The 57,671-nt window shown below is 51.1% G+C and carries 47 protein-coding genes (2 of these 47 cut by a window edge); 30 read left to right on the top strand and 17 right to left on the bottom strand.

The genetic code is table 11. From position 1 onward, the window contains the following. Window positions 1-224, top strand: partial view of a glycoside hydrolase family 44 protein gene (locus tag ACPAOP_RS12700; protein ID WP_423708271.1) — the final stretch only. It extends 1,555 nt beyond the left edge of the window; 224 of the gene's 1,779 nt are visible here — the last part of the coding sequence; its start codon lies off the left edge, out of view; its stop codon occupies window positions 222-224. Between the two features lie 102 nt (window positions 225-326). Continuing rightward, entirely contained in the window at window positions 327-464 is a 138-nt protein-coding gene (locus tag ACPAOP_RS12705; RefSeq protein ID WP_423679344.1) for a hypothetical protein, read from the top strand. Window positions 465-486: 22 nt separating this feature from the next. Here ACPAOP_RS12705 and ACPAOP_RS12710 read toward each other — a convergent pair whose 3' ends face one another. Together ACPAOP_RS12710 and ACPAOP_RS12715 are read right to left on the bottom strand one after the other, a co-directional pair. Next, on the bottom strand, window positions 487-1,677 hold the full coding sequence (locus ACPAOP_RS12710; RefSeq protein ID WP_423708272.1) for an acetylornithine transaminase: 1,191 nt from the start codon (window positions 1,675-1,677) through the stop codon (window positions 487-489). A 386-nt stretch (window positions 1,678-2,063) separates the two neighbouring features. After that, complete coding sequence (locus ACPAOP_RS12715) at window positions 2,064-3,089, bottom strand: CDP-6-deoxy-delta-3,4-glucoseen reductase (RefSeq protein ID WP_423679342.1); 1,026 nt, start codon at window positions 3,087-3,089, stop codon at window positions 2,064-2,066. 12 nt (window positions 3,090-3,101) lie between these two features. Here ACPAOP_RS12715 and ACPAOP_RS12720 point away from each other — a divergent pair, with 12 nt between their 5' ends. Continuing rightward, complete coding sequence (locus tag ACPAOP_RS12720) at window positions 3,102-3,989, top strand: SDR family oxidoreductase (RefSeq protein WP_423708273.1); 888 nt, start codon at window positions 3,102-3,104, stop codon at window positions 3,987-3,989. An 11-nt stretch (window positions 3,990-4,000) separates the two neighbouring features. On the opposite strand, the gene ACPAOP_RS12725 is transcribed toward ACPAOP_RS12720, so the two are convergent. The 3 genes from ACPAOP_RS12725 to ACPAOP_RS12735 form a co-directional block, all read right to left on the bottom strand. Next, window positions 4,001-5,782 carry a GspE/PulE family protein gene (locus ACPAOP_RS12725; protein WP_423708274.1) on the bottom strand — a complete coding sequence of 594 codons (1,782 nt, stop codon included), beginning with the start codon at window positions 5,780-5,782 and terminating at the stop codon, window positions 4,001-4,003. A 47-nt stretch (window positions 5,783-5,829) separates the two neighbouring features. Next, complete coding sequence (locus ACPAOP_RS12730; RefSeq protein ID WP_423708275.1) at window positions 5,830-6,648, bottom strand: methyltransferase domain-containing protein; 819 nt, start codon at window positions 6,646-6,648, stop codon at window positions 5,830-5,832. A 101-nt stretch (window positions 6,649-6,749) separates the two neighbouring features. After that, entirely contained in the window at window positions 6,750-7,223 is a 474-nt protein-coding gene (locus ACPAOP_RS12735; RefSeq protein ID WP_423710018.1) for a DNA-deoxyinosine glycosylase, read from the bottom strand. 262 nt (window positions 7,224-7,485) lie between these two features. Here ACPAOP_RS12735 and ACPAOP_RS12740 point away from each other — a divergent pair, with 262 nt between their 5' ends. Together ACPAOP_RS12740 and ACPAOP_RS12745 are read left to right on the top strand one after the other, a co-directional pair. Then, window positions 7,486-7,935, top strand: a complete 450-nt coding sequence (locus ACPAOP_RS12740; protein WP_423679338.1) for a glycine zipper 2TM domain-containing protein — start codon at window positions 7,486-7,488, stop codon at window positions 7,933-7,935. A 224-nt stretch (window positions 7,936-8,159) separates the two neighbouring features. Beyond that, entirely contained in the window at window positions 8,160-8,666 is a 507-nt protein-coding gene (locus ACPAOP_RS12745) for a DUF3016 domain-containing protein (protein ID WP_423708276.1), read from the top strand. 150 nt (window positions 8,667-8,816) lie between these two features. Here the strand turns inward: ACPAOP_RS12745 and htpG are convergent, their stop codons facing one another. After that, the gene (gene htpG, locus ACPAOP_RS12750) at window positions 8,817-10,724 is read right to left on the bottom strand and encodes a molecular chaperone HtpG (protein WP_423708277.1); all 1,908 of its coding nucleotides are present in this window, start codon (window positions 10,722-10,724) and stop codon (window positions 8,817-8,819) included. Between the two features lie 222 nt (window positions 10,725-10,946). Here htpG and ACPAOP_RS12755 point away from each other — a divergent pair, with 222 nt between their 5' ends. Then, window positions 10,947-11,708: a substrate-binding periplasmic protein gene (locus ACPAOP_RS12755; RefSeq protein ID WP_423708278.1), complete on the top strand. Its 762-nt coding sequence runs from the start codon at window positions 10,947-10,949 to the stop codon at window positions 11,706-11,708. An 83-nt stretch (window positions 11,709-11,791) separates the two neighbouring features. Here ACPAOP_RS12755 and ACPAOP_RS12760 read toward each other — a convergent pair whose 3' ends face one another. Further along, window positions 11,792-12,055, bottom strand: coding sequence for a hypothetical protein (locus tag ACPAOP_RS12760; RefSeq protein ID WP_423708279.1), 264 nt, complete (start codon window positions 12,053-12,055; stop codon window positions 11,792-11,794). 16 nt (window positions 12,056-12,071) lie between these two features. Between ACPAOP_RS12760 and ACPAOP_RS12765 the strand changes: the two genes are divergently transcribed. Both ACPAOP_RS12765 and ACPAOP_RS12770 read left to right on the top strand, forming a co-directional pair. Further along, window positions 12,072-14,288, top strand: coding sequence for a TonB-dependent receptor plug domain-containing protein (locus tag ACPAOP_RS12765; protein ID WP_423708280.1), 2,217 nt, complete (start codon window positions 12,072-12,074; stop codon window positions 14,286-14,288). A 257-nt stretch (window positions 14,289-14,545) separates the two neighbouring features. After that, window positions 14,546-15,748, top strand: coding sequence for an alpha/beta hydrolase family protein (locus ACPAOP_RS12770; RefSeq protein WP_423708281.1), 1,203 nt, complete (start codon window positions 14,546-14,548; stop codon window positions 15,746-15,748). A 128-nt stretch (window positions 15,749-15,876) separates the two neighbouring features. On the opposite strand, the gene cysS is transcribed toward ACPAOP_RS12770, so the two are convergent. Next, on the bottom strand, window positions 15,877-17,250 hold the full coding sequence (gene cysS, locus ACPAOP_RS12775) for a cysteine--tRNA ligase (protein ID WP_423708282.1): 1,374 nt from the start codon (window positions 17,248-17,250) through the stop codon (window positions 15,877-15,879). Between the two features lie 349 nt (window positions 17,251-17,599). After that, the gene (locus ACPAOP_RS12780; RefSeq protein WP_423679331.1) at window positions 17,600-19,021 is read right to left on the bottom strand and encodes a PLP-dependent aminotransferase family protein; all 1,422 of its coding nucleotides are present in this window, start codon (window positions 19,019-19,021) and stop codon (window positions 17,600-17,602) included. Between the two features lie 178 nt (window positions 19,022-19,199). Between ACPAOP_RS12780 and ACPAOP_RS12785 the strand changes: the two genes are divergently transcribed. The 11 genes from ACPAOP_RS12785 to ACPAOP_RS12835 all read left to right on the top strand — a co-directional run bounded on the left by ACPAOP_RS12785 (window position 19,200) and on the right by ACPAOP_RS12835 (window position 31,008). Then, window positions 19,200-19,511, top strand: a complete 312-nt coding sequence (locus tag ACPAOP_RS12785; RefSeq protein ID WP_423708283.1) for a DUF2917 domain-containing protein — start codon at window positions 19,200-19,202, stop codon at window positions 19,509-19,511. 166 nt (window positions 19,512-19,677) lie between these two features. Then, on the top strand, window positions 19,678-20,274 hold the full coding sequence (locus ACPAOP_RS12790) for a LysE family translocator (RefSeq protein ID WP_423708284.1): 597 nt from the start codon (window positions 19,678-19,680) through the stop codon (window positions 20,272-20,274). A gap of 207 nt (window positions 20,275-20,481) precedes the next feature. After that, window positions 20,482-20,949, top strand: a complete 468-nt coding sequence (locus tag ACPAOP_RS12795) for a RidA family protein (RefSeq protein ID WP_423679328.1) — start codon at window positions 20,482-20,484, stop codon at window positions 20,947-20,949. Between the two features lie 161 nt (window positions 20,950-21,110). Continuing rightward, window positions 21,111-22,304 carry a PLP-dependent aminotransferase family protein gene (locus tag ACPAOP_RS12800; protein ID WP_423708285.1) on the top strand — a complete coding sequence of 398 codons (1,194 nt, stop codon included), beginning with the start codon at window positions 21,111-21,113 and terminating at the stop codon, window positions 22,302-22,304. 281 nt (window positions 22,305-22,585) lie between these two features. Beyond that, complete coding sequence (locus ACPAOP_RS12805; RefSeq protein ID WP_423708286.1) at window positions 22,586-24,916, top strand: methyl-accepting chemotaxis protein; 2,331 nt, start codon at window positions 22,586-22,588, stop codon at window positions 24,914-24,916. A 232-nt stretch (window positions 24,917-25,148) separates the two neighbouring features. After that, on the top strand, window positions 25,149-25,772 hold the full coding sequence (locus tag ACPAOP_RS12810; RefSeq protein ID WP_423679325.1) for a glycine zipper 2TM domain-containing protein: 624 nt from the start codon (window positions 25,149-25,151) through the stop codon (window positions 25,770-25,772). 171 nt (window positions 25,773-25,943) lie between these two features. After that, window positions 25,944-26,765, top strand: coding sequence for a substrate-binding periplasmic protein (locus ACPAOP_RS12815; RefSeq protein WP_423679324.1), 822 nt, complete (start codon window positions 25,944-25,946; stop codon window positions 26,763-26,765). 24 nt (window positions 26,766-26,789) lie between these two features. Continuing rightward, a complete protein-coding gene (locus ACPAOP_RS12820) occupies window positions 26,790-28,769 on the top strand; it encodes an ATP-binding protein (RefSeq protein ID WP_423708287.1) in 1,980 nt (659 codons plus the stop codon). A 61-nt stretch (window positions 28,770-28,830) separates the two neighbouring features. Continuing rightward, entirely contained in the window at window positions 28,831-29,550 is a 720-nt protein-coding gene (locus ACPAOP_RS12825) for a pseudouridine synthase (protein WP_423708288.1), read from the top strand. 119 nt (window positions 29,551-29,669) lie between these two features. Further along, complete coding sequence (locus ACPAOP_RS12830; protein WP_423679321.1) at window positions 29,670-30,299, top strand: AAA family ATPase; 630 nt, start codon at window positions 29,670-29,672, stop codon at window positions 30,297-30,299. A 109-nt stretch (window positions 30,300-30,408) separates the two neighbouring features. Then, complete coding sequence (locus ACPAOP_RS12835; RefSeq protein ID WP_423679320.1) at window positions 30,409-31,008, top strand: lysophospholipid acyltransferase family protein; 600 nt, start codon at window positions 30,409-30,411, stop codon at window positions 31,006-31,008. A gap of 54 nt (window positions 31,009-31,062) precedes the next feature. On the opposite strand, the gene ACPAOP_RS12840 is transcribed toward ACPAOP_RS12835, so the two are convergent. Next, the gene (locus tag ACPAOP_RS12840) at window positions 31,063-32,154 is read right to left on the bottom strand and encodes an acyltransferase family protein (protein WP_423679319.1); all 1,092 of its coding nucleotides are present in this window, start codon (window positions 32,152-32,154) and stop codon (window positions 31,063-31,065) included. A gap of 198 nt (window positions 32,155-32,352) precedes the next feature. Between ACPAOP_RS12840 and ACPAOP_RS12845 the strand changes: the two genes are divergently transcribed. After that, window positions 32,353-32,994: a flagellar basal body-associated FliL family protein gene (locus tag ACPAOP_RS12845; RefSeq protein ID WP_423708289.1), complete on the top strand. Its 642-nt coding sequence runs from the start codon at window positions 32,353-32,355 to the stop codon at window positions 32,992-32,994. A 173-nt stretch (window positions 32,995-33,167) separates the two neighbouring features. Here ACPAOP_RS12845 and ACPAOP_RS12850 read toward each other — a convergent pair whose 3' ends face one another. From ACPAOP_RS12850 to ACPAOP_RS12875, 6 genes are all read right to left on the bottom strand, one after another. After that, a complete protein-coding gene (locus tag ACPAOP_RS12850) occupies window positions 33,168-33,653 on the bottom strand; it encodes a CinA family protein (protein WP_186885906.1) in 486 nt (161 codons plus the stop codon). A gap of 154 nt (window positions 33,654-33,807) precedes the next feature. Then, window positions 33,808-34,341, bottom strand: coding sequence for a phosphatidylglycerophosphatase A (locus ACPAOP_RS12855; RefSeq protein WP_423708290.1), 534 nt, complete (start codon window positions 34,339-34,341; stop codon window positions 33,808-33,810). After that, a complete protein-coding gene (thiL, locus tag ACPAOP_RS12860; RefSeq protein WP_423708291.1) occupies window positions 34,338-35,306 on the bottom strand; it encodes a thiamine-phosphate kinase in 969 nt (322 codons plus the stop codon). The genes ACPAOP_RS12855 and thiL overlap by 4 nt, the downstream gene beginning before the upstream one ends. Before the next feature lie 349 nt (window positions 35,307-35,655). Next, window positions 35,656-36,858 carry an FAD-dependent oxidoreductase gene (locus tag ACPAOP_RS12865; RefSeq protein WP_423708292.1) on the bottom strand — a complete coding sequence of 401 codons (1,203 nt, stop codon included), beginning with the start codon at window positions 36,856-36,858 and terminating at the stop codon, window positions 35,656-35,658. Window position 36,859: 1 nt separating this feature from the next. Continuing rightward, complete coding sequence (locus tag ACPAOP_RS12870) at window positions 36,860-37,024, bottom strand: rubredoxin (protein ID WP_423708293.1); 165 nt, start codon at window positions 37,022-37,024, stop codon at window positions 36,860-36,862. 92 nt (window positions 37,025-37,116) lie between these two features. Continuing rightward, a complete protein-coding gene (locus ACPAOP_RS12875; protein WP_423708294.1) occupies window positions 37,117-37,599 on the bottom strand; it encodes a rubrerythrin family protein in 483 nt (160 codons plus the stop codon). Window positions 37,600-37,873: 274 nt separating this feature from the next. Between ACPAOP_RS12875 and ACPAOP_RS12880 the strand changes: the two genes are divergently transcribed. From ACPAOP_RS12880 to ACPAOP_RS12905, 6 genes are all read left to right on the top strand, one after another. Continuing rightward, a complete protein-coding gene (locus ACPAOP_RS12880) occupies window positions 37,874-40,186 on the top strand; it encodes an NADP-dependent malic enzyme (protein WP_423708295.1) in 2,313 nt (770 codons plus the stop codon). Between the two features lie 427 nt (window positions 40,187-40,613). Beyond that, window positions 40,614-42,050 carry an efflux transporter outer membrane subunit gene (locus ACPAOP_RS12885; protein WP_423708296.1) on the top strand — a complete coding sequence of 479 codons (1,437 nt, stop codon included), beginning with the start codon at window positions 40,614-40,616 and terminating at the stop codon, window positions 42,048-42,050. Between the two features lie 4 nt (window positions 42,051-42,054). Further along, complete coding sequence (locus tag ACPAOP_RS12890) at window positions 42,055-43,125, top strand: HlyD family secretion protein (protein ID WP_423708297.1); 1,071 nt, start codon at window positions 42,055-42,057, stop codon at window positions 43,123-43,125. After that, complete coding sequence (rbbA, locus tag ACPAOP_RS12895) at window positions 43,122-45,899, top strand: ribosome-associated ATPase/putative transporter RbbA (protein WP_423708298.1); 2,778 nt, start codon at window positions 43,122-43,124, stop codon at window positions 45,897-45,899. Before ACPAOP_RS12890 ends, rbbA begins: the two co-directional genes overlap by 4 nt. Before the next feature lies 1 nt (window position 45,900). Further along, on the top strand, window positions 45,901-47,028 hold the full coding sequence (locus ACPAOP_RS12900; RefSeq protein WP_423708299.1) for an ABC transporter permease: 1,128 nt from the start codon (window positions 45,901-45,903) through the stop codon (window positions 47,026-47,028). A 275-nt stretch (window positions 47,029-47,303) separates the two neighbouring features. Beyond that, the gene (locus ACPAOP_RS12905; RefSeq protein WP_423679592.1) at window positions 47,304-47,648 is read left to right on the top strand and encodes a hypothetical protein; all 345 of its coding nucleotides are present in this window, start codon (window positions 47,304-47,306) and stop codon (window positions 47,646-47,648) included. 101 nt (window positions 47,649-47,749) lie between these two features. On the opposite strand, the gene ACPAOP_RS12910 is transcribed toward ACPAOP_RS12905, so the two are convergent. After that, window positions 47,750-49,450, bottom strand: coding sequence for a methyl-accepting chemotaxis protein (locus ACPAOP_RS12910; protein ID WP_423708300.1), 1,701 nt, complete (start codon window positions 49,448-49,450; stop codon window positions 47,750-47,752). A gap of 360 nt (window positions 49,451-49,810) precedes the next feature. On the opposite strand from ACPAOP_RS12910, the gene ACPAOP_RS12915 reads away from it, so the two are divergent. The 4 genes from ACPAOP_RS12915 to ACPAOP_RS12930 all read left to right on the top strand — a co-directional run. Beyond that, window positions 49,811-50,515: a transposase gene (locus ACPAOP_RS12915; RefSeq protein WP_423679594.1), complete on the top strand. Its 705-nt coding sequence runs from the start codon at window positions 49,811-49,813 to the stop codon at window positions 50,513-50,515. 181 nt (window positions 50,516-50,696) lie between these two features. Then, window positions 50,697-55,385 carry a glutamate synthase-related protein gene (locus ACPAOP_RS12920; protein WP_423708301.1) on the top strand — a complete coding sequence of 1,563 codons (4,689 nt, stop codon included), beginning with the start codon at window positions 50,697-50,699 and terminating at the stop codon, window positions 55,383-55,385. 90 nt (window positions 55,386-55,475) lie between these two features. Continuing rightward, a complete protein-coding gene (locus ACPAOP_RS12925; protein ID WP_423679596.1) occupies window positions 55,476-56,939 on the top strand; it encodes a glutamate synthase subunit beta in 1,464 nt (487 codons plus the stop codon). Window positions 56,940-57,225: 286 nt separating this feature from the next. Further along, window positions 57,226-57,671: the 5' portion of an ABC transporter ATP-binding protein gene (locus tag ACPAOP_RS12930; RefSeq protein WP_423679597.1), read on the top strand. It continues 358 nt past the right edge of the window; the window shows 446 of its 804 coding nt (coding positions 1-446); the start codon lies at window positions 57,226-57,228; its stop codon lies beyond the right edge, outside the window.

Here is a 57,671-nt window from a genome sequence, read left to right on the forward strand (position 1 = left end):
CGCCGGATACGGTGCATCTGATTGCGATCAACCGCCTCAGTACACCGCTGAATGCGAGCTTACAAATTGCGCATCCGGTGGCGCTGAATTCTGTGCAGGTATGGGGCGTGGACGCGAGCAGCCAGGCCGTGACTATGCGTGCAGGTCTGAGTGCGATCAAGCAAAATCAGTTCAGTTATACCTTGCCGGCATTGTCGGTGATGCACTTTGTGGTGAAGCCGTAAGCCAGCAATTGATCGGCGTGACTGACGCCGTTTGAAAGAGCGCAGAAAAACCACCGTAAAAGTGCCGGAAAATGCCTGAATAATACTCCCAGGGAGTATGTTTTGAGCCCCTTTGTTTATGCCGGGATGAAGGCGAAATACATAAAAACAGGGGGGAGTATGCTGAAAAACAGCATTCAACAGGCAAACAATAAGGAAACAGACGTAAAAAAAGCAGCCGTGGCTGCTTTTTTTTTATAAACAGAACCTTGACGTGCAGTGCTTATTTTTTGATTTGCTTCAGCACATCACGCAGCATGGACAGCATCTGATCGAGTTCTTCTTTCGTCACGTTCAGCGCAGGCATGAAACGCAGCAGATCAGGGCGCGGTGAATTCAGCAGCAGACCGACGGGTTCCATATTGCGCGCTGTTTCAACGATTTGCGCGCCGATGTTGTCGCCGAGTTTCAGCGCGCGCAGCAAGCCTTCGCCGCGCTCGCCTTGCAGGCCGAATTCATCCGACAGTTTCACCAGTTCTGCACTCAGATAAGCACCCTTTTCTTTGACTTCATCGAGGAAGCCCGGCTTGGTCAGTTCCTTCAGTACCGCGATGCCAACGGCTGTCATCAATGGTGCACCGTTGTAGGTACCGCCCTGGTCACCCGGCACGAAGCAGGCGACTGCCTCGCGGCACAGCAAGGCGCCGAGCGGTACGCCACCACCGATACCTTTCGCCAGCGTCATGATGTCAGGCTCGATACCGGACAACTGATAGCCAAACAATTCACCAGTGCGTCCCATGCCGGTCTGTACTTCATCAACGATCAGCAGGATGCCGTGTTTTTGCGTCAGTGCGCGCAGTTGCTGCATGAATTCACGCGTGGCTGGCAACACGCCGCCTTCGCCCTGTACTGGTTCCAGCATCACAGCGACGGTTTTGTCGCTGATCAGTTTTTCAACCGAAGCGATATCGTTCAGATCCGCTTTCGGGAAACCGGTGACTTGCGGTGCAAATATTTTGTCCCAGCCCGGTTTGCCGGAGGCCGACATAGTTGCCAGCGTGCGACCGTGGAAGCTGTGATCAAAGGTGATGATTTCAAACGCGCCGTTTTTGTTCAGCTGACCCCATTTGCGTGCCAGTTTGATCGCGCCTTCATTCGCTTCTGCACCGCTGTTGGTAAAGAAAACGCGGTCAAAACAGGATTGCTCTGTCAGGCGCGAAGCCAGTTCTATCATCGGCGCGTTGTAAAACGCAGGCGATGGGTTCAGCAGTTTTTTCGACTGCGCCACCAGTGCGTCGTGGATCACGGCAGGGCTGTGGCCGAGGCAATTAACCGCCCAGCCTTGCAGGTAATCAAGATAGCGTTTGCCATTGTTATCCGTCAGCCACATGCCGCTGCCTTCCGTAAAAACGATTTCCGGGCGCGGTGTGATGTACATCAGAGCGTTAACGTTGTACTGGCTGAATTCCATTTCAAGACTCCTAAAGTCGACAAAGCAGGGGTAAAAAAGAGTAGTAGAGACTAATATCGGGTGCTGAATAACAAAAAAGCCACAGGTGTCGCCTGTGGCTTGATACTTGTGGTGCTGCTCATCTTCCGCGCACGCTCACTCGTACATAGTCCCAGGCTCGAAGAACGAGCTGCGACGTCGTGCGATATTTGGTGAAGACATGTCGGTGAAAATTTTCATAAAGCGGATAGTAGGACTTTTTGCGCACTGCGTCAAAATAAATTTACGCAGTGCGCTGAAAAAAAACTTGATGTTCAGTTCATGCGCGCGCAGATGATGAGCAATTGATTAACAGAGCACAAGCACATCGTTTTTCGCATGCATGAACACGCGTTGTCCGTTCCTGATCAATTTGCCAGATCCGCTTCGGATGTGAATGAATCGGCGTAGAACTCGTCAGCCGGTAACTGGCACTGCGCGACAAAATCCCGTTTGGCAGAATCCACCATCACCGGCGCGCCGCACGCATACACTTGATAGCCGGATAAATCCGCATGATCGGCCATCACCGCCTGATGAACGAAGCCAGTGCGACCCTGCCACTGATCTTCGGCCTGTGCATCGGAAATCACCGGGACATAACGGAAGCCGGGTAATTTCGCAGCCCAGTCCTGACATAACTTGTTCATGTACAGGTCTGCCGGACGACGGCCGCCCCAGTACAACGCGACAGGACGCGTGGATTTGGTGTGGATCAGTTGTTCGACCAGTGCTTTGATCGGCGCAAAGCCGGTGCCGGAGGCGAGCAGAATAATCGGTTTGTCGCTGTCTTCACGCAGATAAAACGTGCCTTGTGGGCCTTCAAAACGCAGGATGTCGCGTTCTTTCAATGTTGAGAAAACCTGATCGGTAAATAAACCACCCGGCATGTGGCGGATATGCAGGGTAATGTGTTCCGCATCGTGCGGCGCGTTCGCCATACTATAGCTGCGGCGTTTGCCATCACGCAGTAAAAATTCTATGTACTGACCAGCGCGGTAATTCAGCTTTTCATTCGCAGGCAGTTGCAGTGCAACCAGCATCACGTCATCGGATAATTTTTCCAGTTTCGCAATGCGGGTCGGCATCTTCTTGACCGGATATTCATCGTTGGCGACCAGTTCACGCGCTTCGATAGTCAGATCGCTTTGTGGCTTGGCGCAGCAGAACAGCGACATGCCTTGTGCTGCTTCGTCCTCAGTCAGTGCGCGTTGCTGATGATTGCCATGCACGACAGTGCCGTCAGTGACTTTGCCTTTACAGGAACCACAGGCTCCATTTTTACAACCGTAAGGCAGAATGATGCCCGCGCGCAAAGCGGCGGATAATACGGTTTCATCTGCGTCGCAGCTAAATTGACGACCGCTGGGGGTCACGGTTACTTGAAAAGTCATACAATCCTGAGCATGAAAAAACAGTTAAAAAAAATAGCTAAGCCGCGCTTACTGATCATTGGTTGCGGCGATGTCGGTATGCGTCTGCTGCCATTATTGCGTGCGCATTTCCGTATTTTTGCCGTTACCAGTCAGCCTGCGCGTTGCGCAGAGCTGCGTGCAGCGGGGGCGGTACCGGTAGTCGCTGATCTGGATCAGCCGCATACGCTGAGGCGTCTGTCCGGTCTGGCACCGCGTATTCTGCATCTGGCGCCACCGCGATCTGACGGCGTGACTGATGTCCGCAGCCAGAATTTGAGCGCCATTTTACCCGACAAGAGCCGTCTTGTTTATGTCAGCACGACCGGTGTGTATGGCGATTGCGCTGGCGCAAAGTTTGATGAAACACGCGCGATCAATCCGCAAAATGCGCGTGCCGTGCGACGCGTGGCGGCAGAACAGTGCCTGCGACGCTGGGCAAGACGCAGCCAGTCCACCTTATCTATTTTGAGAGTGCCGGGGATTTATGCGACGGATCGCTTGCCGGTGGAACGCTTACAGAAAGGCACGCCAGCATTGATTGCCAGCGATGATGTTTACACGAATCATATTCATGCTGACGATCTGGCGCGGCTGATCCGGCTGGCCTTATTCCGGGGTTTGCCGCAGCGCGTGTATCACGCGGTGGACGACAGCGATATCCGGATGGGGGATTATTTTGATCTGGTGGCTGACGCGTTTCAGTTGCCGCGCCCGCCACGTCTGCCTCGTGCTGAATTACAGAAACAAGTGTCAGCTATGCTGCTGTCATTCATGTCGGAATCCCGTCGCCTCGAGAATCAGCGTATTAAACATGAGCTGGGCGCACGCTTGCTGTATCCGCAGGTGCGCGATGGCATTTTTGCCGCAGTCAACAGTTGACGAGAATAGTTTTATATCAGCGATGAGGTGACTTTCAGAATTTCATCGGCGGTCGTCAGACCTTCGACAATTTTGTAAGCACCGGCAATGCGCAAGGGCTTCATCTCATCCTTGATACTCTGCGCACGTAAGGCATGAATATCGGCGTTTTCCGTGATCAGCTTACTGAATGGCAAAGTCACGGTCAGCAACTCATACAGGCCAGTACGCCCCAGAAAACCGGTCTGGCGGCATTCCGGGCAGCCGACAGGGCGATAGACGGTCTGTGGTTTCGGGATGCCCCAGTCTTCAACCAGCGTTTCCCAAATGGCATCCTGAATTTCGCCATCAGCGACTTTGCAATGCACGCACAAGGTACGGACCAGACGTTGCGCCAGAATGCCGATTATCGTTGCCTCCAGCAGATAATACGGAACGCCGAGTTCCAGCAGCCGCATGATCGCGGATGGCGCATCATTGGTGTGCAGGGTCGACAGCACCAGATGGCCGGTCAGTGCAGCCTGCACCGCCATTTCTGCGGTTTCCAAGTCGCGTATCTCACCGACCATAATGATGTCAGGATCTTGCCGCATCAGTGCGCGTATGCCATCGGCGAAGTTCAGATCGATTGATGATTGCACCTGCATCTGATTGAACGAGGCTTCCACCATTTCTATCGGGTCTTCGACAGTACAGACATTCACATCGGATGTGGCCAGTGCTTTGAGTGTGGTGTACAGCGTTGTGGTTTTTCCTGAACCGGTTGGCCCGGTGACGAGAATAATACCGTGTGGTTTCTTGGTCAGATTGTCCCAGCGTTTCGCATCGTTCAGCGGAAAACCTAATTCCGGTAAGGTCTTGACCACGACGTCCGGATCAAAAATACGCATTACCATTTTTTCACCGAACACGGTAGGCAGCGTTGATAAACGCAGTTCGACTTCCTGACCATCTGCTGTGCGGGTTTTGATACGACCATCCTGCGGACGTCGTTTTTCAATCACGTCGATACGACCAAGCAATTTGATCCGCGCAATCATCGCGATCATGACGGTTGCCGGCACCTGATACACCTGATGCAGCACACCATCAATACGGAAGCGGATCACCGCCATATCACGCTTGGGTTCGAGATGAATATCCGAGGCGCGCTGATCAAATGCAAATTGCCACAACCAGTCAACGATATTGATAATGTGCTGATCATTCGCATCGACTTGTTTATTCGACTTACCAAGTTCAACCAGCTGCTCGAAATTTTGTCGCAGGCCGAGGTCATTACTGCTGGATTTGCGCGCATCTTTAATCGATTTCGCCAGTGAAAAAAACTGCACAATGTATTGTGAAATTTCCAGCGGATTGGAGAGTACCAGACGTATTTCCTTACGCGAAATCCGCGCGATTTCATCCTGCCATTCCGTGTTGTACGGGTCAGTCGTCGCCACTACCACCGTATTCGCATTTGATTCGACAGGCAGAATATTAAAGCGCGTCGCATACGTTGATGACATCACGTCAGAGACGGTGGTGAAATCAATTTTTAAAGGATCGATACGGTAAAACGGCAGGTGCACTTTTGCCGCCGCCCATTCGGTCAGCCAGTCCAGTGTCAGCTGCGTATGCGGTGCTTTTGCCGAAAGCAGTTTGCATTGCGCGGTGGCTGTCAGCGGATGCATGGTTGACGGCCCGTTTTTCAAAATACCTTGCGCCTCATTGTATTTTGCTTTGGCGTCCTCTTTGAGGATCAGGCCATCAGCCATCAGCCAGGTGAAAATTTGTTGCAGATCTAAGCGGCGTGGGGCTTTTGGATTCATTTTCTTTGGCTGATTTGATTGGTTGTGAGCAAGTGTCTGGCGCAAAACTATGTCGGATCACTGGCTGCTTTTAAGCCGTTGACCCAGGATTTTGTCGGCAATTTGGTCGCCGCTTTGATCTCGTTTGCGCGTTCATATAATGCAGCAAAGTCAAACTGTTGTTTGTGTTTGAAGGCAACCGCAACGACGTTACCATCATGCACTTCTGGCAGACATAAGACTTCGGCAAAGGCAAAGCGCAGGGCTTTCAGATTGCGTGCATAACTCGGGTGGTCACCGAATAAATTCACGGTCAGGATGCCGTTGTCTTTGAGGCAGGCTGCGCACGACTGGTAAAACTCAGCAGTATCCAGCACCGGGCCTTTGGCGGTCGCATCGTACAGATCTACCTGCAGCGCATCGATGGTATTGAAATTATTCTCATCATTCACAAAATCGAGTGCATCCATTTCGATGACATTCAGTCTGTCGTCATTCGCAGGCAATTTGAACATGCTCTCGCAAATGGCGATGACAGAAGGATTCAGCTCAACGGCGGTAACACGCGCGGTCTCGAACTGACGATAGCAGAATTTTGTCAGCGCACCGGTTCCCAGACCCAGCTGAACGATATGTTGCGGTTCTGGATTAAACAGCATCCAGATCATCATCTGTTGCGCGTATTCGAGTTCGATGGCATCCGGTTTGCGCAAGCGCATCGCGCCTTGTACCCATTCAGTACCGAAATGCAAAAAGCGCACACCGTCGAGCTCTGACAAAGTCACAGGTGCAAATTTAGGTTTACGTGGAGATTTTTTTACGGCCGCAGCCTTGGGGCCGGACCGATGATTGGCTTCGGCTTCTATGGATTTACGTTTGATTAGCATAGCGCTATTTTACCTTTTGCTTTTGTATCTAAAACAGAATTCATGTAAAAGTTTGTCGCGCTATGTGACAGTAGCGACAAATAAAATGTGGCGGTGGTGATTCAGTTGATGATCTGCTGCCAATCGCGTACTTTTTCTGCGAAAGAGCGCATCGCATTGGCCGGCGAAGAAGAGGGCAGCACCAGCGTTTGATAGCCTTGCGTCTGAAACCAGTTTTGTATTTTTGCTGCTGTTTTACCATTAAAGCAAACCCGCCTGAGCTGCGGATAGTCGTGCCGCAATGTGGCAAAGTCATTTAACTGGCCGTCGCGTATCGCGGCATCCAGGCTGCCCTGACGCACGCAATGACGGAAGATGTCCCACAGTCCTATCCCATGCGCCAACAGCATTTCCAGTTTTTGCGGGTACTCACAAACGACCAGATCCTGTTGCAACACAACTGACAACAGTCGCCAGAACTGATTGTGGCGAAACGCATAATATTGCTGCGCATCCAGTGAGGCTTGTCCCGGAAAACTCCCTAGAATCAGGGTATGCGTGGTCTCATCGATGACAGGGGGGAATCCCGATAAAATTAGTTGACTCATTTGCTGATTTTTTTTCATTCTTACAATAAGAAGCGGTGAAATTCGCGCTTTTTCTGCTTATTTTGATTTATCTTCGCTCTGTTTGAAAACTGATCAGCAAACATTATGACGCATGGCTATACTATTGTGTATGTCACTCAGTGCCATGGAGCCAATGCCGCGAGAGAAACTTTCTGTTCGCCGTGCTGTCTCAGGTATGCAGAGTGTGATCATAGGTTGTAATGATGTTTTGATGAATATGGAGATCGCAATGAAAAAAGTATTGATACTGACTGCTGTGGCGCTGCTGAGTGCTTGCGCCCAACCAAATAACTCTGGCAGTGTTTATCGTGCCAGTCAGACGCAGAATGAGCAAAGTGTACGCATGGGCTATGTGGAATCGGTACGCGACGTGACCATCGATAAAGGGCAGACCGGTGTTGGTACTGCTGCGGGTGCGGCGCTGGGTGGTATTGCTGCCGGCTCCAATATCGGCGGCGGTAACGGTTCAATAGCAGCTGGCATAGTCGGTGCGGTGGCTGGTGGCCTGATCGGCCAGAAAATCGAGCAAAGCAACAGTCAGAAACGCGGCCTCGAAATTACAGTCAAACTTGACAGTGGTGAGCTTAGAGCGATTACGCAAGACGCCGATGAATTGTTCCGCGTCGGCGAAAGAGTGCGCTTGTTGTCGAACGGACGCACGACGCGTGTGACACATTAATACGGTTGTTTAGTTGACCCGTCGTTAATACAGCGAGCAAAACGGCCAGATTCGCTGGCTGTTTTGCCTTAGCGGCGCACAAAGAACACCTTCATCCTTTCACTTCCGCTATCGTAGTGGGTCGGGAAACGCATGTGTTTTGTACATAACGACGCGCGCCATCAGCGAACACAGAATGAAGTAAAGATGATGACCTGCTGCTTGATTTGAATCAGGAGAAAAAAATGAAAAAATTTTATCTGGCTCTGCTTACAGCGGGCGCACTGACATCCCCTGTGTATGCGGGAGAAGTCAGTATCACCTGGCAAACACCGGAAAAATATACGGATATACGCCCATCCAGCGAAACCCGCGAGGCATTTCAGGAGCGCGTGACGAAAGAGCTGGGTCAGGTGTTTACCGATCTGGCAAAAAAGTTACCGGACGATGTGAAGTGGGAGATTACTGTTACTGATATTGATCTGGCAGGCGATGTTCATCCTATGATGCGTGGCACGGCGAACGACATTCGCGTTATCAGAGAAATTTACTGGCCGCGCATGTCGCTCACTTATCGCATGACCGATGGTAAGGGAGTTACGATAGCCGAAGGCACGGAAGATATCAAAGACATGAATTTCATGATGGGGATGCATATTCCTTCTGGCCATACGAGCTTTGAATATGAAGAAAAAATGTTGCAGGACTGGTTCCGAAAACAGCAGCGGGACAAGAAGTTTCCGACGAAGTGACATTTCTGATTTGAGTGACGGTACGGACATTGTCCGCGCATTGTCAGCTCAATAGCTGGTCAAACAACAAACACTGTTGATAGTAAAAATCCCGTTCATTGGAATGAACGGGATTTTTTTTGAAGCGACGGTTTAACGTTGCCGTATTTTTTACTTACTCAGCAGCATTTCATTGAGACGTTTCACAAAGCTGCTTGGGTCACTTAATGTACCGCCTTCGGCCAGCAAGGCCTGGTCGAACAGGATGTGTGACCAGTCGCTGAATTTGGCTTCTTCGTATTTCAGCTTTTGTACCAGCGGGTGATCCGGGTTGACTTCCAGAATCGGTTTGGATTCCGGTGCAGCCTGACCAGCCGCTTTCAGCATACGGGCCAGATTACCGGAGAGGTCATGCTCATCGGCCACCAGACAAGCTGGAGAGTCGGTCAGACGGAAAGTGACGCGCACATCCTTGGCTTTATCGGCCAGTGCCGCTTTCATTTTTTCGACCAGATCTTTGAACTCGGTTTCGGTTTCTTCGTGTTGTTTTTTCTCGGCTTCGTCTTCGAGCTTGCCGAGATCGAGGCCGCCTTTGGCAACGGACGCCAGTTCTTTGCCTTCAAACTCAGTCAGGAACGACAGCATCCATTCATCGACGCGATCCGTCAGCAATAAAACTTCCACACCTTTTTTGCGGAAAATTTCCAGATGCGGACTGTTTTTCGCAGTCGCATAGCTTTCTGCGGTCACATAGTAAATCTTGTCCTGACCTTCTTTGGCACGCGACAGGTAATCAGCCAGTGAAACGTTTTGCGCATCGTTATCGTTGTGTGTGGACGCGAAGCGCAGCAGTTTGGCGATGCGGTCTTTGTTGGTCGCATCTTCACCGATACCTTCTTTCAGTACCTGACCAAACTCTTTCCAGAATGTGGCGTACTTGTCTTTCTTCTCTTGTGCATCATCGCCGTCAGCATTGGCGAGGTCTTCCAGCATACCGAGCACGCGCTTGGTCGAGCCATCACGGATCGCTTTGATATCGCGACTTTCCTGCAGAATTTCACGCGATACATTGAGTGGCAAATCGTTGGAGTCGATCACCCCTTTGACGAAGCGCAGATAGACTGGCATCAGTTGCTCGGCATCGTCCATGATGAAGACGCGTTTCACATACAGCTTGATGCCGCCGCGCTTGTTGCGATCCCACAGATCGAACGGCGCACGCGCCGGAATATACAGCAATTGCGTGTAGTCGCTACGACCTTCGACGCGGTTATGTGTATGCGTCAGCGGTGAACCGAAATCATGCGAAATATGTTTGTAGAATTCGTCGTATTGTTCTGGCGTGATATCAGATTTGCTGCGCGCCCACAATGCGCTGGCTTGATTCACGGTTTCCAGTTCGTCGCGCAATACCTGTTCTTTTTTCTCTTCATCCCATTCTTCTTTCTGCATTTTGATCGGCAGAGAAATATGGTCTGAGTAAGTGCGGATAACGGATTTCAGTTTCCATGCCGACAGGAACTCATCTTCGCCTTCGCGTAAGTGCAGAATGATGTCGGTACCACGGTTGGCTTTGGCGATGTGTTCGACACTGAAATCACCTTCACCGGCAGATTCCCAGCGCACGCCTTCGCTGGCTGGCAAGCCTGCACGGCGCGATTCAACGGTGATGCGGTCGGCGATGATGAAGCCGGAATAAAAGCCAACGCCGAACTGGCCGATCATGGCAGCATCTTTTTGCTGATCGCCGGAGAGTTTGCCGAAAAATTCTTTGGTGCCGGATTTGGCAATCGTGCCCAGATGCGCAATCGCATCTTCTTTGCTCATACCGATACCGTTATCGGAAATCGTGATTGTGCGGGCGGCTTTGTCGAAACTGACTTTGATACTCAGTTCAGCATCATCTTCATATAAGGCGGCGTTGTTAATGGCTTCGAAACGCAATTTATCGGATGCATCAGACGCATTCGAAATCAGTTCGCGCAAGAAAATTTCCTTGTTGGAATACAAGGAGTGAATCATCAATTGCAATAACTGTTTGACTTCGGCCTGAAAGCCAAGAGTTTGTTTTTCTGACATATTTTTCCTCAAAGATTTCAATATTGTGATGATCTGGTCACGCTGATTCCCGTGCAGACGTGGGCGGATAATTCGCTTCCCTCGAAATGAGGCTGATTCCGGCGATTTCAAGATCTGCCTCTGTGTGCAGTGCAAACAATCAAAAAATTGCATTTTTATAAATCTTCGCTACACTCACAGGCATGTCGCTCGTTTTTGAGTTCTTCCTGTAAGGAATAAAAAATGCGCCAATTGCTTTTCCGGGCCATGATTTTTGCCTTATTTTCATTGATGGCATCGTCTGCGAGCGCTGTTCGTCTGTATCTGACCGAGGTTGCACCGTTTGCATTCATGGTCGAAGGCACGAGCCGTTATGACGGTATCAATATTCGTATTGCGAATGAACTGCGCAAGCGCACCGGTATCCAGCTGGATGTTGTCGTGGTGCCCAGTCCGCGACATGTTGTGTTGTTTCCTGCTGATACTGAGGCGTACAGCATTTCTCACCGGGAAAATTTCACGGATGATGACGGCCTGATCCTGGCAGAGGTAACGCAGTTTCCGGTCGTGGTGGTTGCTAAAAGCGGCACTGCGATGACGAGTTTTGACGACGTGATTGCGCAATCGCAGGACAAGGGAATAGGCATGTTACGCCGTATGACCTACGGCACGTTTGGTCAGGATGAACGGGTCAAGAAAGTCGATATCAGCACGCTGGAAAATGGTTTGCGCATGCTGGACGTCGGACGTATTTCAGGCGTCGTCGGCAGTTTGCCGGGAATTCTGGCGGCGGCCGAAAAAATTGGCGGCAAGCATTTGATTACTTCACGGCTGGTGATTACGCACGGCACTCATGTACTGCGCGTCCGGCCCGATTTCGCCCTGAGCCGCAATTCCAGAATGTTGACCGCGGCATTGGCGACGATGCGCAACGACGGTACGATCGCCCGCATCATGAGCGATTTTCTGAATGATCCGAAAGCCGGTATTCCGCGTAACAAGTGACAGTAAAACCTGCATCAGCATCTCTTCGCAGCCGTTACAGAGCATGAAATATACTCCCGGGAGTATATTTTGATCGCCTTTGTTTATAAGGAGATGAAGCGTAAATCGAAGGATACTCCCCCGAAAACGCTTTTTTGGGCGGATACAGGCTTGCCGTGTGCTTTTTCCAGTTCTTTCTCAGGGTTGTTTTTAGCTGTCCTGATGCTTCTTTTTGCCAGCGTTGATAAGTGACGATGTAACCCGGCAGACGTGTCAGCGAAATTTTTCTGAATTACATTTTTCTTTCCCTGAAGGCAACGTAAAATGCGGCACTGAGCCAATACCAATCCGGTGTTGCAAACGTCCATGTTGAATTTTTCATTTATGCCTTTTCGCTTTTATCCGGAATCTCTCGCCGACCACTTTTCGCCCCGGCTTCTGCCTTTGCTGCTGACCTTGTCAGTGATGTTGCCGGATCTTGCGAGCGCAGCGGACGAAGAAAAACGGGATCAACAAAAAACTGAAAAACCTGCTGACAAAGTACAAAGTGTTGAAGTGTCCGGCCCCGGTGCTGCCAGCCAGCGGCGTAATGACACGGCGGCAAAAATTGTTGTCGGGCGTGACGAACTGCTGCAATTCGGTGATACCGCCATCGCTGATGTGATGAAACGTTTGCCCGGCGTGTCCGTGGTCGGCAGCGACATCCGTATGCGCGGTCTGGGGGCGGGGTATACGCAAATCATGGTGAATGGCGAGCCGGTACCGGGTGGATTTTCTATCGACAGTTTGTCGCCGGATCTGATCGAGCGCATAGAAATTATGCGTACGACGACGGCAGAATTCAGCGCGCAGGCGATTGCCGGCAGCATCAATATCGTGCTGCGCAAAGGTATTTCCCGCGCAACCAGACAGCTCAAACTGACTGCCAGCTATGTCGATGGTGCGACAGCGCCGGGCGCCACGCTCGAATTCGCAGATAAGAACGCAGGCTTGTCGTATTCGCTGAATGCAAACCTGAATCAGAGCCGTAACCGCTCAGAACCTGTGACCACGGAAACGATACGCGATGCCGCCGGGAATCTCACGGACTTGCGCCAGTTTCATGAGCACATAGAATTCAAGACCAATAAAATCAGTCTGGCGCCACGTCTGAACTGGACGATGGCAGATGGCGATCAACTAACCTCACAAAGCCTGCTGGAATTCAGTCAGAGCACGATGTCTGGGCGCAATGCCGAAACGACTTTGTCCGGTTCTTCGTCAACGTATCCACGCAACGATTACCGCTCCAGCGCCGACATTACCGGCATCCGCAGCGATCTGAGCTGGAATCATCGTTTCAGTCCGGATGCACGGCTCGATAGTAAGCTGAGCCTGAACTACAACAAGCGTGTCAGTGATTATTATTTCGATGGCTATTCAACGACCGTGAATTCACCGTTCATCCGTAATGTGGTGTCAGATGCGATTGATCAGAGTCTGACCGCCAGCGGAAAATATCTGTGGCGTTTTAATGACGAACACAGCCTCGCCTTCGGCTGGGATGGCGGGCTGATACGCCGCAGCGAACAGCGCCTGCAATACGATCACAACGCGCCGGGAAGTGCGCCCGGCAGCATCGGTTTTCTGGATGAAAACTACCGCGCCGATGTGCGCCGTCTGGCCTTATTCGCGCAGGATGAATGGGATATTTCGCGCCAGTGGCAAGCATATCTGGGGCTGCGCTGGGAAGGCTTGCGCACCGCTATACAAGGCCGCACGATGGTGGATACCAACACCAGTTCCAGCGTCTGGAGCCCGGTCATACAGACCTTGTGGAAATTACCGGGCACAGAAAAAGATCAGCTGCGGTTCGCCTTGTCGCGCACCTATAAAGCCCCGGTGACGCGCAATCTGGTGCCGCGCCGTTACACTGTGAATAATGCCAATGGCCCGACCAATTCCGACTTCCAGGGCAATCCCAATTTGCTGCCGGAACTGGCGTGGGGCATGGATGTCGCTTACGAACATTACTTCGACAAAAGCAGCATGCTGAGTATCTCCGGCTTTGCCCGTCGCATACAGAATGTCACCACGTTTCAGCTATTCCGCCAGAACGGCGAGTGGGTGACGTCGCCGGATAATCAGGGTAAAGCGCAAGTGGCTGGCGTAGAAATGGATGCAAAATTTCCGCTGGCGCTGTGGTTCGCTCAGGCACCCGCTATCGATATTCGTCTGAATGCGGCACGTAACTGGTCGCGTCTTGACAGCGTGCCGGGACCGGATAATCGCCTGAGCAGTCAGGTGCCGCTGACCGCGAATCTGGGCATGGATTATCGTCGCACCGATACACACAGCATGGGCCTGAATTTCAATTTTCAGGGCGGCGGCCGGGTGCAGAATTCTGCCTTACTCAGCAGCTATACCAGCGTCACACGCATGCTCGATCTTTACAGCCTGTGGAAACTGGCATCCGGCACGCAACTGCGCGTATCGCTCACTAATGCGCTGCACCAGACTGCGGTAGCGGATGACACTTATATGAATCAGGGCAGTCAGACGAGATCTGTTGCAACACCCCGGCAAACCGGCGTCAGGTTGTTGCTGGAAAAAGTATTGTGATGCATGGCGCTATATGTAAATTACCGCGACAAATTCATTAATAAAAAAACTCAGGTCATTGATGTTACGGCGCATATTAAAAGCGAAAGCATCAACAGATCTTCCCAGTTGTAATTGTAGTAATGTATCAATTGTTATAATTGTTTTGACAGTTGTTGTCACCGTCACGGTCACCGGCAGTTCGCTGGACGCTGTTCCTGATCTGGTTCGTCAATCGGATCAATGTCTGTGTATGCATCCTGATTGGAGTGAATATGATGTCGCAATTTTTACCGCTGTTTTTACATCGCCCTTTACTGACGGTCGTAATGGCGACGTCCGCTGTTCTTGCTGGTTGCGGTGGCGGTTCTTCAAGCCCGACCGTGACACCTGTCATCACCCCAGAAGTGCCGAACCCGGTTGGCGCGGGGCATTTTGAGGCTGCGACGTTTATACAGACGATTAATGCAGCAGATGTTGCTGCAGCGCTGAATAAAGATGTCGCTGCCGCAATCAGACCGTTGTATGCCGTCGATACCTACAAAATTACCTATACCACTTCCGACGCGGCAGGGCGCAGCGTGACTGCGTCTGGTCTTGCGGCTATTCCGCGCAAGACCGGCGGCCTGACCAGTCCGGTATTAAGCTATCAGCACGCAACCATTAAAACGGACGCGGAAGCACCAAGTAACCATGCTACGGCGGACGAGCCTGCGGTATTGTTCGCTTCGCTGGGTTACCTGGTCAGTGCTGCCGATTATGTCGGATATGGCACCACCAAAGGATTGCCGCATCCGTATTTGCTGGCAACGCCAACGGCTGTTTCCGTCGTCGATTTCATGACGGCGACTTCGCGCTGGCGTCAGATGAAATCAATCGCTGACAACGGTCAGGTGTTTTTAACGGGCTATTCAGAAGGGGCTTACGCCTCCATGGCAACATTGCGTTTCATGACGCAAAACAGGGCAGCAAATGCCAGTTTGCCAGTCAGTACCTATATCGGCGCTGGTCCCTACGACGTGGTACTGACGCTGAATACGATGCTCGATAGTGTGCGTAAAGAAAATCCGCTTCTTGGCGCGCTGATCAGTCCGGGGTTTCTGAAACTGCTCGGCGCTAATGACAGAGCGAATGTGCGTAAGCTGCTGCTCTCCTCGGTTCTGGGTAGTCAGAGTGACATCAGCTTTGATCCGACATTTCTGGATAATTTCCTCAACGATGACGATGCCAGCATTCGAATACAAAGTAATGTGAATGACTGGACGCCTCAATCACCGATTCAGTTTTTTCACGGGCGGGACGATACGACTGTGCCTTATGCCAATACGGATTCCGCATTTCAGGCGATGACAAAACGGGGCGCAACATCTCTGTTGGAACGTACGGATTGCCCGGCGAAACCGTCGGAGCATATTGCTTGCGTCCCCTCGTTTTTGATCAATGGCACTACGAGACTGGGTGGAATGGCGCGTGGTTTATAACCGGCGTGTAGTAGCTGATGCCTGCAAAGACCACCGCTGTTGAATCAGCGTCGGCACAATAAAAAAGCCGCAGATGAACTGCGGCTTTTTTTACATCAATGGATGCAAAACGCGTGTCCGGCAGATGCTTAAAGGCGCTTGATATTCATACTGCCCGCTTTGTCTTCGACTTCAAAACCGAGCGCATGTAATTCAGCGCGCAGACGGTCGGCTTCGGCCCAGTTTTTCGCTGCGCGGGCGGCCAGGCGTTGCTCGGCGAGGTTTTGTACTTCGGCAGGAATTTCCAATGCACGCGGTTCCCAGCTGGCGAGCCCGAGTCCAAAGACGCGATCAAATTCAGCCACCGTCGCTTTTTTATCGGCATCGCTGAGATCTGATTTCAGCATTTCCCAGACCAGTGCCAGTGCGCGTGGCACGTTCAGATCTTCATTCACAAACGCGGTGAATTTTTCTTTGAATCCGGCATGCACGCTGCCGCCTGCGGGCCATGCATAAAACGTGTCACGCAGGCGTTGCAGGGCGGTTTGCGCAGACTGCAAAGCTTCGAAGCTGAATTGCATCTGGCTGCGGTAATGTGCAGTCAGACACAGATAGCGATACGCGAGCGGGTCAATATGCTGATCGAGCAGGGTTTGCAGACGCAGGAAATCGCCGCTCGATTTCGACATCTTGCCGGAATCGATTTGCAGGAAATAACCATGCATCCAGAAGTTCGCCAGACGCGTGCCGTGGCAAGCCTGATTCTGCGCGATCTCATTGCTGTGATGAATCGCGATGTGGTCTTCGCCACCGCAATGAATATCGAACCACGGTGTCAGATATTTGGCCGACATTGCAGAGCATTCGATGTGCCAGCCAGGAAAACCGCGTCCCCACGGACTATCCCATTCCATCTGGCGCTGTTCGCCTTCAGGGCTGAATTTCCACAAAGCGAAATCGGTCGCATGACGTTTTTCACCCAGCTCCACGCGGCTGCCGGCCTTGATCGCATCGCGTTTGATGCGCGCCAGATAGCCGTAATCATCCTGCTTGCTGGTGTCGAAATAAATACCGTCGCTGGTGCGGTAGGTATAGCCGTTTTTTTCTATGCAGGAGATGAAATCAATCTGCTCGGCGATATGATCGGTCGCTTTGCACCAGATGGCTGGTTCCAGCACGTTCAGGCTTTTCAAGTCATTTTTGAACGCGATGGTAAAACGGTCAGCGATCTGCCATGCCGATTCACCGGCTTTGCGGCTGCCTTTTTCCATTTTGTCTTCACCATCGTCACCATCCGACACCAGATGGCCGACGTCAGTGATGTTGATGACGTGGCGCACGTTGTAGCCGTTCCATTCCAGCGTGCGGCGCAGAATGTCTTCAAACAGATAGGTGCGCAGGTTGCCGATGTGAGCGTAGTCATACACGGTCGGGCCGCAGCAATACAGCCCCACCCAGTCATTGCGCAAAGGGGTGAAAGGGCGCAGGCGGCGTTCCCAGTTATCGTAAAGAAGTATGTCCATCGTTGTGTGCAAATGAATAGAGAGAAGAATAAAACGGTGTCATGAAATCTGGTCGCTCAATGTTTGTATTGCCAACACCGGCGGAAAATCGGGCAGATTCAACAACAGCAGCAACAGCCAGTCGCAGACGTGCTGAAGGCAGAACAAATCTCTGTCAGTTTTTCAGCAAGGCGTTGCGTAAAAGGCATAATTTCGGTGCGGAATGGTTAAAAAGCAGGGTGAGAATGTAGCATAGATATGCTCTGACAGCCTAATCGCGCAAGCACTATCGTGTTATGCGCCTGCGCTGATGCTGATAACGCCGGCAGGCATAGCCCTGCCGCAAAGAGCAGGGCGATGCCATGCGTTTTTACTTTAATTCTTTTTTCAAAAAATCCCAGATGCCGGGGTCGCTCATGGCGGCGATATTGAAACGCATTTTGGTCGATGGCATCTGGTGCGGTGAAAACAGGCTGCCCGGCGTCAGCAGATAGCCTTGTTCAAAAGCTTTTTCTGTCAGTTTGTTGGTATCAACGCCGGTTTCTGCCCACAGAAACATGCCAGCCGGTGTACGGTAATCGACTTTGATACCGATGTTGTCGAGTCGTTTGGTGATGTCGTCGCGCACGCCGTCGAGTTTGACGCGGATGCGGTCAACGTGTTTGCGGTAATGGCCTTCTGACAAAATTTTATACACCACGCGTTCGCCGATTTCTGTGGTTGTCAGGGTCGATAACATTTTGCGATCGGACAGCCGCAGCGCAAGTTCCGGCGAGGTGGCGATAAAGCCGACGCGTAAATTTGCTGCCAGCGTTTTGGAAAAACCGCTCAGATAAATCACGCGGTTAAGCTGATCGAGCGCGGCAATTCTGGTCGCAGACTGCACCGCCGCACCGGGATGCATGTCGCAGTAAATATCATCTTCGACGATCATGAAATCATGTTGTTCAGCCGTCTTCAATACCTGAAATGCTTTTGCCGCCGACAGTGAGGTCGAGGTCGGGTTATGCATTACCGAATTGATGATGTAGAGCTTGGGCTTGTGGATGGCGGCCAGTTCCGCGAGTTTCGCCACGTCCGGCCCGTCTTGCAAGCGTGGTATGCCAATCACTTTGGCGCCGAGTATCGCGAACGAACCGAACATCAGAAACCAGGCCGGATCATCGACAAAGATGGTGTCGCCGGGACGGGTGAATTCGCGTGCCACCAGATCCAGCGCCTGCGTCACGCCAGTCGTCATGACGATCTGCTCCGGTGCAGCGGCAATTTCCAGCTCGGCGAGTTTCAGTTGCAACTGCTGGCGCAGCGGCAGGAAGCCTTGTGGAATTCCGTAATGCAGCAGCAAATTCTGATTCAGCCGGCTGATCGCGCGCAAACCATTCGCGACCAGCTCACCATCGAGCCAGTCGTGCGGCAGAACGCCGGAACCGGGCATTTTTTGCGGCGGTAACTGGCGGAACATATTGCGTACCAGCCACACCACATCGAGTTGTTCTGATGCCGCTGCCGTTTGCGGATTGGCCGGGGTATTCGTCAGCATTGAGGCGCGTTCGCGCACAAAAAATCCGGCACCGCGACGTGATTCCAGATAGCCCTTTGCGACCAAACGATCATAGGCTTCGACCACCGTAAAACGCGAGACATTCTGCTCATCGGCGAACTGGCGTATCGACGGCATGCGCGCGCCGGTCCGCAATAGTTTGTCATCGATGCGGTTGGCGACGGCGGTGACGATTTGTTCGACCAGCGAACTGTCCGCATCACGGGAAATATAAAACATCGGCGTTGGCATGAAGTGTCTCCTGCGGGCAATCAAAAACTGTGTATTGGATAAATGACCGGAACAGTACGTTAATTATCTTTTTTATTGTACTGGTACTGTATTGGTTTTTGCGTTTAGGATAACACAAACACTGATTAAAAAGCGGGCAGAAATCTTTCCCGTCGTTATTGGCTCACAAGGAGACATCATGCCATCTACCGATTTTCCAGCAATACAACAATTAGCGCCGGGAACGCTGATTTCTGTTGTCCCGGAACACATGCTGACTCTGCATATCCATTGTGGTCTGGTGTGGGTGACGGTGGAAGGCGACGAGACTGATTACTGGTTGCGTGCCGGTGATCTGTTGCCATTGCCGCCATTGCGTCATGCGGTGATTGAAGCAGATGGAAAGGACGTGTCCGCACTGAGCATACTGACTGCTGATGTGGATCGCACCACTGCGTTGCCGATGACGGCGCTGAATCCTTCGGAAGAATCAGCGACGGTTGCGGGCTAGCGCGTTCCGCTTCTCTTCTGCGATCACGCAGAATCAGAAAAAAGGGGGAGTATCTGCCAAAAGCAGCTTAATCCCTCCAGAAAATAAGGGGCTCTACAGATACTCCCCTCCAGTATATTTAAGTGATTGTTGATAATAAACGCTGTCTTGCTTAAGGAGGGCTGTGATGCCTTTGACTGAATTTATTGCCTTTTCGGTTTTCGCCTGGATAGGCTCATTTACGCCCGGCCCGAATGTCGCGATTGCGGCGACCACGGGTGTCAATCACGGCTTGCGCGCGGCGTTGCCGCAAGTGATGGGTGTGCCTCTCGGTTTTGTGCTGATGATGTGGGCAGTCGGCATGGGTGGTGCAGCCGTGTTGCAGGGCGTGCCTGTGCTGGTGGTATTGATGAAAGTGGCGGGGAATGGTTATTTGTTGTGGCTGGCCTGGCGTTTGTGTTTTTCCGCGAGCCTGTCTGACAGCAAAAGCATGCAACCGCTGAGTGTGCAGGAAGCAGCCTTGTTTCAGATCGTGAATCCGAAAGCCTGGATGATGCTGGTGGCCGCAACTTCGACGTATGCGATTGGTCAGCACGATTTTTTGTCGAGAATGAGCTGGATGAGCATCGGTTTCGCCTTGTCCAGTGCTCTGAGTTTGCTGACGTGGGCATGGATGGGTGATCGTTTGCGTCACTGGTTGTCGCAAGGCCAGCGTCTGCGTCGCTTTAATCTGTTGATGGGAATTTCGCTGGCGCTGACGGCAGTCTGGATGTTCAGCTTGTAATCGCAACACAGGCAGCTCAACGGCTGGCATTGAGATTGCCTGTCAGCCGCAAGCATCTTCCCCTCTGCGTTTGAAGCGGCGTTACAATAGCAGGCTTGGTTACCGTAGCAGTGAGCGTGGCAGTGAGCAGATCGCTATCGAAAAACCGTTTATATTATTTTATGTAAGCCAGTTACTGACGACTGACTTACTTTTTCAGGAATTACTATGTCGAAATCGTCCATTTACGAAAAACTCAAAGCACTGAATATAGAATTGCCCGCTGTTGCAACCCCAGCCGCCGCGTATGTGATGTATGTGCAGACTGGGAAAACGATTTTTATTTCCGGCCATATCGCCAAAAAAGACGGCAAAGTCTGGGCGGGTCAGCTCGGTAAAAATATCACCACAGAAGAAGGCAAACAGGCAGCGCGTGCCGTGGCGATTGATCTGATTGCGACACTTAATGCTGCTTGCGGCGGTGACCTGACCCGCGTGACACGCATCGTCAAACTGATGAGCCTGGTGAATTCCACACCTGACTTTACCGAACAGCATCTGGTCACGAATGGTGCTTCCGAATTGCTGGTGGAAGTATTCGGTGATCAGGGTAAACATGCGCGCTCCGCATTCGGCGTGGCCCAGATTCCTATGGGTGCCTGCGTTGAGATTGAACTGATCGTCGAAGTGGCTTAAGCGCGCGCCTCTGCGCTGCATTGCTTAACCGCTTTTTGCATCTGCGTATCCCTGGTTTAAAAGTGTCAAGGTGTTTCTGCTGCCGTCATCAGTACTGCAGCAGCCCCTGGCCGATGACAATATTTTTTGCCTGACAAGGCATGACTTCTAGTGAGATCAGCATGAAACTTAAAAATCCTACCCCTATCAATTGGAAGTTTTCCGAACGCGCTGAGCAACTGCAAAGCTCAGTGATACGCGAGATTTTGAAAGTGACATCGCGTCCTGAAGTCATTTCCTTCGCCGGTGGTCTGCCATCGCCGGAGACTTTCCCGGTTGAACGCATGCGGGCGGCCTTTGATAAAGTCCTGGCGACACAAGGCAAATCTGCGCTGCAATACGGTACCAGCGATGGTTATGCACCATTGCGTGAATTTCTCGCAAATACCTTGTCCACGCCCGACTGCAAGATTGCACCTGACCAGATACTGATGGTGTCCGGCTCGCAGCAGGCACTGGATCTGATCGGTAAAGTGCTGATTGATGAAGGCAGCAAAATCCTGGTTGAAACACCAAGCTATCTCGGCGCGTTGCAGGCATTTTCTGTGTATCAGCCAGAGTTCGTTTCTGTTGATACTGACGCGCATGGGCTGATCCCTGCGTCGGTCGCAGCCAAAGGTGAAGGCGCACGCCTGATGTATGCTTTGCCGAACTTCCAGAATCCGACCGGTCGTACCATGTCGGTGGAACGTCGCATCGAACTGGTCGAAACCTGTGCCCGCATGGGTATTCCTCTGATCGAAGATAATCCTTACGGCGATTTGTGTTACTCCGGTGAACCTTTACCTAAGATGCTGAACATGAACCCGGATGGTGTGATCTACATGGGCTCGTTCTCCAAAGTGCTGACGCCAGGTATTCGTCTCGGTTACGTAGTGGGCCCGACAACGCTGATCCGTAAGCTGGAACAGGCAAAGCAGGCGGCTGATCTGCATACCTCACAACTGACACAAATGGCGGTCTATGAAGTGATCAAGGATGGTTTCCTCGGTGAGCATATCCCGACCATCCGTACCTTCTACGCACGTCAGTGTCAGGTGATGCTGGATGCATTAACGAAATTTTTCCCGGCAGGCATTGAATGGACGAAGCCAGAGGGGGGCATGTTTATCTGGGTCACTTTGCCATCACATATCGATAGCAACGAGTTGTTGAACGAGGCGATCAAGCAGAACGTGGCGTTTGTGCCGGGCGGGCCTTTCTATGCGAATGAGCCGGCCAAAAATACCATGCGTTTATCGTTCGTGACGGTTTCACCTGAGCGTATCAATGAAGGCGTGGAAAAATTAGGCAAGCTGATTAAAGCGAAGTTATAAAAGCAGCGTCATGAAAAAAAAGGCACCTGTTGAGGTGCCTTTTTTGTTGTCAGATGCCGTAATCCGGATTGTGTGTTAGCCATTTTTACCAGCCTTTTTCGCGTCGGAAAAAAGACGATGCAAACGAATCTGGCGGCCCCTGTCCGTTGTTCGTTTAAGAAAAATCAAAGTTTGTGGAAGGATTGTTTAATATCGTTAAATAAATACTATTGTGATAATTGTTCATTGCCTAAATGAATTAATATAGAACCTGCATATTTCTTTTTAGGTTATCTTCATACATGAAAAAACTGATTCATCGTCTGTTACACCTAGGCTTATGGCATCCCGGCTCCGTGTTAATGGGGCAATTAAAATTCCCTCTGAAAATGTTACTCATCAGCGCCGCTTTTATGCTGCCGGTGATTTGTCTTTCCGTGTCTTATCTGAAAGTTGTGAATCAGGATCTGACATTTGCAAAGAAAGAGCGTGCCGGAGTGCGTTACTCGACTGCGTTGTATGCTGCGATGGAATCTGCAATTAACTGGCGCTACCACACACGTTTGCAGATACTGGGTGAGCCTGGTGCGCGGATTGATGAGATGCGTGCAAATTTTGAAGAGGCCTTCAGAAAAGTTGAAAACATCGATCGAGAAGCGGGTGACAAGCTCGATACCACGACGACGTTGAATTTGTCGAAAACGGCGTTGCAAGCCGCTTCATCCGTCAATAACAATCCTGACGAAGCCTATCAGAGCGTGACGGCGCTGTTTCAGAGTCTGATTGTGTTACAGAACAAGGTGAATAATGGCTCCAGCCTGGCGCTGGATCCTGAACTGGCTTCGTATCATCTGATGAGTGCCTTGCTGTTGCGTACACCCGGCATACTTCTGAATGTGTCCGATCTGGGACGACTGGGGCGCGCGGCATACAAAGCCGGAGAAGTAACGCCGGACCTGGCGGTAAAAATTGCTGCCAATCTTGCATTGATCGAGAACGAGAGGAAACTGGTTGCGCAGGATCTGGCGACGGTCAAGCTCGCTTCCCAGCGTCATTTTTCTATGTTGTCAGACTCTGCCGCAGAGATCACCGATAAATTGGTCAGTACCGCGAAAAAGAACTTTGCACCGGGCGCGACAGTTGTTGTTGCAGATCAGGCGGAGTATGTCAGCACCGTCAACGGCACGTTGAAAAGTCAGTTTGAACAGGTGGGGAAAAATTTATCCGTGCTGGATGCCATGCTGGCTGAGCGTGAGTCTGCAATAAAGAGCACGCTGGTAACGACGGTGATTGTTTCCGTTCTCAGTCTGTGTATTGCGGCTTATCTGTTTATCGGTTTTTATAACTCGATGAGAGCCGGTATCGCGAAAGTAAAAAATCAACTGATCAATATCGCCATGGGCGACCTGCGGACAGAAATCGGCAGTGCGGGCAGAGATGAAATTGCTTCCATACTTAAAGAGCTGAATAATATGCAGAAATCTCTGCGCGACACTGTACAGCAGGTACAGATTGCCAGTGACAGTGTGGTTGCATCCAGTATCGAGATTGCGCAGGGTACGCTGGATTTATCTGCGCGTACGGAATCAGCGGCTTCCGCACTGGAAGAATCTTCTGCAGCACTGGAACAGACAACTTCAACCGTACAGATGACGGCAGATTCCGTTCGCCAGGCTTCTTTGATTGCGATAGAGAATGCAGCGACGGCGACACGTGGTGGAGACGTGATGCATAGCGTGGTCAAGACCATGGAAGGAATACAGGAGTCGTCGAGAAAGATCAGCGACATCATCAGTGTGATCGATGGCATCGCCTTTCAGACTAATATCCTCGCATTGAACGCCGCGGTGGAAGCAGCCCGTGCAGGTGAGCAGGGCCGCGGCTTTGCTGTCGTGGCATCGGAAGTCCGCGCGTTGGCGGGGCGCAGTGCGCAAGCGGCGAAAGAAATTAAGGTGTTGATTTCAGATACCACGACTGAAATTTCTGCGGGAACGACGGTTGTTCAGACTGCCGGTGAGGCCATGAATGAAATCGTCGCGAATGCAGACAGAATTAAAGTGTTGCTCGACGATGTAGCGAATGGCGCACGTGAACAAAGTATGGGTGTGGCACAGATAGGTGAGGCAGTCAGTGAACTTGACCGCAATACCCAGGCCAATGCGAATCTGGTTGAACAGACGGCGACTGCCGCAAATTCTCAGCGCAGCGTTGCAGTCAGACTCGCAGCACAGGTCGATGAATTCCGTTTGCCGGGAAACAAACAGCCTGTGATCGTCGAAGGTATAGACATTGACGGCATCATTGATGCTCACCGTTTGTGGAAGGTGAAATTACGTGATGCGATTGAAACGGCTGCACACGTTGATGTGAAAACATTGTGCCGCGATGATTGCTGTGCTCTTGGGAAATGGATTTACTCGGATGGTCAGCGTCTGCGCGACAGACAGTCATTTACAACACTGGTTGAAAATCATGCCCGTTTTCACCGTGTAGCCGGCCAGGTCGGCGAACTGATTAATAGTGGAAGATATGACCAGGCAGAAGATGCTCTGAGTCATGGGACCGCATTTTCAACTGCCACTACTGAGGTCGTTCTGGCCTTGTCGGCAATTAAACGACTGGGGTTCAACTGATTGCTGGGTGGTGACGGGTACTTTCCCGTTCGGATCTGTTCAAACCCGCCTCAGGGTGGGTTTGTTTGTTTTGTGCTCATGCTTTTTGCCCGTACATGAAAAAATGTGAGTAAATGTAAGAAGTGTCAGCAAAATCACGGCAACGCCGTTACATTAGGAAATCACTGCCTAGTGATTTCCTTTGCATCAGATGTTAAAAGCAGACAGATGCTTTTACTTTTAGGAGATGATCATGAAAAAAAGTTTCATTGCGACTGCGATATTGCTGACATTTGTCAGCGGTGCTTATGCGCAGAATTCTTCCGGCGCGAAACAACAATATGCGGAAGCTTCCCGTCAGGCTGCAGCGCGCTATGCGGATGATAAGAAATTATGTGCAGAAGAAACCAGTTCGACAGCCCGCATGCAATGTCTGCGTGATGCGAAGGCGGTTTATAACAGCGCGCTGGAGAGCGCAAAAAAGGCCAGTTCGTATAACAACACTTACAGCAATGGACAAGGCAGCAGTAAAAATCAGCAGATATGTGCCGATTGCGGCCGTGTTACCGCCGTTAATGTGAGTGAAAAAGAAGGCGAAGGAGGTGCTCTGGGCGTGATCGCGGGCGGTGTTGCCGGTGCTTTGCTGGGTAATCAGGTTGGTGGTGGAACTGGTCGCGATCTGGCAACTATTGCCGGCGCTGCAGGTGGTGCGATGGCAGGGCACAAAATTGAACAAAAAGTAAAAAGCAGCAAAATCTGGAATGTGACAGTGCAATATGACAACGGTAGCAAGCAGAATTATCAGTTCGAGAATGATCCCGGGTATCAGACTGGCGATCTGGTTCGCGCTTCTGGCAACAGCATAGTCCGCCGTTAATTGTTAATTTATCTGTGGGGTGAAGCCGCGTTTTTGCTTGTGTAAGTCGCGGTGATGGCTTTTCCCCGCAGAGATTGAATATTGCAACACTGAAACTGATTTCTTGCTTCGCGTCTGTACTGACGATAGACTGCAAACTTGATCAATCAAAGACGTGGAGATTCTTGCACCATGAGATGCCTCTTTAGTACCGCAGCCTTGTTGCGCATTACAGGTACACTCATGATTCTTGGCTCCGCGTTCGGCTGCTCCGGTGCTCTCGCTGAAGACGCATGTAAGAAGCTCATCGCCACTGGCAACCCTGAATATCCTCCCTTTTTATGGCGTGATCCCGACGATGAAACCCATCTGATCGGAGCGAATGCCGATCTCATGCAATTGCTGTCGAAAGAGCTCGGTATTCCGGTCGAAGTGAAATACATCGGCCCCTGGGGACGGGTACAGGAGGAAGCCAAACTGGGACGCGTTGATTTGCTGGCAGGTGCATTTTTAACCTTGCCACGCTTCGATTACATGGATTACTTTTATCCGCCGTTTCGTGAAACCCGTACTGTTATCTGGGTCAGAAAAGACAGTCAGCTGACTTATAAAAGATGGCGGGATCTGGTCGGCAAGCGAGGTATCACCGTGATCAACAACAGCTTTGGTGAAGACTTCGATCGCTACGCTAGCGAGTCGCTTAAGGTTGCCACTGTGGCCAGTCTGGAGCAGGCGCTTACCCTGCTGACATTATCGCGCGCAGATTATCTGATCTACGAAGAAGACCCGGGGCATGCTTATATAGCGAAAATGAATATCCAGAATCTCAAGCCCTTGTTACCGCCGATCACCAACGAAAATTTATACCTGACGATTTCTCATAAATCGCCATGCAACACGCCGGAACTGCGTGGGCGGATAGCAAAAGCCTTGTACAAGCTCGACAAACAAAATCTGATGAACAAACTGGTGTCATCGAATATTCAATTGTGGCGCAAGCAACAAGCTAAATAGAGATTGTTCAGATTGAGACCTCTTTTGCGTAATCTGTCGCTGCGACAAATATCTATTATCGGCGTGGCTGTCGGCATTTTGCTGCCAGCCATGTTATTCGGTTATTTTGCGGTCAAGACCCGTTACGAGCGGGAAATGCAGTTGCGGGTTTACAGTCCCATGTCTCAGTATGCGGACATGTTATCGAAGGCAATGGAAGTTCCCTTATGGAACGTCGATAAAGAAGTTGCCGCGCAGTTTGTGCAGGCAGTGATGCGTAACCGTGAAGTGAACGGCGTTACCATTACTGACGAGGCTGGCACTGTCTTTGTTCATCTCGAAAAAGAGCAACACTCCAAAAATAATATTGTCAGTCTGCAGCGTGATATCAGACTGGATCAGAAGGTGATAGGTAAAGTATCGCTTGAGCTGACCTCCGTTTACGTATACCGCGATGTTTTTGACGATATTCTGAAGCTGCTGTTTGCGTTGCTGGCGCAGGTGATATTTTCTTTTATCCTGATCTGGGTCGTCTTTGATCGCAGGATAGTGCGGCCAATACAAGAGTTGCAAAGAGCGACTCTGCTGTTATCTGCCGGTGAGCTCAATAAGGCGCTGGAATGGAAGCGTCAGGATGAGATCGGTAATCTTGCGCACGGGCTTGATCAGATGCGTCTGAATCTGGGAAGCCTGATTGCCGAGCGGGATGCGCAGAATCAGGTATTGCAGCAAGAATTAATGGAGCGTTCCCGGGTTGAGCAGGAATTACGGGATACCGAAAATAAATTCATCGCGATTTTCCAGTCGTCCCCGGTCGCGATGACGGTGTTACGGAAAAGCGAGCATTATTCTATCGTGGATGTGAATGATGCCTGGCTGCGCCAGTTCAAATGGGAATGCGGGACAACACTCGACAATCCTGAAATGCAAGCACAGCTCTGGCGTAATCCGGAAGACTTTGAGCGCATCGTGCGTATTCTTGAGCGTGAGGGAGAGATACATTCCTACGAAGCGTGGTGCCGTTGTGGCACAGGCGAACAAAACCTGCTGTGCCAGGTATCCGGTCGTATCATCCGCATTGGTAACGAGCCTTTGTTAGTGCTGGTGCAGGAGGACATCACTGAAAAGCGTCAGAATGAGCTGAATATCCGGAATATGAATCAGACGCTGGAAAAGCGTGTATTCGAACGTACCCATGAGCTCGAAGAGGCAAATGCCGAGCTGACGATTGTTCTCGAAAATTTGCAACGTGCACAGCAGGAATTGCTCAGAACAGAAAAAATGGCCGCTCTGGGTTCACTGGTTGCCGGAGTCGCGCATGAACTGAACACGCCTATCGGTACTTGTGTCACAGTCGCCAGCACACTGCAGCAGCAAACCGATGATTTCCTGAAACAGTACGAACATGGTATCCGCAAGTCGGTACTGGATGACTACTTAAAAAATGCCAGACTTGGCAGTGATCTCCTGTTACGTAATCTGAGCAAAGCATCTGAATTGGTGACGAGTTTCAAACAGGTGGCGGTTGACCGCACCAGTGCCAACCGGCGGATTTTTGCGCTGGATGGCATGATGGATGAGCTGATCACAACGCTGGGGCCGATGATACGTAAAACCAAATATACGGTTGTGGCTGAGCTTCCACCCAAATTCATGATGGATAGTTATCCCGGCGCATTAGGTCAGGTCATGACGAATCTCATCAATAATGCATTTATCCACGCCTTTGAGCCTGACAAACGTGGCCGTGTGTCGATTTCTGCGAAATTGATTGATGCTGATCATATCGAGATCCTTGTCGCGGACGATGGTAAAGGGATTCCTCCTGCGAATCTCGGACGTATATTTGATCCTTTTTTTACCACGCGTCTGGGGCAGGGCGGCAGTGGTCTTGGTCTGAATATCGTCTATAACCTTACCAAAGAAGTATTGGGCGGTAATATCACGGTCGAAAGTCAGCTGGGTAAGGGAACCTGTTTCAAAATTACTCTGCCGCGCGTCGCCCGTGTCGCTAACGGCCAGTGATCGCGCATCGCTTTTTCCTGGCCTCTAGCTTTGACCGTCTTAATTCTGCTACAGTCGCACCATGAGTAAATTATCTTTAGACCGCATCCTGCAATCGCAGGGCTTTGGCACACGCAAATACTGTCGTGAATTGATTGAAGACGGCGAGATCAGCATTAACGGTGAAGTTGTTGACCACTATAAACAAACGCTGGAGACTGATGGCCTGGTGTTCCGGATTTTTGACGAAGACTGGCAATACCGCGAACACGTTTATATTGCACTCAATAAACCCGCTAATTTTGAATGTTCACGTAAGCCTAGCCATCACCCTGGTGTGCTGACGCTGTTGCCGGAACAATTCAGCTGGCGCGATGTGCAGCCTGTCGGCCGTCTGGATCACGATACGACCGGGATGTTATTGATGTCCGATGACGGGCCGTTTATTCACGCACAGTCATCGCCGAAACGTCATATTCCGAAAGTGTATCTGGCCACAACTGCTGAGCCGGTCACTGATGAACTGGTGAACACTTTATTAAATGGCGTTCAGCTGCATGACGAGCCAGCCCCGCTGGCAGCACAGATATGCCATCAGTTGGACACATATAAAATTGAAATCGTGCTCGAACAAGGGAAGTACCATCAGGTAAAGCGTATGCTGGCGGCGGCAGGTAATCACTGCGCGGCGTTGCAACGCACGGCGATCGGTCAGTTAACGCTGAACTCTCTGGGGCTGGCAGAAGGCGAGTGGTGTTACCTGAGTCCTGAGCAAATGGCATTACTGATTCCAAACAGCTGATCCCCATCGCTTACCGGTCGGGGCAAAGTCCTGCCAGCAAGCTGATTAACGCGAGCAAATATTGTCATCCGCATTTGAACTGTAATGGTCTGTTGTCTCATTCTGAACGAGGTGTCCGTATGCGCGTTATTGCTGTTGCCAATCCTAAAGGTGGTGCGGGAAAGAGTACATTTGCTACGAATCTGGCCGGCTATTTTGCTGCACAGGGAAAGCGGGTTATGCTGGGTGATACGGATGTCCAGCAGTCCTCCCGCACCTGGTTAGGTTTGCGTCCTGCGAATTTGCCCGCGATTACTGCGTGGGAAATGGATGACAATGCCGTCGCCAGACCTCCCAAAGGCACCAGTCATGTTGTGCTTGATACCCCCGCCGGTTTGAAAGGCAGTAAGCTCGACGTCATTCTGAAACTTGCCGATACCGTCATTGTGCCTGTGCAGCCTTCTATTTTCGACATTCTGGCGACGGAAGAGTTTTTAAACAAACTGGCGAAGCGCGAGCATGCTTGCCGGGTTGGTATTCTGGGTATGCGGGTGAATGTCCGCAGCCGATCTGCCGATCAGTTGCGTCATTACGCCGGGCAGTTGGGGTTGCCGGTTCTTGGCTATCTGCGAGATACTCAAAATTACATACAATTGGCAGCGCATGGAGCCACCTTATGGGATGTTGCACCATCCAGGGTCGAAAAGGATCTGGAGCAATGGCAGCCTGTTTTGCAGTGGATAGACCATTCATCAGTGCGACATTTGTGATTGATCAGTCTGCAGGAAGAAATAGTTTCTGCTTTCCACAGATATCAATATAATGCCGGGTCGCCCGACGTTCGGGAGAATTTATCATTTGATATCAAAGACTTGCGGCATGCACTTAACTATTTTTGAAACACCTGTGATTAACACATTGATGCGCTGGATTTCCCTTGTGGTATTGCGTCTGACCGGATGGCGCATCGAAGGACAGACTCCCGTTGAAAAGAAATATGTGCTGATTGCCGCACCGCATACCAGTAACTGGGATTTCCCTGTGACCTTGATGGTGTGTTTTGCTTTACGGTTGCGTGTCTACTGGATGGGGAAATCCAGCCTGTTTCCGCCGCTGATTCGTGTTGTCATGCGCTGGCTGGGCGGTATTCCGGTGAACCGCAGCGTGGCCGGCAATCTTGTGCAGGGAACGGTTGATGCATTTCAAGCCAATGAACGGCTGACGGTGATCGTTCCTCCCGAAGGCACCCGTGGCAAAGTCACCCACTGGAAAACCGGTTTTTATTACATCGCGCTGGGGGCTGGTGTTCCGATTGCGTTGGGATATCTGGACTTTGGCAGAAAGGCCGGAGGAATTGGCCGCATGTTCATGCCGACAGGCGACATCGCTGCGGATATGGAAGAAATCAAAGCGTTTTACAGTGGGATTCAGGGGAAAAATCCGCAGCAGTTCAGTGCAGATCACATCCAGACCAGATAAGAGCTTTTACGTCAGTGCTCGTCCGCGCTGTCATTGCGCGGACATGCGGATTCATCACTGTTTATTTTTTGTCTGAGCGATATTGTTAACCTGCTGTGTGGTGCTTATTGCGGTCATGTCAGAAGCGCTGCACTGACGCACAAGCAGCCAGCGCAGTGGGCGTAAGATATATTGTCTGGTAAGTATCTCACAGTAGCGATGAGAGGCCAGATAGACGATCGCAGCGCTGGAAGCAAGTGAGATAAACAAGCGTGCCGCGTCACCCATCTGAAATATGCGATTCAGTATGCCGAGCTGATGCAGGACGATCAACGCCATTCCATGCCATAAAAATACATACATGGATCGTTGGCCCACACGTGCCAGTCCCCAGTCTCTGAGACTCAGCAAATACAGGACGGCTAATCCTAAGATCGTCGATGCACCATATTGCAGTGCTTGATACGCAGAGCCGTTGAGATTGGCCATGTCCAGTCTGTGCAAAGAAAAACTGCCATAGAGCCAGCGATAATCAAATTCGGCTGGCAGCAGGTAGCACGCAATACTGCCTGCAACGATGATCACCGCCGCAATGCCGATCAGACGCCAGTCGCGTCCTCTGGAGGTGAAAAAATCCGCCCCGAGTTTCCAGCCTAAAATGAAAAACGGAAAAAAGAACAGTGTGCGGGCTCCGCTCAGCATATATCCCAGATGTTCGGAGTAACTGGTGAGCATCGCCAGTGCCAGCGACAGAACGATGGGAAATTGTAAGCGTGCAAAGACGGGCAATAGTAATCGCCAGCACAACAGACTCATCAGATACCAGAGCATCCAGTATGGGGCGATCAGCCCGGCGTAAACGCTGAAGGAACCACGTATCAGGTATTCCGTGATCTCGTAAATCAGCTCAAAACCCAGCAATGGTGCCAGAATATTCCGTATCAGTTGTACTGATTGCTGTTCATCCAGATTCGCTTTCGAGAAGATCCCGGATACGAACGCAAACATAGGCATGTGAAATGCATAGATAAAGATCCAGATCGGACGCAGAAACGCATCCTGAGCAATGTGTAATTCGACGAAATGACCAAACACAACCAAAAAGATCAATACGCCTTTGATATTGTCGAAAGAGATATTTCTGCCAAGGGTAAGAGAGGGAGACATTGCTACGCAGGAACGCATTGAAAAACCCGTCATCTTAAACGAAAGTCAGTCTGGTATAGACGCTGAGTTTGTAACGAAAGTAGAATCTGGTTCGGCGAAGGCAAAAGAGAGTCGCGTGTAATAGCAAATGTTTCCACGTGGAAATTGTGCCTGCATTACAATAGCGGCTCACAAAATTTCATTTACGGGTTTATGATCATGGCGACCAGTCAATCCAAAGCCAGCTTATTAAGTGCTCAACTGGACTTCGAAGACGTTGACGGTAAAGCATTGAAAGTAGTGGATGCTGAATTGGCGGATTTGAAATTTGATTTGCCGTCTGACGCCACCCCGATAGCGGCTGCTGATACGCGGGAAAATGATGTGAAACGCCCGTCACCGAAAACACAGCCGCGTGCCGCGATACCTTCCAGGCCTGCTTTAACGCATGCTAAAGCGTACAGGAAAGATAATTTTGCAATGTATGCAGCAATCGTCGGTTTGCTCAGCTTCTTGATTATTTTTGCCGGTATTTTTTACGTCAAAGTGATCGATAAAGATGAGACCACGCCCAGTTATCTGGCGCTGCCCAAAACCGTCGTCAACGTTGACGGACAAGTGATCCGGCTGCAGGTCACAATACAAGTGCAGAATAAAAACCGGGACTGGCTGGCAACGAATAAAAAAGCCTTATCCGATATTTTTCCGATAGTGGTCGCCAAAATAGATCCAGAAGATCTGCATTCCGAGGAAGGTTTTGAACGTGTCCGTGAAATGTTGCGCACCGAGATGAATCAGAGCCTGGCGACGGATAAAATCGATTCAGTGCTGATCAATGAATTGCTGATGCAAAATCACTAATATTCGTTTCCTGTTCTTTGTTCCTGAAATAAAAAAAGTGACGCTGTTGACGTCACTTTTTTTATATGTACCGGAAGATGCTGCTGATGCAGACAGCGATGCCTGCAAATATCATACCGATTTCACGGTCTGCAGCGATCAGGGCGCGGATTCTGGCGCTGGTGAAAGACAACTTATAACTCCTGTAAGTAACGCAGCAGCTTCGCCAGTGCGTGTGCGACTGTTTGTTCGCGTACCGCGTGGCGGTCGCCGGTAAATATCAGTCGTTCGGTATGTGTGACGCCGCCGACGACCCAGCCAAAGCAGACTGTGCCGATAGGTTTGCCGGGAACGGCCCCGGTCGGGCCGGCAATGCCGGTTGTTGATAAGGACACATTGCCTTCTGAATTGGCGATGGCACCTTCGGCCATTGCGGCGGCGATTTCTTCGCTGACCGCCCCGTGCCGGGCGATCAGCGCCGCCGGGATATTTAACAGCTCAGATTTGGATGAATTGGAATAGGTAACGAAGCCGCAGTCAAACCAGTCCGATGAGCCAGCGATTTCGGTGATCGCCTGCGCCACGCCGCCGCCGGTACAGGATTCGGCGACCGTCAGTAACAGCCGTTTTTCTTTCAGTTCGGTGCCGATTTGTGCTGCAAGTTCAAGTGCGTTTTGCATGGTGGGTCTCCCGTCTGGTTTTTGTTGGCGACTGTAAAGTCAGACTTACTTTACCACCATGTATGGCAGAAAGTGAAGACGCCGGTGTGATCGATGACATGCGTCACACATCAATGCCGTTCAGATCCGGCAAGGTGTCCGGCAAAGGCCGGTGTCACCATGCGCGCCAGAGTGCAAACACCAGCAGCGTAAAAAAGGCGGCGACAATATCGTCCCACATGACGCCGAATCCGCCCTTCAAGTGGCGATCGAAATAGCGGATAGGCGGCGGTTTCACCATGTCAAAAAAGCGGAAAATCAGAAATGCCCAGGTTTGTGTGCGCGCATCTGCCGGCAGCACAAACAACAGCACTGCCCAGATCGCGATGATTTCATCCCACACCATGCTGCCATGATCGGCCACACCAAGATTTTTTCCTGTGACTTTGCAAGCCCAGATGCCGATCAGAAAGCCTATGACGATGATCCACGCCCAGCCCACAGTCGTAAAGATGTCCGGCCAGCGCTGACTCAGTACATTAAAGCTGAGCCAGCCGAACAGCGTGCCCATCGTGCCCGGCACGGCGGGCGATAAGCCGCTGCCGAAACCTTGCGCCAGAATATGCGCCGGGTGACTCAGCATGAAACGCCAGTCGGGGCGGATGATGATCGTTGGTTGTTGCAGGTCTGACGTATCTGACGTGTTCATGGTGAGCTGAAATGATCAAAGGAATGGATTGTCATGCGAATGGGTTGCTGCTGATCATCCATCAGACGCAAACCCGTGGCTGCTTCAATCTGACCGATGCGGGTGACTGGCGTATTGCTTGCGTGTCCAGCGGCGATGATGTCGGCCCGACGCGCTGCCGGTGCGGTGAAGCACAACTCGTAATCGTCACCGCCCGTCAGCGTGAATTGACGGCGCAATGTCTGATTCTGTTGCTGCAAAATTGGGCCGGCGGGTAACTGATCGATAAACAAGGTGGCACCGAGACCTGAGCGTTCGAGTATATGGCCGAGATCGCCTGCGAGTCCGTCAGAAATATCGAGTGCCGCATGCGCAATGCCGCGCAAGGCCATGCCGAGTGCGATGCGGGGCGTAGGCTGATGCATGCGCTGCGCTGCGCGTTGGTGATCTGATTCACTGAGCGTCACTTCTTTCCAGTACGCAGCCAATGCCAGACGCGCATCCCCCAGCGTGCCTGAGACCCAGATATCGTCGCCGCTCTTTGCCGCATCGCGTCGCAGCGCGCTGTCTTTCGGCAGTTCGCCAAAAATAGTGATGCAGATATTCAGCGGGCCTTTGGTGGTATCGCCACCGATCAGACGACACTGATGCGCATCTGCCAGCGTCAGCAAGCCACGTGCAAATTGTTCCAGCCAGGCCGGATTGGCTTCGGGCAGGGAAAAAGCCAGCGTAAATCCGATTGGTTTGGCGCCCATTGCCGCCAGATCCGAGAGATTCACCGCCAGGCATTTGTGCCCCAGCAGAAACGGATCGGCGTCGGGAAAGAAATGCCGGCCGGAAACCAGCATGTCGCTGGAAATGGCGATCTGCATACCGGGCGTGGGATTGAGCAAGGCGCAGTCATCGCCGACACCGAGTGCGAGCACGGCGTCCGGTGCGGAATGGTGCGCAAAATAGCGCTTGATTAAGTCAAATTCTGAGAGCATGCGCGCATTGTACCCAAGGATGACGGCGGCGCGACACTCCTGAGCGGGGTGGCGACAACATCAATTGATGCATTCAATACGCATCCGGACTGCGTTCGCTGAATAATTAAAGCGCTGGAGTTTATTTTGCTGAACGTACCTGTATCGGTACCAGGATTCTGGCCGGTATCAGCCGGCGCTGACGCGCGTTTTCCGCCCGATATTTTCAAAAAATGGGGAGTATGTGAGAAAAACGCGTTCATGTCCTTATAAATAAAGGGTCTTAAAACATACTGGGGGGAGTATATTTGATGCCAAAAATACCTTTGAAAGTGCTTGTGAAGCGCGCCGCGTTCACAAGCATCAGACATCAGACGACAGACATTGTCCTGACTGTGCCCAGTTCGTTTAATAATGCATTCCGTATTTTTGCTTCCTGCGGTGCCACCGCGAAGCCGCGTATGACGCCATCATTGTCGATGAAGCGGCAGATGCTGGCGGACACTTCCGGATGACTGTCTTTCAGCTCGCTTTCCCATTGCCCACGCTTCGCCACTGCCAGCGGCGGTGCTACCAGTGCTATCGGATAGCTTGGCGTTTTCACCAGGACGGGCGCTGGTTTAAAGTCGATTGCGGTCGGCGTTCCAGCCAGACTTTGGGCAATTGCGCGCGCTGCCGCCATGATCGGTGCGACATACGGCAAGGTGATGCTGTTGCCATCGGCTTGTGCATATTGTGCGCAATCGCCCAATGCATAAATGCCTTTGACGCTGGTTTGCCCAAACTTATCCACGAGGATGCCGCGTTCTGCTTGCAAATGCGCTTCCTGCGCAAGCCGGATATCGGCACGCAGCCCTACTGCCGACAAGATCACATCGACGTCAAGGTATTCGCCGTTGGACAGCGTGATCCGCAAGCCGGTGTCGGTGCGGTCAATACTGCTGCTGGTGGTGCCCAGCTTGAACTGCACCTGCCGCGCTTGTAGCGCTGTTTGTAATTCCGCAGAAATCACTGGTGGCGCGAGTGCCGCCAGCGGTGCTGGATTAGGATCAATCAGGGTGACCTGATGGCCTCCGGTACGCAAATCGTCGGCAAATTCGCAGCCGATCAGACCGGCGCCGATGATGGCGACGCGGGCTGATGCGCCGGCAGCGCTGAGTCTGTCACGCAAGATTGCATAGTCATCCAGCGTATTTACCGATAACACCTGATCGGCAGCGTTGCCTGCGAACGGCAGACGTATCACCTGCGCGCCAACCGCCAGCACCAGTTGACTGAATTCAAAATCCCCTGCATTGGTGTGAACCGTTTGCTTGGTCGTATCGATTCCGCGAACCTGTGTTCTGGTCAGAATGGTGGCATTGATTTGTGCTGCCATCTGTTCCGCCGTCTGGCTGCGCAGATGGCTCGCGGTTTTGCCTTGTGCAAACGCGTTCGACAACATGGGCTTGGAGTAAAAGCCGCCATCATCGCCAGTGATGATCAGTACAGGTGTGGTTTTGTCCAGTTTGCGGAATTCGCGGGCCACGGTGTAGCCCGCCAGACCGGAACCGATGATGGCGACGGGCTTCATATCAGATTTCCACCATGTCAAAATCAGCTTTGGCGACGCCGCAGTCCGGGCATTCCCAGTCGGCTGGAATGTCATCCCAGCGTGTGCCTGCAGCAATGCCTTCTTCCGGTAAGCCCTGTGCTTCGTCATAAATAAAACCGCATACGATACATTGATAAGTTTTCATATTGTCCTCAGAATATTTGCTTGTTTTTTTGATGGTGTCAGCGATGCCGCATTGATAGAGCGGCGTCGCCGGAATGTCCGTTGCACAGTTGCTTAGGATGCTTTGCTGGCTTCGAGCACTGCGCGATAGTGGTTCGCATGACGCTCTTCGACTTTTGCCAGTGCGGCAAAGCGTTTGGCAGCGATCTCTAAAGTCCGCTTAAAGTTTTCAGCATGTTCCTTAGATTCTGCGATTTGCTCATCGTACTCGGCGACAGCAGCGTGATTGCCTTCTTCCACGGCGAGATGGCGGAATTTTGGATACATTTCTGTGTATTCATAGGTTTCTCCTTCAATGGCGATTTCTAACGCACGTTGTGGTGTCAGTTGCGCCTTTGGATACAGCAGATCGAGATGACCGAATGCGTGCATTACTTCCTGATCTGCGGTCGCTTCAAATGCTTGCGCGACATCTTCAGCGCCGGCTTCGCGTGCCAGCTTGGCAAAATAGCGGTATTTAATGTGCGCCATGGATTCGCCTGCAAACGCAGCTTCCAGGTTTTGTATGGTGACGGAAGGGTTTTTCTGGGTGCTCATATGATTCTCCTTGGTGATCGTTGTTTTAAAACGTTTTCTATCAAACATGTAGCAATGATAGATATTAACAATTGATGTGTAAATTTAATTGTTTTTATTTACTTGATAGTTATTGGCTATTTTGCCAAGGGGATTGCGGTGATTCTGATCTGTGTGATTTCCTGAAAAACCTGAATGTCGTGTAAATACGTATGAAGTTAGAGGGTTCCCTCTGCTAGAATCATGAGCGGATAGTAAGTTTTGAGTAAGCAAAAATAGAAAGAGGCAGCCCCACATGGATTCGTCATCAGATCAAAAAGAGCAAATACGTCAGCAGTTGCGCCAGGCCGCACTGGAATATCATGAGTACCCGACGGCGGGTAAAATCAGCGTGACACCAACCAAGCAACTGACAAATCAGCGCGATCTGGCGTTAGCGTATTCCCCAGGTGTGGCGTCTCCGTGCGAGGAAATCGTTGCCGATCCGACCGCCGCATTCAAATACACAGCACGCGGCAATCTGGTCGGTGTGATTACCAACGGTACTGCAGTGCTCGGTCTCGGCAATATCGGCCCGCTGGCATCGAAGCCAGTGATGGAAGGCAAGGGTGTTTTGTTCAAAAAATTCGCCGGCATCGATGTGTTTGATATTGAAATCAACGAACCTGATCCGGACAAACTGGTTGATATCATCGCCTCTCTGGAACCGACTTTTGGCGGCATTAATTTGGAAGACATCAAAGCGCCGGAGTGTTTTTACATTGAGCGCAAATTACGTGAACGCATGAAGATTCCGGTCTTCCATGACGATCAGCACGGTACAGCGATCATTGTGGGTGCAGCGATTCTGAATGGATTGAAAGTCGTTGGTAAAGATATTGAAAAATCGAAACTGGTGGTGTCCGGTGCGGGTGCCGCGGCGCTGGCCTGTCTGGATCTGATCGTTGATCTCGGCTTCCCGATTGAAAATATTTATGTGACCGATCTGGCAGGTGTGGTTTACAAAGGCCGCACTGAGTTGATGGATCCAGATAAGGAACGCTTTGCGCAGGAAACTTCTGCCCGCAGCCTGAAAGAAGTCATTGAAGGCGCAGACATTTTCCTCGGTCTGTCCGCTGGCGGCGTACTGAAACAGGATATGGTCAGAATGATGGCTGATAAGCCGCTGATTCTGGCGCTGGCAAATCCTACCCCGGAAATTCTGCCGGAAGAAGTTAAGGCGGTGCGTGATGATGCGGTGATGGCAACCGGTCGTTCTGACTTCCCGAATCAGGTGAACAACGTTTTGTGTTTCCCTTATATTTTCCGTGGCGCGCTCGATTGCGGTGCCACGACGATTACACGCGAAATGGAAATCGCTGTGGTGCACGCGATTGCAGAGTTGGCACAGGCCGAGCAGTCTGATGTCGTTGCTTCTGCCTATGGCATCAGCAACTTGTCTTTTGGCCCGGAATATCTGATTCCTAAGCCATTTGATCCACGCCTGATGATCAAGATCGCGCCAGCAGTTGCAAAAGCAGCGGAAGAGTGCGGTGTGGCGGCGCGTCCGATCAAGGACATGCAAGCATACGTTGAGAAGTTGCAGCAATTTGTCTATCACAGCGGCACCTTCATGAAGCCTTTGTTTCAGTTGGCGAAAAAAGCACCTGCAGATCGTAAGCGTATTGTTTATCCAGAAGGTGAAGAAGAGCGCGTTCTGCGTGCTGTTCAGGTCGTTGTTGATGAGAAGCTGGCAACGCCGATTCTGGTGGGACGCCCACATATTCTGGCACAACGCGTCGAGAAATTCGGACTGCGTATTCGCCCAGGCGTTGATTTTGAAGTGATCAACCCTGAGTTTGATCCGCGCTACCGCGAGTATTCCAAGACTTATCATGAGATGACATGCCGTAAAGGTGTAACCGAGCAGTACGCGAAACTGGAAATGCGTCGTCGCCACACATTGATAGGATCGATGATGATCCATAAGGGTGATGCTGACGGTATGATTTGCGGCACGTTTGGCAGCACCGGTCTGCATCTTAACTACATTAATCAGGTACTTGGCAAGCGTAGTAATGTGAAGGTCAATGCGGCGATGAATGTGCTGGTCTTGCCGGATCGTCAGCTTGTTCTGGTTGATACGCATGTGAATGAGAATCCGACCGCTGAGCAAATCGCTGAAATCACGATACTTGCCGCAGAAGAAATGCGCCGTTTCGGTTTGTTGCCAAAAGCAGCTTTGTTATCGCATTCTAATTTTGGTTCCAGTAACAGTGAGTCTGCGCAAAAAATGCGTGCTGCACTGGCGATCATTCAGCGTGAAGCACCGGAGCTCGAAATTGATGGCGAAATGCACGGTGATACCGCGCTGGATTCCGCTTATCGTAAAAAAATGATGCCGAATTCGACTCTGAAGGGTGATGCGAATTTATTAGTCATGCCGAATATCGATGCGGCTAATATCGCCTATAACCTGTTGAAAATTACCGCTGGCAACAATGTCGCGATAGGACCTATTTTGCTGGGTTGCGCAAAACCGGTCCATATTCTGACACCATCGGCGACAGTCCGTCGTATCGTTAATATGACAGCCTTGTGTGTTGTTGATGCACTTGCTCAACGCTGATTAATCTCACATTGATCTTCTGAAAATAGCCCTGCGTTCTTTCGAACGCAGGGCTATTTTTTTTATCAGCTTTATCTGCAAGAGTTAATTTACGCCTAAAGTCGTTGCTGCAGTCGGACCGATATTCATTAAAATAATTAGCCGTATTTCTTGCGAATGCGGAGAGGCTTTGCGATAGACCGGTCCCGCGCTGAAAGGCGGGGAAGAAAGTGAAGCGCTGCAAGTAAAAAAGCAGCCAGACAGTCAACAGACCGAAGCCATGCCAAGCGATTTGATTGGTGCGCGCACAACGCACTTGGAAGCTGGCGGCCAATCAGTTTGCCATCATGTTTGGCGAACGCTTCACCAACGCGATTAACTAAAACCCGGCCCCGCACACACAGAATTTCTTACACGTCCAGTATCTGTCATCACTCCTGCTTCCACGATGATACTGATGCTGGCACTGCTGACAGGTTGTGCCGCACCACTTTCAGACTATCAATCGCCCGTGCTGCCTGTTGCTGATGCCTACCCGGCAGTTGCGACTTCTGAAACCGGTATTGCCGCGCGCCAGATCGGCTGGGAAACTTATTTTACTGATCCAGCTCTGCGTCATCTTATTACACTGGCGTTAGCCAATAATCGTGATGTGCGCACCGCATTGCTGAGGGTACAGGAGATGCGTGCTGCTTACGGCATACAGCGAGCAGACAGTTTGCCTACCTTTGCAGGCAGTCTGGATGCGACACGTACGGCGGTACCCGGCGATCTGAACGTGTCTGGCCGTCCGGTTATCGGTAACCAGTTTCAGCTTGGTATCGGATTCAGCAGTTGGGAAATTGATTTCTGGGGGCGTGTCAGCAGCCTGAATACCGCGGCTCTTGAAACCTATCTTGCCAGCGATGCCAGCCGCCGTGCGACGGTGCTGAGTCTGATCACGCAAGTCGCGAATACGTATCTGGCCTTGCGCGAGACCGATGAGCGTCTGATACTGGCTCAGCAAACCGTCGTAAGTCGTGCCGAGTCTTTGCGTATTTTTCGCCGTCGCGTTGATCTGGGGGCGACTTCCCGACTGGAGCTGACGCAGGTCGAGTTGTTATCGCAACAGGCAATGGCATTAAAGGCGCAGCTAGAACAGACGCGTGCGAGTCAGATCAATGCGCTGACCTTACTGGTTGGCGTACCGCTGCAACTGCCTCCTGCGTCGGACCAATTCAATGAGCTTCCTCCCTTGCCGGAATTGCAGGCTGGCGTACCATCAGATCTGCTGCTGCAACGACCTGACGTAATCGCGACCGAGCATGCGCTGCAGGCGGCACAGGCAAATATCGTTGCCGCCCGTGCTGCTTTTTTTCCAAGAATCAGCTTAACTGCGTTTGCCGGCACAGCAAGTGCAGAATTAGACAGATTATTCAGCGCCGGAAGCCAGGCCTGGACTTTTTCACCGGGCATCTCATTGCCGCTGTTTGACAGTGGCAGACGTGAGGCGGCATCAGAAGTTGCCCGCTTGCGGCGCGAGCAGGCTGTGGCACGCTACGAACAAACGGTGCAGTCTGCTTTCAGGGATGTCGCTGACGCTTTATCTGCACGTCACTGGCTGGCAGAGCAGGAACAGATTGCGCGTGCCACCCTGAGTGTGCAAACGGAGCGTGCGCGGCTGGCCAAACTCCGCTATGACCATGGTTCGGCACGTTATCTCGAAGTATTAGATGCCGAGCGTGATTTGCTGTCGAGTGAGCAGCAACTGGTGCAGATACGTCGCGCCAGCCTGTCCGCACAGGTCGCATTATTTGCGGCTCTCGGCGGCGGTAGTCAGTTGGCTGATGAAGTATCTGTTTCGTCCGCGGGGCCTGCATCTGCGCGAAATCATAATCAGGAATAAACGCATGAATTCAAATATCAAAAAGCTTGTCATTCTGGTCGCGGTGGTGGCCGCTGCAATTGCTTCTTATGTTGTCTATCAGCGCCTGAGCGGAGTGAATCATAACGACGGTGTCATCAGTGGCAACGGCCGTATAGAGGCCACTGAAATCGACGTGGCCACCAAACTGGGTGGGCGAGTACAGGAGATCCTAGTTGCCGAAGGCGAGTTTGTGAAAGCGGGACAATTGCTGGCACGAATGCAAATTGACAGTCTGCAGGCTCAGAAAGAGGAAGCTCTGGCTCGTCAGCAGCAGGCTGAATATGCGGTGAAAGGCGCTGAGGCACAGGTCGCGCTGCGTGAGAGTGATTTGCAGGCAACGCAGGCGCTGGTTGTGCAGCGTGAAAGTGAACTTGATGCGGCCCAAAGGCGTCTGGCACGCTCGGAAACACTGTTCAAAGAAGGTGCCTCTTCCGGCCAGGAACTCGATGATGATCGTGCGCGCGTCAGTAGCGCAGCTGCGGCACTTGCAGCTACCAGGGCGCAGGTACGTGCGGCGAAGGCAGCGGTGGCTGCTGCGCTGACGCAGGTTACCGGCTCGCAGTCCAGTGTCAGGGCGGCAGTTGCGACGACCGCAAGGATCGATGTCGAACTGGCGGACAGCGAATTAAAAGCGCCGCGTGCAGGACGGGTACAGTATCGTGTCGCTCAACCAGGTGAAATTCTGGGTGGGGGTGGAAAGGTATTGAATCTGGTCGATCTCTCAGATGTCTATATGACGTTTTTTGTGCCGGAAAGCGCGGCCGGCAAGGTCGCGCTTGGCAGTGAGGTGCGCATCGTTCTGGATGCGGCGCCACAATTTGTGATTCCGGCAAAAGTATCGTTTGTTGCCAGCACGGCGCAGTTCACTCCTAAGACGGTCGAAACGGCCAGTGAGCGTCAGAAACTGATGTTTCGCGTGAAAGCCAGAATTGACCGCAATTTATTGCTTAAGCATCTGCAACAGGTAAAAACAGGTTTGCCGGGTGTTGCATGGATTAAACCTGATGCGCAGGCGGCGTGGCCAGCATCGCTGAATCTGAGAGCGCTCCCGTGAACTTGTCCGCAGCGCCACCACCTGTTGCGCGTGGCCAAAACCTGCGGCTGAATTATGCCAAGGTTTGTGCACTGGATGATATTACGCTGGATATGCCGGCGAATTGTATGGTCGGTATCATTGGTCCCGATGGCGTAGGGAAATCCAGTCTGTTATCGTTGATTTCCGGTGCCCGCGCTTTACAGCAGGGGCATCTTGAAGTGCTTGGCGGTGATATGGCCAGCCGTCATCATCGTGAGCAGGTATGTCCACGCATTGCCTACATGCCGCAGGGTCTGGGCAAGAATCTTTCTGCCACTTTGTCGGTTGAAGAAAACCTGCAATTCTTTGCCAGTCTGTTTGGTCATGATGCTGCTGAAAGCCGTCGTCGTATTGATGAATTGACGCGCAGCACCGGTCTGTCTCCATTTCTGGACCGACCGGTGAGTAAATTATCCGGTGGCATGAAGCAGAAACTCGGCTTGTGTTGCGCACTGATTCATGACCCGGATTTGCTGATACTCGATGAGCCGACTACGGGAGTTGATCCGCTGGCGCGCGTGCAGTTCTGGGAGCTGATTGCGCGTATCCGTGTCACCCGCCCCGGCATGAGTGTCATCGTCGCGACGGCGTATATGGACGAAGCGCAAGGATTTGACTGGCTGGTCGCGATGGATGATGGAAAGGTACTCGCAACCGGTACGCCTGCTGAACTGATGCAGCGGACAATGACAGCCTCACTGGAGGCTGCCTTTATCGGCTTATTGCCAGAAATGAAGCGGCGCGGGCATCAGCGTGTAGAAATTCCGCCGCTGGTGATGAAAGACGATGCCGATATCGCGATTGAGGCAAAAGATCTGACGATGCGCTTCGGCGACTTTGTGGCGGTTGATCATGTCAGCTTCCGTATCCGGCGTGGCGAGATATTCGGCTTTCTCGGTTCAAACGGCTGCGGTAAATCGACCACCATGAAAATGCTGACAGGTTTGTTGCCTGCGACTGAGGGCGATGCCTGGTTGTTTGGTCAGGAAGTGAATCCGCACGATATCGCTATCCGGCGTCGTGTCGGTTATATGTCGCAGTCGTTTTCTTTGTACGCCGAACTGAATGTACAGCAGAATCTGATATTGCACGCACGCTTATTTCATGTACCTGAGGCAGAGATAGCGCAGCGTGTGACAGAGATGGTGGGGCGCTTTGATTTGCAGGATGTGGTTGACATGCTGCCCGACAAACTGCCGCTGGGTATACGGCAACGTTTGTCGCTGGCGGTTGCGATGGTGCATCAACCGGAATTGCTGATTCTGGATGAACCGACATCCGGCGTGGATCCTGTGGCACGTGATAATTTCTGGCGCTTGATGATAGAACTCGCACGGCGCGACCACGTTACGATTTTTATCTCCACTCACTTCATGAATGAGGCGGAGCGCTGCGACCGTATTTCCCTGATGCATGCCGGACGGGTACTCGCGAGTGACGCGCCGGCAGCATTAGTTGCAAAACGCGGTGCAGTCACACTGGAACAGGCATTTATCGGTTATCTGCTGGAAGCCGATGCCGGTGATAAAAAGCCGGTGCCCGCCGATGACAGCATTGCCGATAATGTAAGTGCCGCTGCGTTACCGGTGTCGTCCGCATCATCGTCGTCGAGTTTTTGGCAGCGTGGCCGGCGCAGCCTTGGACGTATTTATACCTATACCTGGCGTGAAGCGCTGGAATTAAAGCGAGATCCGGTCCGCAGTACGCTGGCGCTGCTGGGCTCCCTGCTGCTGATGTTTGTGATGGGCTATGGCATCAGCATGGATGTCGAAAATTTGCGTTTTGCAGTGCTCGACCGGGATCAGTCTGTACTGAGTCAGAATTACATACTCAATCTTGCGGGGTCACGTTATTTTGTCGAGCATGCGCCGATTACCGACTACGCTGAGCTTGACCGGCGTATGCGTAGCGGTGAATTATCACTGGCGATAGAAATCCCGCCTGGCTTTGCCCGCGACGTGGAGCGGGGACAGTCGGTGCAGATCGGTGCCTGGGTCGATGGCGCGATGCCGCAACGCGCAGAAACCGTGAATGGCTATGTGCAGGGCATGCACCAGCAATGGTTTTTACAGCAGCTGCATGAGCGTACGGGAATGACTTTATCCGGCGTCAGCAGTGTGGAGACGCGTTATCGTTACAACCCTGACGTAAAAAGTCTGCCTTCAATGGTGCCGGCTGTGATTCCGCTGTTGCTGTTGATGTTGCCCGCGATGCTCACGGCACTGGCAGTGGTACGTGAAAAAGAACTGGGGTCGATCATCAATTTTTACGTGACGCCGACAACGCGCACGGAATTTTTGCTGGGTAAGCAGGTGCCTTACGTTGCTCTGGCGATGCTGAATTTTCTTTTGATGAGTCTGGCTGCAGTCACGATATTCGACGTGCCGGTGAAGGGGAATTTCATAGTCTTATTGCTGGCCGCGTGGCTATTCAGTATTTGTTCTACGGGTATGGGTTTATTAGCATCAGCATTGACCCGCAGCCAGATTGCAGCGATGTTTTTCACAATGATAGGCACCATGATTCCGGCGGTTCAGTTTGCCGGATTGATTAATCCTGTGTCTTCGCTGGAAGGCATAGGGCATCTGGTCGGGCAGATTTATCCGGCAACTTACATGTTTAACATCAGTCGCGGTGTTTTCAGTAAGGCATTGGGTTTTGAAGATTTACACGCAGCATTCTGGCCCTTGTTACTCGCCATCCCGGTGATTCTGGGCGCGGCCATTGCCTTGCTGAAAAAGCAGGAGCACTGATATGCAACGTCATCTGGCAAATATTTATCGTCTGGGCGTCAAAGAGTTATGGAGTCTCTGGCGTGATCCCATGATGCTGGCGCTGATCATTTACACATTCACTGCAGCGATTTATGTGGCAGGGACGGCGATGCCGGAAACGCTGAACCGTGCACCGATAGCAATTGTGGATGAGGATGATTCTGCGTTGTCTGTGCGTATCACGTCTGCATTGTATCCGCCGCAATTTACCAGGCCTGTACGCATCAGTCAGGCACAGGTTGACCCCGGACTGGATGCCGGGCTATATACGTTTGTTCTGGTTATCCCCCCTAATTTCCAGCGCGACGTGCTTGCCGGAAAGACGCCTCAACTACAGTTGAATATCGATGCGACACGTATGAGTCAGGCGTTTTCCGGCAACGGTGCGGTACAGCAGATAGTGATGGGCGAGGTCAATGAGTTTGTACAGCGTTATCGCCAGACAAGCGTACAGCCCGTGGAACTTGCTTTGCGTTCGCGTTTTAATCCTGCGCTCAATCCATCCTGGTTTGGCTCGTTGATGGAACTGGTGAACAACATTACGATGCTCTCAATTATTCTGACGGGTGCGGCGTTAATCCGTGAACGCGAGCATGGAACGGTAGAACATTTGTTGGTGATGCCCGTGACACCGACAGAAATCATGCTGGCAAAAATCTGGTCGATGGCGCTGGTGGTACTTGTCGCTGTACTGGTTTCAATGACTGTCATTATTCAAGGAGTACTGCATGTACCGATTGATGGTTCAGTTACATTATTTTTAATCGGCGTAACTTTGCATCTGTTTGCGACAACATCGATGGGTATTTTTATGGCAACTCTGGCTCGGAGCATGCCGCAATTCGGCCTGTTGATGATGCTGACGATGATTCCGCTGGAAATGCTGTCCGGCGGGATGACGCCGCGCGAGAGCATGCCCATTGTCGTTCAATGGCTGATGTCTCTGGCACCTACAACGCATTTTACGGAACTGAGTCAGGCCATTTTGTATCGCGGTGCAGGAATCGGCGTTGTATGGCGGCCTTTTCTCGCGCTATCAGTCATTGGCTCAGTGTTATTCATGTTTTCACTGGCACGTTTTCGTAAGACTCTGGGGCAGATGGCTTAGTACGATGATTGAATTTCTAATAAGATAAAAATAACGGAACAGAAGAAACCAGACTGAGGGGTGAGTTTGATATTTTAAAATTCAAAAAGAATAAGAAGATTCATATTCTTTAATAAAAAAATAAATTTTTTTATTAATTCAGCGAAAAAAATTCAGTTTTTTTTATTTTCGTAACATAACGTGTCAACCGAAGTGACTTTGGACTCGTTTTGGGACTCATAGAATCTTTGCACGTAGTGTTTACGCAGCGGAGATTCCCCAACAGGAGTCTGAAAATGATTTACGAAATTTTGGTTCGCCCTTCTGACAACAAGAAGATGACATCCGATAACCTGATCTGGATAGAAACGGATATGCCTTCCCGTTCCTTTGAAAAATGGATGCGTGATCGTGCATTGTTAGATGGCAGTGGGCATGCGCCTATCGTTCGCTGGAGTATTGTTCAGACTCAGCGTCCGGCGCATTTCAACTTGGCGACCCAGGCAAAAGCACTGAAAAGCCGTATTTCAGAGTTAATGAGCGGCGTGACAGAAGTGACAGCGGTTCCGGATGCAACTAAAGCATTAAGTGCTTTCCGTCTGAAAGCGAAAACACCAGAATTAGCTGGCGCGTTCCACTAAGCAGTCAAGAAATAAAAAAAGCACGATAGGCAAGAATGTCCATCGTGCTTTTTGTGTTTTAGCATTGCGACGTTGAATCACTCCGCGCAAATGCAATTACATCAGAATTCTTCCCAGTCCTGATTTGAGGCCGATGCCGTCGTAATTTGTTTGCGAGGTGCAGGTGCCGTTTTGACCGGACGCACTGCTGCAGCGGCCGGTTTCACTGTGCGAGCCGGTGTTTTAACCAGTGTGCTGGCCGTTTGCAATTGAGCCGCAATTTTGAACTGGGCGACGACCTGCGTCAGATTATCGGATTGTTCACGCATACTTTCCGCAGCAGCAGCCGCTTCCTCAACCAACGCGGCATTCTGTTGGGTCATCTCATCCATCTGATTGATCGCCATATTCACTTGCTCAATACCTGCACTCTGCTCCTGACTGGCTGAACTTATTTCAGACATGATGTCAGCGACGCGCTGTACACTCGTGACGATTTCCTGCATCGTACTACCGGCGTTATCCACCAGGCGGCTGCCGTGTTCCACCTTACTGACAGAGTCATCAATCAACTGCTTGATTTCTTTTGCCGCTGAAGCACTGCGCTGCGCCAGATTACGTACTTCCGATGCAACCACCGCAAATCCACGGCCTTGCTCACCTGCGCGTGCTGCCTCAACTGCCGCATTCAGCGCCAGAATATTGGTCTGAAAGGCAATGCCATCAATCACTGCGATAATATCGACAATCTTATTGGAGCTTTCTTTGATTGAACCCATCGTCTCAACGACCTGATCAACGACCTCACCTCCTTTGATCGCCACGCCGGTTGCAGTCACCACCAGCTGATTTGCCTGGCGTGCGTTATCGGCATTTTGTTTTACGGTCGAGGTCAGCTCTTCCATGGACGACGCTGTTTCTTCGAGTGAACTGGCCTGCGATTCCGTCCTTGATGATAAATCAGCATTACCAGAAGCGATTTCCGCCGCAGCGACATTGATTGCATCGGTACCATTACGTACATCGGCAATTACCCGACTGAGACCGCTGCTGACGCCGTTAATGGCAGTGACAAGGGTACCGATCTCATCGTTGCGATGAATATCGACGACTTCGGTCAGATCTCCCATCGCCATTTTCTGAGCGACATCCGTGGCCTGAATCAATGGTTTGGTAATGGAACGAGTCAGCAGCCAGCCAGTGATGACGGCCAGTGTGGCGGTAAGCAGGATCAGGATAATCAGAAAAGTCCGGCTGCGCTCGTATTTGGTCTGGATGTCTGCCGCCATTGCATCTATCTGGCTACGTTGCAGTGTCTGCATTTCTTCTACTTTTTTCATGTACTCGCGTGCAGTCGGAACGAACGTTGTTTCAAGTAATTGATTCGCCTCTTCGGTATTCCCCTCTTTTTTCAGTGCGACGATTTTGGTACGTGTGGCTATAAACGTATCACGCAGCTTCTCAACTTCTTTTATGAGCTTTATTTCTTGTTCGCTTTGAAATTTTTGTACGATGCGTTTAAATAAATCAGCCGACACCTTGGTTGATTCTGTCTGCTCAGCTTCAAAAAAAGTCGCTAAAGAGGAGTCACTGCTCTTTGCAATTGCGGCCGTCCTGCGGATCGCTGTGTGTATGTAGCGATACCAGTCGCTGATCAGGCGCTCGGTTGCCAGCGGCTCTTCTAACAGGGTTTTGGTTGATGTCGCAACTGCATTGAGTTGCGTTAAGCCAACCAACGTAGCGAAAACAGAGAAAACGAGGATCAGGGCAAAACCCAGGCCTAATCGTTTTCCGACAGAGAGCTGTTTGAGTAGTGAGGTCATGTGTTTTCCATTTCTCTAATGCATGAGACATACATTGATTGAGGATTATTGTAATTTCAATATATTTGAAATCTGATATGAGACAAGTCACAACATGAATCATCCGGCGTCACACGAGATCAACCCATGTGGGGCGCTGATCAGAGCCGGTTATCATTCAAATTGCAGACGTAATTTAAATGTTATCCGTCTGCAGGTAAATACGCCGATCTTTGTTTTGCCACAATTTTGATTAAGATAGAAGAAGAGTTGCCCTCATTTGTACGTAAAGTTTCTGCTGATTGCTGAAGCTGAAACCACCTATCAGATTAAAGTGACCTTGCTTTACAATGACTTTTTTATGAACACCGGTAACTTTTTATGGCAAGGCTACCCCGCTTAGTGGTTCCTCAGGCTTTACATCATGTGATACAGCGAAGTCATGAAGGGATACTCTTGTTCAGGGATAATGAAGACCATACCGTCTTTCTGAACTGGCTTGCTCAGGCGGCAAAGCAGTTTCAGGTGGCTATCCACGCGTATATTCTGATGCCAGATCATTTTCATTTGTTGCTGACTCCCTCCGATGAGCAGGGGCTGAGTAAATTCATGCAATGGATCGGGCGTTATTACGTACCTTATTTCAACCGGAAATATCAGCGATCCGGCAGTTTATGGCAGGGTCGGTACAAGGCTACCGTATTGGAAGCAGAAAAATATTTCCTGCAATGCAGTTTGTATGTGGAGGGGAGTCCTCTGCGTAGTGGGCTGGTCTCCGATGCGAGTGAGTATCCGTGGTCAAGTTATCAGCACCACATTGGACAGAGGGTAGATCCTCTGGTCTCTGATCATCCTATTTTCTGGGCGCTTGGTAATACGCCATTTCAACGCGAAGCCAACTATAAGGAGATGATGAGCCAGTCATTTTCTGCCTCCGAGATGGCGCAGTTAGGCGATGCTGTGCAAAAAGGATGGTTGCTCGGTTCTGCCGCATTCCAGGCGGATATCAGTAAATTGACCGACAGGCGGGTCGTTCCGGCGAAGCGTGGACGGCCCAGAAAGTTACCAAAAAATCTGTCAGTATGAGTCGTGGATAATAACAAATAAGAGTCCAATTATTAACTTAAATTACTCTGACCCTATTTAAATACAACTAAGTTTAATTTTTATTTTAATTGTCTCTGACCCTATTTATTTAGATTGAACTTTCTTTTGCGCTGCACTATTCTGCTGATCAGACTTTAAATTTTTCCATCTGGAGATCGCTATGCATGCCCAAGGTTTATACGACCCATCCAATGAACATGATGCCTGTGGCGTCGGTTTTATTGCACACATTAAAGGCAAGAAAAATCACGCTATCGTCGAACAGGGTTTGCTGATCCTGAAAAATCTCGATCACCGCGGTGCTGTCGGTGCCGATCCTTTGATGGGCGATGGTGCCGGTATCCTGATTCAGATTCCTGACCAGTATTATCGTGAAGAGATGGCAAAGCAGAACATCCAGTTGCCGCCGCCAGGTGAGTATGGTGTTGGTATGATCTTTTTGCCAAAAGAGCATGCGTCCCGTCTGGCCTGTGAGCAGGAAATCGAGCGCGCTGTCAGAGCAGAAGGTCAGGTCGTTCTGGGATGGCGTGATGTTCCGGTTGATCGGGAGATGCCGATGTCGCCGACTGTGCGCGATAAAGAACCTGTCATTCGCCAGATTTTCATTGGCCGTGGTGCGGACATCATGGTCACAGACGCGCTGGAGCGTAAACTGTATGTGATTCGTAAGTCTGCGGTACATGCGATCGAAGCTTTGCATCTGCTGCATGGCAAAGAATATTTTGTACCATCGATGTCGGCGCGTACGATAGTGTACAAAGGTCTGTTGCTGGCAGATCAGGTTGGTGTCTACTACAAAGACTTGCAGGATGAGCGCTGTGTTTCTGCGCTGGCTCTGGTGCATCAGCGTTTCTCCACTAATACTTTCCCTGAATGGCCACTGGCTCACCCATACCGCATGATTGCGCATAACGGCGAGATCAATACCGTTAAAGGCAATTTCAACTGGATGCGAGCACGCGAAGGGGTGATGAAATCTGCAGTACTGGGCGATGATTTGCAAAAGCTCTATCCTTTGATTTTTGAAGGTCAATCCGATACTGCAAGCTTTGATAATGCGCTTGAGCTGCTGGTGATGGCTGGTTATCCGATCGCTCAGGCGATGATGATGATGATTCCTGAGGCATGGGAAAATCATACGTTGATGGACGACAATCGTCGGGCATTTTACGAATATCACGCTGCAATGATGGAACCATGGGACGGTCCGGCTGCAATGGCGTTTACCGATGGCCGTCAGATCGGTGGCACCCTGGATCGTAACGGCTTACGTCCTGCCCGCTATATCGTGACTGACGATGATCTGGTGGTGATGGCGTCGGAATCCGGCGTATTGCCTATTCCTGAATCGAAAATCATTCAGAAGTGGCGTTTGCAGCCTGGAAAAATGTTCCTGATTGATCTGGAAGCGGGCCGCATCATCGACGACAAGGAAATTAAAGACACCTACGCTAACGCGAAACCCTACAAGCAGTGGATCCAATCTGTACGTATCAAACTCAGCAGCCTGAATGGCGAACTCGAAGTTGCGCCCGAAGCCGCAACGCTGCTGGATCGTCAGCAAGCTTTTGGTTATACGCAGGAAGATATCAAGTTCCTCATGGCACCGATGGCGACCAATGGTGAAGAAGCGATCGGTTCTATGGGTAACGATTCGTCGCTTGCCGTGATGTCGAACAAGCTCAAGCCACTGTACAACTACTTTAAACAGTTGTTCGCTCAGGTAACGAATCCACCTATCGATCCTATCCGTGAAGCGATGGTGATGTCGCTGGTGTCGTTTATCGGTCCTAAACCTAACTTGCTTGATACCAATAACATCAACCCACCGATGCGTTTAGAGGTTTCTCAGCCGGTATTGGATTTCGCCGACATCGCGAAATTACGTAACATCAGTGCAAACACAGGCGGCAAGTTCAAATCCTATGAGCTCGATATCTGCTATCCGGTTGCCTGGGGTAAGGATGGTATTGAAGCGCGTCTTGCTTCCATCTGCGCGGAAGTGGTGGATGCGGTGAAATCCGGACATAACATCATGATCATTACCGACCGCAAGATGGATGCGAATAATGTCGCCATTCCAGCCTTGCTGGCGACCTCGACCGTGCATCAGCACCTAGTCAGCAAAGGCTTGCGCACCACCACCGGCCTGGTGGTGGAAACCGGTTCGGCGCGCGAAACCCATCATTTCGCGCTGCTGGCCGGCTACGGTGCGGAGGCGGTGCATCCGTATCTGGCGATGCAGACACTGGCTGAAATGGCGAAAGATTTATCTGGCGATCTGTCAGCAGAAAAAGCGATTTACAACTACACCAAGGCGATTGGCAAGGGCTTGATGAAAGTCATGTCCAAAATGGGTATTTCCACCTATATGTCTTACTGTGGCGCGCAGATTTTTGAAGCAATTGGCCTGAATAAATCTCTGGTGGATAAATACTTCAAAGGCACGGCCTCTAATGTGGAAGGTATCGGCGTTTTCGAAGTAGCGGAAGAAGCGCTGCGCTTACATAAACTGGCGTTTGGCAAAGATCCGGTATTAGCCAACGCGCTTGATGCCGGTGGTGAGTATGCATACCGTGTCCGCGGTGAAGACCACATGTGGACGCCGGATGCGATTGCAAAACTGCAGCACTCGACCCGCGCGAATAACTACAATTCGTACAAAGAATACGCGCAGATCATCAACGATCAGTCGAAACGTCATATGACCTTGCGCGGTCTGTTTGAATTCAAAATTGATCCGTCTAAAGCGATTCCTTTAGAGCAGGTGGAGCCGGCGAAAGAGATCGTTAAACGTTTTGCGACTGGCGCGATGTCTCTCGGTTCCATCAGTACCGAGGCGCATGCAACGCTGGCGGTGGCGATGAACCGCATTGGCGGTAAATCAAATACCGGTGAGGGCGGTGAAGATCCAGCGCGTTATCAGCAAGAGCTCAAAGGAATTCCTATCAAGCAGGGCGCGACACTGGCTTCCGTGATTGGTAAAGAGCAGATCGAAGTTGACATTCCGCTGATTGAAGGTGATTCGCTGCGCTCAAAAATTAAACAAGTTGCATCCGGTCGTTTTGGCGTGACAGCCGAATACCTGACATCGGCAGATCAGATTCAGATCAAGATGGCACAAGGTGCCAAGCCGGGTGAGGGCGGACAACTGCCGGGCCATAAGGTCTCTGAATACATCGCAAAATTGCGTTTTTCAGTACCGGGTGTCGGTCTGATTTCTCCGCCGCCGCATCACGATATCTACTCGATCGAAGATCTGGCGCAGCTGATTCATGACTTGAAAAACGTTAATCCGCATGCATCGATTTCAGTCAAGCTGGTATCTGAAGTCGGTGTTGGTACGATTGCAGCCGGTGTGTCGAAAGCGAAGGCCGATCATCTGGTGATCGCTGGTCATGACGGCGGGACCGGTGCCTCACCGTTGTCGTCGATCAAACATGCAGGTACGCCGTGGGAACTTGGCTTGTCCGAGACTCAGCAGACACTGGTACTCAACGGCTTGCGCGGACGTGTCCGCGTACAGGCAGACGGCCAGATGAAAACAGGGCGTGACGTTGCTATTGCTGCGATGCTCGGTGCGGATGAAATCGGATTTGCGACCGCACCGCTGGTCGTTGAAGGTTGCATCATGATGCGTAAGTGCCACCTCAATACCTGCCCGGTCGGTGTGGCAACGCAAGATCCGGTATTGCGAGCGAAGTTCTCAGGTAAGCCTGAATATGTCGTCAATTACTTCTTCTTTGTCGCTGAAGAATTACGTCAGATCATGGCGCAACTGGGTGTTCGTACTTACGACGAGCTGATCGGGCGGGTTGATCTGCTGGATAAATCTAAAGCGATTGCACATTGGAAAGCGAAAGGTCTGGATTTCAGCCGTATCTTCCATCAGCCTGAACTGGCAGATGGCGAGGCAGTCCGCCATGTGGACGTGCAGGATCATGGTCTCGAAAAAGCGCTTGATAACAAACTGATCGCGCAGGCAAAACATGCGCTGGAAACCGGTGAAAAAGTCTCCTTCATTTCACCGGTAAAGAATCTGAATCGTACGGTCGGTGCAATGTTGTCCGGTGAAGTGGCTAAGAAATATGGTCATGCCGGCTTGCCTGATGACACTATTCACATTCAGTTACAGGGAACGGCCGGACAATCTGCCGGTGCATTCCTTGCGCATGGTGTGACACTGGATCTGGTCGGTGAAGGTAACGACTATGTCGGTAAAGGCTTATCCGGCGGCCGTATCATTATTCGTCCGAATACTGAGTTCCGTGGCTGGGCTGTTGATAACATCATTTGCGGTAATACCGTGTTGTACGGCGCGATTTCCGGTGAAGCATTTATCAACGGTGTCGCCGGTGAACGTTTCGCAGTGCGTAATTCAGGCGCGGTTACAGTGGTAGAAGGAACCGGCGATCACGGCTGCGAATACATGACTGGCGGTACGGTTGTAGTCTTGGGCAATACCGGACGTAACTTTGCAGCCGGTATGTCCGGTGGTATTGCTTACGTGTATGACCCCGAAGGGACATTTGAGAGTAAATGCAATATGGCCATGGTGACCCTGGAACCTGTTCTGGCAGGCGATGTTCAGGCGGCGTCGATGAATAAGTCGGTCTGGCACAGCATGTTGCGTGGCGGTGAGCGGGATACCGATGAGGCGATTCTGCGTCAGCTGATTGAGCGTCATTTCAAGCACACCGGCAGTACCCGTGCCCGCAATTTACTGGATAACTGGGCAAGCAGCCGCGCTAAGTTCGTCAAAGTATTCCCGACCGAGTACAAACGCGCGCTGGCTGAAATGTATGCTGCCGGAAGTACCGAAAATGCAAAAGACAAAGTCGTTGCATAGTTGAGATGAGGCATCCCTTGCCGGGATGCCTGCTCCTGTGTAATTCACGATAGATAGGGCAACAGCCCGTAACGATATTGAGGTTAAAAAATGGGTAAAGTCACCGGCTTCATGGAATATCAGCGCTTGCAGGAAGCAAGCGAAGCGCCACAATCACGTAAGAAACATTACAAAGAATTTTTAGTTCACCTCGGTGATTCACAAGCCCAGACCCAGGCGGCACGCTGCATGGACTGTGGTATTCCGTTTTGTAATAACGGCTGCCCCGTGAATAACATCATCCCTGACTGGAATGATCTGGTGTATCGGGGAAATTACCAGCAAGCGCTGGAAACTCTGCATTCAACCAATAACTTCCCGGAATTCACCGGCCGCATCTGCCCTGCACCGTGCGAGGCAGCATGTACGCTGGGTATCAATAATGACGCGGTGGGCATTAAATCCATTGAGCATTTCATCATTGATAAGGGATGGGAGAATAACTGGGTAGTTCCGCAGATTTCCAGTGTCAAAACCGGAAAAAAAATTGCGATTGTCGGCTCAGGCCCTGCCGGGTTGGCGGCCGCTCAGCAACTCGCGCGTGTCGGACACGACGTGACCGTGTTTGAAAAAAATGACCGTGTCGGTGGATTGCTGCGCTATGGCATTCCTGACTTCAAAATGGAAAAATCCCATATTGATCGTCGTGTCGAACAAATGAAGGCGGAGGGTGTTACTTTCCGTACCGGCGTTTTCGTTGGCAAAGATTTTCCTGCTTCAGTAACCAACTGGTCAAAAGAAACAATTTCGCCGGAACAACTGCAAAAAGATTTTGACGCCATCATTATCGCTGGAGGAGCAGAAACTCCGCGTGACCTGCCTGTACCGGGACGTGAACTCAAAGGTGTGCATTTTGCAATGGATTTTTTGCCATTACAAAACAAAGTCAATGCCGGTGATAAAGTCAAAGATCAGATTCTGGCGACAGGTAAGCATGTGGTGGTCATCGGTGGTGGCGATACTGGTTCGGATTGTGTCGGGACCTCGAATCGTCATGGTGCTAAATCTGTGACGCAATTTGAATTAATGCCACAACCACCTGAGCAGGAAAACAAACCCTTGGTGTGGCCTTACTGGCCAACCAAGTTGCGCACATCTTCTTCGCATGAAGAAGGTTGCGAACGTGATTGGGCGGTGGCAACCAAGCGTCTTGAAGGTAAGGGCGGTAAAGTTGAAAAACTGATCGCCTGCCGCGTCGAATGGAAAGACGGCAAAATGCAGGAAGTGGCTGATTCCGAGTTTGAAATGAAAGCCGATCTGGTGTTGCTGGCAATGGGCTTCGTTTCACCAGTGCAGCAGGTGCTGGATGCATTTGGCGTTGATAAAGATGCACGCGGCAATGCCAAGGCGACGACAGAAGGTGAAGCCTGCTACAAAACCAATGTACCGAAAGTGTATGCTGCGGGCGATATGCGTCGTGGACAGTCACTGGTCGTGTGGGCGATCCGTGAAGGACGTCAATGTGCACGCGAGGTTGATGCATTCCTGATGGGTGAGTCCGTACTTCCGCGCTGATAAAATCGACTGATTTCTCTGAAGAACAGGGAAATCAGTCAGTTTTTTTGAAGAATCCGGTCAAATTTTTAAAATTAATGACTTTGAATTCATTAATTTTCAGTTCAAATTATTTGTCATTTTGAATTAATAGTTGCCCTAGATTTGAGTTTCGGAATTTAATTCTGAAATCTTTCATATCATCAAATAATGATCAGTTTATTGATTTTTTAATCATATTCGTCGATACAACTTCATTTCCAGTTCTGCATTACAATCTAGCCTTTGCAAAACTCTATCCCTCGTCGTGTCAAATCTCGTTGAAATTCGCGATATCCATTTCGGATATGGAGAGCGGACAATTTTGTCCGGGCTTCATATGAACTTCCCGCGCGGTAAAGTGATTGCCGTCATGGGTGGTTCAGGTTCGGGTAAAACTACTATCCTCAGGCTGATAGGAGGACAAATTCGCCCGCAGCATGGCAGCGTCAGTATTGATGGTCAGCATGTGCAGGACCTTGCCACTCGTGATTTATATGCGATACGTCGCAAAATGGGCATGTTATTTCAGCATGGTGCGTTGTTCACTGATCTGAGTGTCTTTGATAATGTCGCGTTTCCTATGCGTGAGCACACAGATCTGAGTGAAGCGATGATACGCGATCTGGTGATGCTTAAACTCGAGGCTGTCGGCTTGAGAAATGCTGCATACCTGATGCCGGCCCAGATTTCCGGTGGTATGGCGCGCCGGGT

Source organism: Undibacterium sp. WLX3042, from assembly GCF_049544825.1.
In the GTDB taxonomy this organism is placed as follows: Bacteria; Pseudomonadota; Gammaproteobacteria; order Burkholderiales; family Burkholderiaceae_D; genus Undibacterium.

What these genes read in the sequence shown, in the direction of transcription:
- ACPAOP_RS12710 (WP_423708272.1), bottom strand. Translation starts at nt 1,677, where the DNA reads ATGGAATTCAGCCAGTACAACGTTAACGCTCTGATGTACATCACACCG.
- ACPAOP_RS12715 (WP_423679342.1), bottom strand. Translation starts at nt 3,089, where the DNA reads ATGACTTTTCAAGTAACCGTGACCCCCAGCGGTCGTCAATTTAGCTGC.
- ACPAOP_RS12720 (WP_423708273.1), top strand. Translation starts at nt 3,102, where the DNA reads ATGAAAAAACAGTTAAAAAAAATAGCTAAGCCGCGCTTACTGATCATT.
- ACPAOP_RS12725 (WP_423708274.1), bottom strand. Translation starts at nt 5,782, where the DNA reads ATGAATCCAAAAGCCCCACGCCGCTTAGATCTGCAACAAATTTTCACC.
- ACPAOP_RS12730 (WP_423708275.1), bottom strand. Translation starts at nt 6,648, where the DNA reads ATGCTAATCAAACGTAAATCCATAGAAGCCGAAGCCAATCATCGGTCC.
- ACPAOP_RS12740 (WP_423679338.1), top strand. Translation starts at nt 7,486, where the DNA reads ATGAAAAAAGTATTGATACTGACTGCTGTGGCGCTGCTGAGTGCTTGC.
- ACPAOP_RS12745 (WP_423708276.1), top strand. Translation starts at nt 8,160, where the DNA reads ATGAAAAAATTTTATCTGGCTCTGCTTACAGCGGGCGCACTGACATCC.
- htpG (WP_423708277.1), bottom strand. Translation starts at nt 10,724, where the DNA reads ATGTCAGAAAAACAAACTCTTGGCTTTCAGGCCGAAGTCAAACAGTTA.
- ACPAOP_RS12755 (WP_423708278.1), top strand. Translation starts at nt 10,947, where the DNA reads ATGCGCCAATTGCTTTTCCGGGCCATGATTTTTGCCTTATTTTCATTG.
- ACPAOP_RS12760 (WP_423708279.1), bottom strand. Translation starts at nt 12,055, where the DNA reads ATGGACGTTTGCAACACCGGATTGGTATTGGCTCAGTGCCGCATTTTA.
- ACPAOP_RS12765 (WP_423708280.1), top strand. Translation starts at nt 12,072, where the DNA reads ATGCCTTTTCGCTTTTATCCGGAATCTCTCGCCGACCACTTTTCGCCC.
- ACPAOP_RS12770 (WP_423708281.1), top strand. Translation starts at nt 14,546, where the DNA reads ATGTCGCAATTTTTACCGCTGTTTTTACATCGCCCTTTACTGACGGTC.
- cysS (WP_423708282.1), bottom strand. Translation starts at nt 17,250, where the DNA reads ATGGACATACTTCTTTACGATAACTGGGAACGCCGCCTGCGCCCTTTC.
- ACPAOP_RS12780 (WP_423679331.1), bottom strand. Translation starts at nt 19,021, where the DNA reads ATGCCAACGCCGATGTTTTATATTTCCCGTGATGCGGACAGTTCGCTG.
- ACPAOP_RS12785 (WP_423708283.1), top strand. Translation starts at nt 19,200, where the DNA reads ATGCCATCTACCGATTTTCCAGCAATACAACAATTAGCGCCGGGAACG.
- ACPAOP_RS12790 (WP_423708284.1), top strand. Translation starts at nt 19,678, where the DNA reads ATGCCTTTGACTGAATTTATTGCCTTTTCGGTTTTCGCCTGGATAGGC.
- ACPAOP_RS12795 (WP_423679328.1), top strand. Translation starts at nt 20,482, where the DNA reads ATGTCGAAATCGTCCATTTACGAAAAACTCAAAGCACTGAATATAGAA.
- ACPAOP_RS12800 (WP_423708285.1), top strand. Translation starts at nt 21,111, where the DNA reads ATGAAACTTAAAAATCCTACCCCTATCAATTGGAAGTTTTCCGAACGC.
- ACPAOP_RS12805 (WP_423708286.1), top strand. Translation starts at nt 22,586, where the DNA reads ATGAAAAAACTGATTCATCGTCTGTTACACCTAGGCTTATGGCATCCC.
- ACPAOP_RS12810 (WP_423679325.1), top strand. Translation starts at nt 25,149, where the DNA reads ATGAAAAAAAGTTTCATTGCGACTGCGATATTGCTGACATTTGTCAGC.
- ACPAOP_RS12815 (WP_423679324.1), top strand. Translation starts at nt 25,944, where the DNA reads ATGAGATGCCTCTTTAGTACCGCAGCCTTGTTGCGCATTACAGGTACA.
- ACPAOP_RS12825 (WP_423708288.1), top strand. Translation starts at nt 28,831, where the DNA reads ATGAGTAAATTATCTTTAGACCGCATCCTGCAATCGCAGGGCTTTGGC.
- ACPAOP_RS12830 (WP_423679321.1), top strand. Translation starts at nt 29,670, where the DNA reads ATGCGCGTTATTGCTGTTGCCAATCCTAAAGGTGGTGCGGGAAAGAGT.
- ACPAOP_RS12835 (WP_423679320.1), top strand. Translation starts at nt 30,409, where the DNA reads ATGCACTTAACTATTTTTGAAACACCTGTGATTAACACATTGATGCGC.
- ACPAOP_RS12840 (WP_423679319.1), bottom strand. Translation starts at nt 32,154, where the DNA reads ATGTCTCCCTCTCTTACCCTTGGCAGAAATATCTCTTTCGACAATATC.
- ACPAOP_RS12845 (WP_423708289.1), top strand. Translation starts at nt 32,353, where the DNA reads ATGGCGACCAGTCAATCCAAAGCCAGCTTATTAAGTGCTCAACTGGAC.
- ACPAOP_RS12850 (WP_186885906.1), bottom strand. Translation starts at nt 33,653, where the DNA reads ATGCAAAACGCACTTGAACTTGCAGCACAAATCGGCACCGAACTGAAA.
- ACPAOP_RS12855 (WP_423708290.1), bottom strand. Translation starts at nt 34,341, where the DNA reads ATGAACACGTCAGATACGTCAGACCTGCAACAACCAACGATCATCATC.
- thiL (WP_423708291.1), bottom strand. Translation starts at nt 35,306, where the DNA reads ATGCTCTCAGAATTTGACTTAATCAAGCGCTATTTTGCGCACCATTCC.
- ACPAOP_RS12865 (WP_423708292.1), bottom strand. Translation starts at nt 36,858, where the DNA reads ATGAAGCCCGTCGCCATCATCGGTTCCGGTCTGGCGGGCTACACCGTG.
- ACPAOP_RS12870 (WP_423708293.1), bottom strand. Translation starts at nt 37,024, where the DNA reads ATGAAAACTTATCAATGTATCGTATGCGGTTTTATTTATGACGAAGCA.
- ACPAOP_RS12875 (WP_423708294.1), bottom strand. Translation starts at nt 37,599, where the DNA reads ATGAGCACCCAGAAAAACCCTTCCGTCACCATACAAAACCTGGAAGCT.
- ACPAOP_RS12880 (WP_423708295.1), top strand. Translation starts at nt 37,874, where the DNA reads ATGGATTCGTCATCAGATCAAAAAGAGCAAATACGTCAGCAGTTGCGC.
- ACPAOP_RS12885 (WP_423708296.1), top strand. Translation starts at nt 40,614, where the DNA reads ATGATACTGATGCTGGCACTGCTGACAGGTTGTGCCGCACCACTTTCA.
- ACPAOP_RS12890 (WP_423708297.1), top strand. Translation starts at nt 42,055, where the DNA reads ATGAATTCAAATATCAAAAAGCTTGTCATTCTGGTCGCGGTGGTGGCC.
- ACPAOP_RS12900 (WP_423708299.1), top strand. Translation starts at nt 45,901, where the DNA reads ATGCAACGTCATCTGGCAAATATTTATCGTCTGGGCGTCAAAGAGTTA.
- ACPAOP_RS12905 (WP_423679592.1), top strand. Translation starts at nt 47,304, where the DNA reads ATGATTTACGAAATTTTGGTTCGCCCTTCTGACAACAAGAAGATGACA.
- ACPAOP_RS12910 (WP_423708300.1), bottom strand. Translation starts at nt 49,450, where the DNA reads ATGACCTCACTACTCAAACAGCTCTCTGTCGGAAAACGATTAGGCCTG.
- ACPAOP_RS12915 (WP_423679594.1), top strand. Translation starts at nt 49,811, where the DNA reads ATGGCAAGGCTACCCCGCTTAGTGGTTCCTCAGGCTTTACATCATGTG.
- ACPAOP_RS12920 (WP_423708301.1), top strand. Translation starts at nt 50,697, where the DNA reads ATGCATGCCCAAGGTTTATACGACCCATCCAATGAACATGATGCCTGT.
- ACPAOP_RS12925 (WP_423679596.1), top strand. Translation starts at nt 55,476, where the DNA reads ATGGGTAAAGTCACCGGCTTCATGGAATATCAGCGCTTGCAGGAAGCA.